Raw genomic sequence first — 57671 nt, 5'->3', positions numbered from 1 at the left:
TCGATTTTTAAACGAGTGACACTAATCTTTCTGAAACAATTCATTTTTATCCTGAAACTTTCTAGCAAGAACACTCCCCAAAAGTATTACCCCTGTAAATGGTAAGACCAATTTGGTTGCTGTTTTAAATTTCATTTGTTAAATCATGGTTAATTCACGCTGTATTCTATGATGCAGGTCAATTTTAGGCTGGACAGTGGCGTTTTAATTATGTTAATTTCTGCCCAACTTAAAATTGGTATTACCAATTGTCAGCGAAGAAAAAGAAGAACAACAAACTATGGCTTATCAAAGGATTCGTCAGCCAAAACTCTCCGATGTTATCGAACAAGAGTTAGAAAGGTTGATAGTGGAAGGAACACTGGCTCCAGGGCAGCAGCTGCCGCCTGAGCGCGAACTGGCGAAACAGTTCGATGTGTCTCGTCCTTCGATCCGAGAAGCGATACAACGTTTAGAAGCAAAACGCTTGCTTACTCGCCGTCAAGGTGGAGGTACGTTTGTTAGCGAAAATATCTGGAAAAGCTTTTCAGATCCTTTGCTTAATTTGTTGTCGTCCCATTCTGAAACCCAACTAGACTTGTTGGAATCGCGTCATGCGATGGAAGGGATTTCGGCTTACTTCGCGGCATTGCGTGGAACCGATGAAGACTTTGCTCGTATTCAAGCCTGCCAAGAAAAAATTCACGGCGCGCAAGAAAAGGGTGATATTGAAGCCGAATCTGCAGCGGTGATGGCTTTTCTTATTGCTTTAACAGAGGCAGCGCACAATGTGGTGTTATTGCACATTGTTCGTAGCTTGGCTCCGTTACTCGAACAAAACGTCTTAGAGAATTTAAAGCTGTTGCATCGTCGTAAAGACGTTGTGGAGAAAGTGAGTATACATCGAGCTAACATTGTAGATGCGATCGTTTCAGGACAGCCAGAACAGGCACGTGAAATGTCACACTCTCATTTAGCTTACATCGAAGAAACATTGATGGATTTGACCAAAGAAGAGTCGCGCCGCGAACGTTCTTTACGTCGAATTCAACAGGGTAAATAGCCGTAATACTTCGGCTATTTACGTGTTTAGTAGAATCCAACTAACAAAAAGGATAGATCGCCATGTCTGACATGAAGCATGACGTTGATGCTCTGGAAACTCAAGATTGGTTAGAAGCTCTTGAGTCAGTAGTACGTGAAGAAGGTGTAGAACGTGCACAGTTTTTACTAGAACAAGTTCTAGATAAAGCGCGTTTAGATGGTGTTGATATGGCTACAGGCATCAACACAAACTACATCAACACAATTCCAGCAGCACAAGAGCCAGCTTACCCTGGTGACGTAACTCTTGAGCGTCGTATTCGTTCGATTATTCGCTGGAACGCAATCATGATCGTATTGCGTGCTTCTAAGAAAGACCTAGACCTTGGTGGTCACATGGCTTCTTACCAGTCAGCAGCAGCGTTCTACGAAGTATGTTTCAACCACTTCTTCCGTGCTCCAAACGAGACAGACGGTGGCGATCTAGTTTACTACCAAGGTCACATCTCTCCAGGTATCTACTCTCGTGCATTCGTTGAAGGTCGTCTAACTGAAGAACAGCTAGATAACTTCCGTCAAGAAGTTGATGGTAAAGGTATCCCTTCTTACCCGCACCCGAAACTGATGCCTGAGTTCTGGCAGTTCCCGACAGTATCTATGGGTCTTGGCCCTATCTCTGCTATCTACCAAGCGCGCTTCCTTAAGTACCTTGACGGCCGTGGCCTGAAAGAAACTTCAGCGCAACGCGTATACGCGTTCCTAGGTGACGGTGAGATGGATGAGCCAGAATCACGTGGTGCTATCTCTTTCGCTGCGCGTGAGAAGCTAGACAACCTATGTTTCCTAATCAACTGTAACCTACAGCGTCTAGACGGCCCTGTAATGGGTAACGGTAGCATCATCCAAGAACTTGAAGGCCTATTCAAAGGTGCAGGTTGGAACGTTGTTAAAGTTATCTGGGGTAGCAACTGGGATTCTCTACTAGCTAAAGACACTACTGGTAAGCTTCTTCAACTAATGAACGAAACTATCGATGGTGACTACCAAACATTCAAATCTAAAGATGGCGCATACGTACGTGAGCACTTCTTTGGTAAGTACCCAGAAACAGCTGCACTAGTTGCAGACATGACTGATGACGAAATTTTCGCTCTTAAGCGTGGTGGTCACGATTCTTCTAAACTGTTTGCTGCATTCAACAATGCTAAAGAGACAAACGGTAAGCCAACTGTAATCCTAGCTAAGACTGTTAAAGGTTACGGCATGGGTGATGCAGCTGAAGGTAAGAACATTGCACACGGTGTTAAGAAAATGGACATGACTCATGTTCAACACCTACGTGATCGCCTAGGCCTAGAAGACATCCTTTCAGATGAGAAGATCGCTGAACTTCCTTACCTGAAATTGGAAGAAGGTACGCCTGAGTACGAATACATGCACGCTCGTCGTAACGCTCTACACGGTTACACACCTGCACGTCTTCCTAAGTTTACTCAAGAGTTCAAGGTTCCTGAGCTAGACGCATTCGCACCTCTACTAGGTGAACAGAAGCGTGATATCTCTACAACTATGGCTTATGTACGTACGCTAAACATCCTTCTTAAAGATAAGAACATTGGTAAGAACATCGTTCCTATCATCTGTGATGAAGCTCGTACATTCGGTATGGAAGGTCTATTCCGTCAGGTTGGTATCTACAACCCACACGGTCAAGAATACACACCTGAAGATAAAGGCATCGTTTCTTACTACAAAGAAGCAACGTCTGGTCAAGTTCTTCAAGAAGGTATCAACGAACTAGGTTCTATGGCTTCATGGGTTGCTGCTGCAACTTCATACAGCACAAACGATCTACCGATGATCCCGTTCTACATCTACTACTCAATGTTCGGTTTCCAACGTATTGGTGACATGGCATGGCTAGCAGGCGACCAACAAGCTCGTGGCTTCCTACTAGGTGCTACTGCAGGTCGTACAACACTGAACGGTGAAGGTCTACAGCACGAAGATGGTCACTCGCACATCCAAGCGAACACTATCCCTAACTGTATCTCTTACGACCCAACGTTCGCTTACGAGCTAGCAGTAATCATGCAAGACGGTATCCGTCGCATGTACGGTCCTGAGCAAGAGAACGTTTACTACTACCTAACAGTAATGAACGAGAACTACGCAATGCCAGCAATGCCAGAAGGCGCTGAAGAAGGCATCCGTAAGGGTATCTACAAGCTTGAATCTCACGCTGGTGCTAAGGGCAAAGTTCAACTAATGAGCTCTGGTACTATCATGAACGAAGCGCGTAAAGCGGCTGAAATTCTAAGCGAAGAGTACGGCGTAGCATCTGACGTATTCTCTGTAACGTCGTTCAACGAACTAACTCGTGACGGCCAAGCGGTAGAGCGTGACAACATGCTTCACCCAGAAGCTGAAGAGAAAGTACCGTACATCACGACTGTTCTTGGTAAAGAACCTGCAATCGCAGTGACTGACTACATGAAGAACTACGCTGAGCAAGTACGTGCGTACATGCCAACTGAGTCTTACAAAGTACTTGGTACAGATGGTTTCGGCCGCTCTGACAGCCGTGCAAACCTACGTCGTCACTTCGAAGTTAACGCTGGCTACATCGTAGTTGCAGCTCTAACTGAACTGGCTAAACGTGGTGACATCGAGAAATCAGTAGTTGTTGAAGCAATTGCTAAGTTCGATATCGACACTGAAAAAACTAACCCGCAATACGCATAAGACTGGCATTAAGGTAGGTAAATACAATGACAATCGAAATTAATGTACCAGACATCGGTGCTGACGAGGTTGAAGTAACTGAGATTCTTGTAAACGTTGGTGACAAGGTTGAAGAAGAGCAGTCACTGATCACTGTTGAAGGCGACAAAGCTTCAATGGAAGTTCCAGCGTCTCAAGCGGGTATCGTTAAAGAAATCAAAGTAGCTGAAGGCGATTCAGTTTCTACTGGTTCTCTTATCATGATCTTTGAAGAGGCAGGCTCTCCTGCGGAAGGTGCTGCTGCAGCACCGGCTGCGCCAGCAGTTGAAGCGGCGGCACCAGTTGCTGCAGCTCCTGCAGCGGCGGCTGAGCTTAAAGAAGTTCACGTACCAGACATCGGCGGTGATGAAGTTGAAGTAACTGAAATCATGGTTGCTATCGGTGACGCAGTAGAAGAAGAGCAATCTCTTCTTACTGTTGAAGGCGATAAGGCTTCTATGGAAGTTCCTGCACCATTCGCTGGTATCGTTAAAGAAATCAAGATCGCTTCTGGTGATTCAGTTTCTACTGGTTCTCTAGTAATGGTATTCGAAGTGGCTGGTTCAGCACCTGCAGCAGCTCCGGCTCCTGCGGCGGCTGCACCAGTTGCAGCGGCTCCAGCAGCATCAGCTGAAAAAGAAGTAAACGTTCCTGATATCGGTGGTGACGAAGTAGAAGTTACTGAAATCATGGTAGCGGTTGGCGATACAGTAGAAGAAGAGCAATCTCTAATTACTGTTGAAGGCGACAAAGCTTCAATGGAAGTTCCTGCACCATTCGCTGGTACAGTAAAAGAGATCAAGATTGCAGCTGGCGACAAAGTGTCAACTGGCTCTCTAATCATGACTTTCGTCGTGGCCGGCACTCCGGTTGAAGGCGCAGCTCCTGCTCCTGTTGCAGCACCAGCACAAGCAGCAGCTCCAGCGGCGGCACCTGCTCCTAAAGCAGAAGCACCTGCAGCAGCAGCTGGCGACTTCCAAGAGAACGGTGACTACGCGCACGCTTCTCCAGTAGTTCGTCGTCTAGCTCGTGAATTTGGCGTTAACCTTTCTAAGGTTAAAGGTACTGGTCGTAAGAGCCGTATCCTTAAAGAAGACGTTCAGTCTTACGTTAAAGATGCACTTAAGCGTCTTGAGTCTGGTGCAGCTGCATCTGGCAAAGGCGGCGACGGTTCTGCTCTTGGTCTACTACCATGGCCAAAAGTTGACTTCAGCAAGTTCGGCGAAACTGAAGTTCAGAAGCTTTCTAAGATTAAGAAGATCTCTGGTGCTAACCTGCACCGTAACTGGGTAATGATCCCTCACGTTACACAATGGGACAACGCAGACATCACTGAGCTAGAAGCATTCCGTAAAGAACAGAACGCAATCGAAGCGAAGAAAGACACTGGCATGAAGATCACTCCACTTGTGTTCATCATGAAAGCTGTTGCTAAAGCGCTAGAAGCATTCCCAGCGTTTAACTCCTCTCTTTCTGAAGATGGCGAAAGCATCATTCTTAAGAAGTACGTAAACGTGGGTATCGCTGTTGATACACCAAACGGTCTAGTTGTTCCTGTCTTCAAAGACGTGAACAAGAAAGGCATTTACGAGCTATCTGAAGAGCTAATGGCTGTTTCTAAGAAAGCACGTTCTGGTAAGCTAACAGCGGCAGACATGCAAGGCGGTTGTTTCACAATCTCTAGCCTTGGTGGCATCGGCGGTACTGCATTTACGCCAATCGTAAATGCTCCAGAAGTAGGTATCCTAGGTGTATCTAAGTCTGAAATTAAGCCAGTTTGGAATGGTAAAGAGTTCCAGCCACGTCTTCAGCTTCCACTATCTCTATCATACGACCACCGTGTGATCGATGGTGCTGAAGGTGCACGCTTCATTACTTTCCTAAACAGCGCACTATCTGACATTCGTCGTCTAGTACTGTAATTGAGAAAGTAATTATTAAGGTGGCTTTCGGGTCACCTTAATTCTTTATATAAAGACTATTTTTAGAGAACAGTTCCCGCTTTTCTCATAAAGCGAAAGGGAAGTGTTGTCTAGCTCACAGGCTAACTTAAAGCTACTTTCACACTGTTAACATCTCTGTAAAATGTTGGCTGTTTGAAAGCCCAATAATTTTAAGAACATCTACTCAGCCTGTTAGGGATAATGACTACAAGAGGTCACAATGAGCAAAGAAATTAAAGCCCAAGTTGTTGTACTTGGTTCAGGTCCTGCTGGTTACTCAGCTGCATTCCGTTGTGCGGATTTAGGTCTAGAAACAGTACTAGTTGAACGTTACAGCACTCTTGGTGGTGTATGTCTAAACGTTGGTTGTATTCCATCAAAAGCACTTCTTCACGTTTCTAAAGTAATCGAAGAAGCTAAAGCGATGGCAGAGCACGGCGTTGTATTCGGCGAGCCACAAACGGACATCAACAAGATCCGTATCTGGAAAGAAAAAGTAGTTGATCAACTAACTGGCGGTCTTGGCGGTATGGCTAAGATGCGTAACGTTACTGTTGTTAACGGTTTCGGTAAGTTCACTGGTCCTAACAGCATTCTTGTTGAAGGCGAAGGCGAAGCAACAACTGTTAACTTCGACAACGCAATCATTGCTGCGGGTTCTCGCCCAATCAAACTTCCTTTCATCCCACATGAAGACCCACGTATTTGGGATTCTACGGATGCACTAGAACTAAACGAAGTACCTGAAAAACTGCTTATCATGGGCGGCGGTATCATCGGTCTTGAGATGGGTACGGTTTACCACTCTCTAGGTTCTAAAGTTGAAGTTGTAGAGATGTTCGATCAAGTTATCCCTGCTGCGGATAAAGACATCGTTAAAGTTTTCACTAAGCGCATTAAGAACAAGTTCAAGCTAATGCTTGAAACTAAAGTGACTGCTGTTGAAGCAAAAGAAGACGGTATCTACGTTTCAATGGAAGGCAAAAAAGCACCAGCTGAAGCTGAACGCTACGATGCTGTTCTTGTTGCTATCGGTCGTGTTCCAAACGGTGCACTTATCGACGCTGAAAAAGCGGGTATCGAAGTTGATGAGCGTGGTTTCATCAATGTTGATAAGCAAATGCGTACTAACGTTCCTCACATCCACGCGATCGGTGATGTTGTTGGTCAACCAATGCTTGCTCACAAAGGTGTGCATGAAGGTCACGTAGCTGCTGAAGTTATCTCTGGTAAGAAGCACTACTTCGACCCTAAAGTAATCCCATCAATTGCGTACACTGAGCCAGAAGTTGCTTGGGTAGGTAAGACTGAGAAAGAAGCGAAAGCTGAAGGCATCAATTACGAAGTTGCTACTTTCCCTTGGGCTGCTTCTGGTCGTGCAATCGCTTCTGACTGTGCAGACGGCGTGACTAAGATGATCTTCGATAAAGATACTCATCGCGTAATCGGTGGTGCTGTTGTTGGTACTAACGGTGGTGAACTTCTTGGCGAAATCGGCCTAGCGATCGAAATGGGTTGTGATGCAGAAGATATCGCACTTACTATCCACGCTCACCCAACTCTACACGAGTCTGTTGGTCTAGCTGCGGAAGTATTCGAAGGTTCAATCACTGACCTTCCAAACAAAAAAGCAGTGAAAAAGAAGAAGTAATTCTTTCTTAGTCACTCGCTAATGTTTTTAAAAGCCGCTGATTTGTCAGCGGCTTTTTTATGTCTGAAGAAAAGAGCAGTAACGTTCCACTCCGAGATGCGAGTGCGCTGCGCTTCGGGATGCGAAGAGACATTCCATTCTATAAAAAAGGGTTGGCCCATTAGGCCAACCCTTAAATTATTTACTCGAATCTCGAATCTCGAATCTATTTATAAATGCACAGCATGTTCAAATAGCTATCCGTTAAGCTTGAAAGCTCTTCTGGCGTTTCTACACGTTTTGCTTGGATGAATAGCGAGTAGCAAATGCCGTGGAATAGATTGGCTAGATGTTTAGGATCGTGATCGTCACAAACTTCGCCACGTTCAATCGCTTTGCTAAACATGTTTTGTACTAACATTTGGTTAGTGCGGTTCGTTGTTACGAATAGCGGCCATACTTCATCACGAGTCGAAGCGCTCCATTCGAACCACACATTTAACCAATGGCTATCTTGAGCCACTAACGTCACCATTTCAGTCGCAATATTATGTAGGTTTTGTTTTGCGTGAATATCCAGATCGATATTGTCTGAAAGGAAGTTAGAGAATTGGCGTACAACGTGATTTAGTACTTCATCAACCAGATCTTCACGGGTAGGGAAGTAGTTAAATACAGTTGCGACAGACACCTGAGCGATGTCTGCAATATCAGCGTGTCCACCACGACCGATACCGCGGCGAGAGAATACCTCAAGAGCGATTTCCATCAATTGAAGTTTTCTTTTTAAAGGTGAAAGCCTAGTTCTAGGTCTCTTAGATATTGAGTCCATTTTATTTTCCTTGCCAACGAAATTTTTATATTAATGATTTTATTATTATTTAAGCCAAGATGAGTGTAATGGTGCATATGCGAATGGTCAATCCTTTCAGCTTGTTTTATAGACAGTTACATCAAACTTGATACATAAAGCGTGATCAGCATTGATGTGAAAGGAGACGAGTATTGGATAAGGCACCAGCGCACATTTCGTTGAGAATCTGACAGTAAATTCGAACCATAAGGTGGTGTGGGTATTTGAGCAGTGCTAGACTTACGCACAAAATTGAGCGACACAACTGACGAAACTGTCAACATTCGTCGCAATCACCAAATAGAATGAGAGCAGTATGAAGCATACAGTTGAAGTCATGATCTCTGAGCAAGAAGTTCAGGATCGAGTGAACGAACTAGGCAAACAGATCACGGAACACTACAACGGTAGTGAAGATCTAGTTTTAGTTGGCTTATTGCGTGGATCTTTTGTCTTTATGGCAGATCTTGCTCGTGCTATCGATTTAACTCACCAAGTTGATTTCATGACCGCGTCTAGCTACGGCAACGGCATGGAAAGCTCACGTGATGTTCGTATTTTGAAAGATCTTGATGATGATATCCAAGGTAAAGACGTTCTACTTGTAGAAGATATTATCGATACAGGTAACACGCTGACTAAAGTAAAAGAGATTCTGAGCCTACGTGGTCCAAAGTCTATCGAAATTTGTACGCTACTAGACAAGCCTTCTCGCCGTGAAGTGACTGTAGATACAAAATGGATTGGTTTTGAAATCCCAGACGAGTTTGTTGTTGGTGTAGGTATCGACTACGCACAAAAATATCGTCACCTACCGTACATCGGTAAGGTAGTACCTCAAGAGTAATCATTACGCTTGTGGTTTAGAAGTCATTAAAAAGCCCGCTTGATGCGGGCTTTTTGTATTTATGACGGAATGGGTTAGCTTTGTTGACTAAGAAGAGGCGTCGTTAAGATCTTGTTTAATGCATCTAAGTGACTGTTCTCTAAAGTATCGTTACTTGAGCAACGTACGCCAAGGTCCTGTAGCTTGCCATCGCCAATACCATAAACCACACCATGGATTTCAACGTCTTGGCCACGCTCCCACGCATTTTGCATAATGGTTGAGTTACCTAGGTTATAAACCTGTTCTGCGACGTTAATTTCGCATAACTTGTCACCCCATTGCTCACGAGGAAGCCCCTCGATTTGCTTGCGGTATTTTAGGTAATTGTCACGGATGTGCAGTAACCAGTTGTTGATAAGACCAAGTTTAGGGTTATCAATCGCCGCGTTAACACCGCCACAACCGTAGTGACCACAGACAATAATGTGTTTCACTTTAAGCACATCTACTGCGTACTGAACAACAGATAGACAGTTTAGGTCTGTATGAACCACTTGGTTGGCCACGTTTCGGTGAACAAACAGTTCTCCAGAATATAAGCCAGTCAGGCGCTCGGCTGGAACTCGGCTATCTGAACAACCTATCCATAGAAAACCAGGGCTTTGACCCTCTTCAAGCGTTGTAAAATACTCAGGTCTTTCAGAGCGAATTTCTTCAGACCATTTGGAATTGTTCTCAAAAAGCTGTTTTATTTCTGGCATCTTGCTTCTTACATCCCTCAATTAAGATGCTTAACTATACACAATGTTACAAATTCAATCTCGTAAAAACTGCGTCAAAATGTACTCATCTGACGTGTTCTAGTACGGAAAATCATAAACTTAGCCCACTATCAATAATCCGGTTATAAGACATGAATAATGTGATTGAATTAACACTTTCTGAACACTTGATACATTTGCTAAAGTGATAAGGTTTGTCATTTCATCATCAGGAAGGTGTGTTTTGTTTGGAAGTCGTTTTACGGATATCAATCTCAAAGGGGATATGTTTGGCGGTGTAACTACAGCCATCATCTCGTTACCTTTAGCATTGGCATTTGGTGTTGCTTCTGGCGCGGGAGCTGAAGCTGGCTTGTGGGGCGCCATTATGGTTGGCCTATTTGCAGCATTGTTTGGCGGTTCGAGTAGTTTGATTTCTGAACCTACCGGCCCGATGACGGTGATCATGACTGCCGTAATGACGAGTATGGTTGCTAAATATCCTGAAACGGGTATGGCAATGACCTTTACTGTCGTGATGATGGCCGGTGCATTCCAGATATTACTTGGTACGTTAAAGCTAGGAAAATACGTCACTTTGATGCCATATAGCGTGATCTCCGGATTCATGTCGGGCATTGGCGTTATTCTGATTATCTTGCAGCTGTCTCCATTGTTAGGGCATGCCGCTCCATCCGGTGGTGTAATGGGCACGCTCTCTGCTTTACCTGATACGCTAGCAAACTTAAAAGTGAGTGAGCTATTTCTAGGTGCTCTGACACTCGGTATTCTTTTTGGCTTCCCCGCTAAGTATCGTAAGTATGTGCCTGCTCAACTGGTCGCGTTAGTGGCTGTAACGCTCTTGTCCGTCATTATTTTTGATACCGACTCTATTCGCCGTATTGGTGAAATCCCAGCTGGTTTCCCTTCCCTCGTTATCCCTACGATCAGCGCTGAACAGTTTACTACTATGGTTATCGATGCCTTGGTGCTTGGTACATTAGGTTGTATTGATACGCTTTTGACCGCGGTTATCGGAGATTCATTGACTCGTAAAGAGCATGACTCAGACAAAGAGCTTCGTGGCCAAGGCATTGCCAATATGATCTCTGGCCTGTTTGGTGCACTACCTGGCGCGGGTGCTACTATGGGGACTGTAACCAATATTCAGGTGGGAGCGCGTTCTCCGCTTTCAGGTGTTATTCGAGCTTTAGTACTTGCGCTCGTGGTATTGGTTGCAGGTGGTTTAACAGAACCGATTCCTATGGCAGTGCTGGCTGGTATCGCGATGTATGTTGGTTTCAATATCCTAGATTGGAGCTTTATCCAGCGCGCGCACAAGGTTAGCTATGCCGGCATGGGCGTGATGTACGGCGTGATGCTATTGACTGTGTTTGTTGACTTGATTATTGCCGTTGGACTGGGTGTGTTTATCTCGAATATTCTGATTATTGAAAGATTAAGCCGAGAGCAAGCCAGACAAGTTAAGGCGATCAGTGATGGTGATGATGAAGACGATATCCCATTGACTGATAGCGAACGTCAGTTACTCGATAGTGCCAATGGTAAGGTGCTATTCTTCTACCTATCAGGGCCGATGATATTCAGCGTTTCAAAGGCGATTTCACGTCAGCACTCAAGTATCTCTGACTATGAAGCGATGATTCTAGACCTGACAGATGTACCTATGATTGATGTCACTGTTGGCCTAGCGCTAGAGAATGCGATTAAAGATGCATTGGATGCGCAGTGTGAGGTGTATCTGCTGTGTCCTAATGAGAATACTCGTCAACAACTAGAGAAGTTCCACGTGATTGACCTAGTACCTGAATCCAACACTTATCGATTCAGATATGAAGCCCTGACGGCAGCAACAAGCTATGTCGACAGAGATGAGCATCAATTTGAGTCAGTTTAATTTTTCAGTAATAAGCTGATATGAATGACCTGATATGAATAAGCCATAGACGCTCACTTCAAGACTGATCATTAATGCCGTTAAGTGAATCACTTAGCGGCATTTTTATATTTATTGAACGTTGATTTAGTCTTCACCTAGCCAAGACGCTTATTTGTTTTCGAAAGAAACTCTCACACGATATTTGTATTAATCGTCAATCAACGATAAACTTGTTTGCAAAATGGCCGAGTTAACAAGTTTGGGTTAGTTTTCTGCTAGCTCGTTTTAAGCATTACTCTCTTCCTCAAGCTCGGTCGTCTACATCTTATCTATAGCAAATGGCAGTCTATCTCTATGTATGCATTAGAAATTGAGCAATTAAGAAAAACTTATGCTGGGGGCTTCGAGGCTCTTAAGGGCGTTAGTTTACAAGTAGAAAAAGGCGACTTTTACGCACTACTTGGTCCCAATGGTGCGGGTAAATCAACCACCATTGGTGTTATCTCTTCACTGGTAAATAAAACGTCAGGCAAGGTTAAAGTGTTCGGCTACGACATTGATACCGATCTGGAATTGGCGAAGCAGAACTTAGGCCTTGTGCCTCAAGAGTTTAACTTTAACCCGTTTGAAACCGTTGAACAGATCGTGCTGCAACAAGCGGGTTATTACGGCGTGCCAAAAGCATTAGCGAAAGAGCGAGCGAAAAAGTACCTATCTCAACTCGATCTGTGGGAAAAGCGTGGCGAACGCGCGCGTAACTTGTCTGGTGGTATGAAGCGTCGTTTGATGATCGCGCGTGCATTGATGCATGAACCTCATTTGTTGATCCTTGATGAACCGACAGCAGGCGTTGATATTGAACTACGTCGTTCAATGTGGGAATTCCTAAAAGAGATCAATGAGAAGCAGGGCATTACCATTATCTTGACCACGCACTACCTAGAAGAAGCAGAAATGCTGTGTCGCAACATTGGTATCATCAATCGCGGTGAGCTGATTGAGAACACAACAATGAAAGCGCTGTTGGGCAAATTGAGTGCTGAGACCTTTATTCTGGATCTGGAAGAGGGCACGACTGAACCTAAGCTTGAAGGCGTGAATAGCCAAGTGATGGTCAATGGCTCGCTAGAAATCGAAATCGACAAGAACCTAGGTTTGAATACCATCTTTGCTCAATTGAGCGAGCAACAGGTTAAAGTCCTCTCTATGCGTAACAAAGCAAACCGTCTAGAAGAGCTATTTGTGAGTATCGTCCGTGAGGGGAGTAAATAATATGTACAGCCTATATTGGACCGCTTTCTGCAGTTTGTTGACCAAAGAGATCAATCGCTTTACTCGTATCTGGGTGCAGACTCTGGTGCCGCCAGCGATTACCATGACGCTTTACTTCATCATCTTCGGTAACCTGATTGGTGCGCGTATTGGTGAAATGAACGGCTTTAGCTACATGGAATACATTGTTCCCGGTCTGATCATGATGTCGGTGATCACCAACTCATATTCCAACGTTGCTTCATCGTTCTTTAGTGCCAAGTTCCAGAAGAACATTGAAGAGCTGCTTGTAGCGCCTGTTCCTAACTACGTGATTATCGCCGGCTTCGTAATGGGTGGTGTGGTTCGTGGATTGTTAGTGGGTACCATAGTAACCTTCGTGTCGTTGTTCTTTGTCGACTTACAAGTTGACCATTGGGGCGTGATCATTGCGACGGTATTTTTAACGTCGGTAGTATTCGCTTTGGGTGGCTTGATTAACGCGGTATTCGCACGCACGTTTGATGATATCTCTATTATCCCAACCTTTATCTTAACGCCGCTGACGTACCTTGGTGGTGTGTTCTACTCGATCAGTCTATTGCCTGAATTCTGGCAAGGTGTATCGAAGTTGAACCCTATCGTGTACATGGTTAACGCGTTCAGATATGGCTTCTTGGGTGTGTCTGATGTGGGGATCGTGACGTCGTTTGGCGTACTAGGTGTGTTTATCGTGCTGTTGTATGGCATTGCACACTACCTAGTGACAAAGGGTATTGGCTTACGTAGCTAACCTTTGGTTCATCTAAGTAACAGGTAAAGAAAAAGGTCGATATAACATCGACCTTTTTTTTGTTTTGCGTTAAGAGCAGAAGCCGACTATTCAGTCGTTTCTTCTTTCACTTCTTCTTTGGTTTCCGTTACCAAATCGAGAACTTGGTTATCGATAAGACGCGTCTTACCTAGGAAAGCCGACATTAGAATCACTGCTTGAGTTGATTCTGAAGTGATCGCTTGCAGAGTTTTAGCATCACAAATGAAGATTTCGTCAGGTTGAAGATCTGCAGCGCGTAGCTGGTCAGTAGCATCTTCAATCACTGATGCGTAATCATCGCGACCACCACGAATAGCGCTGCTGATCCAGCGCATAGTACGCGCTAAAACGGGCGCTCGTTGGCGCTCGTCAATCGTTAGGTTGCTATTGCGAGAGCTCATTGCCAAACCATCCATTTCACGAACGGTCGCAACGCCGACAACTTCAATGTCTAATGCTAAATCAGTGGTCATCTGGCGAATAACAGCAAGTTGCTGAAAGTCTTTCTCGCCGAAGCATGCAAAGTCTGGCTGAACGATATTAAACAGTTTAGTGACAATGGTTGATACACCACGGAAGTGACCTGGACGAGAGGCACCTTCAAGCATGTGAGATATGCCAGGGACCTCAACAAACGTCTGCTTGTCTAATCCATCTGGGTACATCACCTCTGGCGTTGGTGTAAATACTAGCTCAACCCCTTCACCTGTTAGTTTGCTTAAATCTGCTTCTAACGTTCGAGGGTAGTTGTTTAGGTCGTCTGCACGGTCAAACTGCATTGGGTTTACAAAGATGCTTACCACAACGATGTCGGCCAGTTCACGAGCTTTTTTGACCAGAGTCAGGTGGCCTTCATGCAGGTTTCCCATTGTTGGGACAAAAGCAACCGTACGTCCATCACGCTTAAACTGTTTAATCTGCTCACGAAGAGCCGCTATTTCAGCAAAAGTTTGCATACTTACTCCTAAGCGATTGTATGAGCTTCATCAGGGAAGCGCGCGCTCTCTACTTCTTCTTTGTATAGAGCTACTGCCTTACGCATATCACCTGTTTCTGCTAGGAAGTTCTTAGAGAACTTCGGCATGTAGTTCGCAGAAATACCGAACATGTCATGCATAACCAAGATCTGACCATCGGTAACATTACCTGCGCCGATACCGATAACCGGTACGTCACAAGCTTCTGTAATTCGTTTTGCCAATGAAGCTGGCACACATTCAAGTAGAACGATTTGAGCGCCTGCGTTTTGCAGTGCTAACGCGTCAGCAACCATTTTGTCGGCTTGCTCGTCGTCACGACCTTGAATCTTGTAACCACCAAAAATGTTCACAGACTGGGGCGTCAAGCCTAAGTGTGCACATACTGGTACTGCACGTTCTGTTAGCATCTTCACAGTATCAACCAACCAGCTTCCGCCTTCGATTTTTACCATGTTCGCACCAGCACGCATCAAAGTCGCTGCGCTCTCACAAGCTTGTTCTGGCGTCGCGTAGCTCATGAAAGGCATGTCAGCCATAAGAAGACAATTTGGGCTACCAGCACGCACTGAGCGAGTATGGTAAGCAATGTCTTCAACGGTTACTGGTAATGTATCGTTATGGCCTTGTAAAACCATACCCAGTGAATCACCGACAAGCAGAACTGGCATTTCTTGGCTTTCGAATAATTGAGCAAAGCTCGCATCATAAGCTGTCGAAGTCGCAAATTTACGGCCTTCACGTTTGCATTTGATCAGGTCGTTAATGGTTACTTTTTTCATTGGTTTTCCTTAATGCGCTTGGCTATTGTTGCCAAACATTGAGCCCGTTCTTATCTACTATTTTCAGTAGTTCTGTCAGCTCAGTCCCATCAGGGAGTTGTAAACTTGGTGCGATTTCAGCAAGCGGGTAGAGTACAAACTCTCGTTCTTTCATTCCATAATGAGGAACGATTAAGCGCTCTGAATCGATCACCTCATTGCCGTATAGCACAATGTCGAGATCCAAGGTTCTTGGTCCCCAACGTTCGTCTTTACGGACGCGCCCTTGCTCTAGTTCGATCTTTTGAGTGCAATCAAGCAGTTCAATTGGCGTTAATTCGGTTTGGATAGCGACTACCGCGTTGATGTAGTCTGGTTGATTTTGCGGTCCCATTGGAGTGCTACTATATAGCTGAGAGGTCGCAATAAACGTTGATCGCGGTAGGCTTTTTAGCGTTTCGATAGCCAAATTTGCTTGGCTAACTGGGTCGGCAAGGTTGCTGCCGACCGCAATGTAAGCAGTTATCATTCTGATTGCTTACTCTTTTTGTTTCGGTAAGTCTTACGGCGACGATGGCCTGACTTTGATGGTGCTGCAACGTCGTTAGCCATTGCTTGACGCATGTTACGACCTGCAGTCTGATAACGCTCCCACCATTTTGCTAACTCTTTGGTTTCGCCACCTTCAATCTCACCACGCATTTCTAGGAAATCGTAGCCTGCACGGAATTTGTTGAGTTCCATTAGACGAACAGCGCGTTTACCGTTGCGACGAGGCAGTCGAAGTTGCAGTTGCCAAACTTCGCGAATGGTTGCTGTGTGACGACGAGGAATCGCAATAGACTTTACTTGCTGATCTAGAATGATGTTACTCGCTTCCATGATCGCATCGTAGTGTGCCATACCCTGTTCAGCGACAAGTTTGTCTGCCAGCTTGTTCATTGGGTACCAAAGCATCGCTGCGAACATGAATGCTGGGTTTACTCGCTTACCATCTTCGATGCGAAGGTCGGTTGAATCGAGAACCAAATCAAGCATCTGCTCTGTGTGAGAGTCGTAATCTTCGGTGAAGTGCTCAGCTACCGCTGGGAACATCTGTTGGAATAGATTGTACTCGCGCATCAGGTGGTAGGTTTCTAAACCGTGACCTGATTGCAGTAATTTCAGAGACTCTTCGTAAAGGCGCGCTGCTGGGATATCTCTTAGAAGGTGAGCTAACTCTTCAATCGGGTCAGCCGTGTCTTCTTCGATGTCGAAATCCAGTTTAGCGGCGAAGCGCATTGCACGTAGCATACGCACTGGGTCTTCGCGGTAACGCGTTTCTGGATCGCCAATCAGGCGGATCAGTTTATCTTCTAAATCTTCTACACCACCCGCGTAATCGTGGATGCTGTAGTCTGCAATGTTGTAGTACATCGCGTTGATTGTGAAATCACGACGCTCTGCATCTTCATCAACACTGCCGTACACGTTATCGCGAAGTAGCATGCCTTCTTTCGATTGTGCAGAAACGTTCTTCGATGGTTCTTGGTGGTGACCACGGAAAGTTGCCACTTCAATGATGTCGCGACCAAACATGATATGTGCCAAGCGGAAACGGCGACCGATAAGACGACAGTTTCTGAAGAGGTGTTTGATTTGCTCTGGCGTTGCGTTGGTCGCAATATCAAAATCTTTTGGCTGAGAGCCTAATAAGATATCGCGCACACCACCACCGACTAGAAATGCGTCAAAACCCGCACCATTCAGGCGATATAGCACTTTTAGTGCGTTGTCGCTGATCTGCTTGCGTGAAATATTGTGCTCTTGACGAGTATAAATATTCAGAGCTAATTCGTGGAATCCGCGTTGTTCGCTTGGGGTATTGTCGTTTGTATTCATTAGTTTAGAACAAAGTAGGTATCGCCAACTTTGTTTTTCTCTTAGTCCAAAGTGGTAGTGCAGAGTTTAATTGCGGCTAATAATAGCTTAGCGCGAGCCATTTGAGAACATCGTCTGCTTAACCACAGTGGTTGGTTATGGCATTTTTATGTGTCGTTTTTGCTATTTGCCGTGAGTTTCGAGCTAATTACAGTGCTCTTTTTGTAAACTATCAGGTAACTGACTGACGTTCCATTGCTGGCAGCCCCACAATAAAATCTCATCCATTGAAGCCTCACAAAGAGCCGTCGGGATATCAAAACCTAAGAATCGCATCGCGTTGAGTAACGTTGGTTTTGGGTTGTCGAGATCTATCGCGGTGGCATGGTTCTGTTTTGACAGTTTATTCCCCAAGCCATCGGTTGCCAATGGTAAGTGCAAGTAGCTCACTGTTTTTTGCTTGAGCGTCTTATACAAACTGATTTGTCGACCGGTGGGTTCTATCAGATCTGCGCCTCTTACGACTTCTGTTACTCCTTGTTCGATGTCATCAAGGACAACGGCCAAGTTATAGGCAAACAATCCATCTCTGCGTTTAATAATAAAATCTTCTACAGCTAGTGCTTTAGGGATTTGAATGGTGCCGTGGCGAACATCATCAAAGGACTCTACTGGAAAGTCCATGCACAAGCGCACCGCCTGTTCACCTGAATCGATTAGGCCTACATCTCGACAGTGACCATTGTAAAAGCCGCCCAAAGCCTTTATCTGCTTGCGGGTGCATTGGCAGTAGTAGGCTTGATTGTCAGCAACCCATTGATCGATTTGAGCTTGATACAAGTCATGACGTTGGCTTTGATAGACGACTTCACCATCCCAAAATAGATGGTAAGCCTCAAGCGTCTTAAGAATGAGGTCTGCAGCGCCGGCCATTTCTCTTGGTGGGTCGAGGTCTTCCATACGAACTAACCATTTTCCTTGGTTAGATTTCGCTTGAAAGTAGCTACCAAGAGCAGCAACAAGTGAGCCAAAATGAAGAGGACCTGACGGTGATGGTGCAAAGCGCCCGATATAATTCATGAGTGAACAACCTAATCTAAATGGTACCGCAGTAGCCGATTCTTAAGACGTTTGACAAGAGCTTTAATGCCTAGAACTAAGCTTCAATCTATAGAACAAGGTTTGATGTATAGAACTAAGGCTTAAAGCTGCTATTTACTATCAAGCGTGTGAAATACTTCGCTTGGATAACAAACAAAAAAGGGAGCCAAGGCTCCCTTTCTTTACATCTGCAAGAATTAACCTTGCATCTGTTTTTCTTTGATCTCTGCAAGTGTTTTACAGTCAATACAAAGATCAGCAGTTGGACGAGCTTCAAGGCGACGAATGCCAATCTCGATACCGCAAGAATCACAGAAGCCGAAATCGTCTTCTTCGATCTTGTCTAATGTCTTCTCAATTTTTTTGATAAGACGACGCTCACGGTCACGGTTACGTAACTCTAAGCTGAATTCTTCTTCTTGAGAAGCACGGTCAACTGGGTCTGGGAAATTCGCTGCTTCGTCCTGCATGTGGTGCACAGTACGATCAACTTCTTCCCTGAGCTGGTTGCGCCAAGCTGCTAAAATTTTTGTAAAATGTTCCGTTTGCTCAAGTGACATGTACTCTTCACCTGGCTTCTCTTGGTACGGTTCAACACCTGCGATGGCTAGGATGCCTAGCGCTTTTTTCTTAGATTCTGGCATACAGCATCTCCTATTTACACCTAGTCAACTGCAAAGCAGCTAATTTTAAGGCGGGTATCTATAGCAGAAAGAACGAATGGTGGCAAATACTCTTATTCAAACTTGCAATCAATGTGATTAGTTCAGCATCTTTGCTTAGCTATTGATAAATTCAACAGCTTGTTTTAGTTGTATTTGAGTACTGCTGAGCTCTGCTTTATAGCAAAGCACTTCAACTCCAGCGTCTTGTGCTTGTTTTAGTAATAACGAATATTTGGCGTCTATATGGTGTGCCGCAGACACTTTTTCAATACCTGAATGTAAAACAGTGAATAAAAGTACGGCTCTATTTCCAGATTCGACCATTTCTGTGAGTTCACGCAGATGTTTTTGGCCTCTGGTTGTGACCGCATCAGGGAAAAAACCTTGCCCTTTAGTTGACGTTTCTTGCTCGTCGAGCAAAGTGACGCTTTTCACTTCGATATAGCAAGGCGGCTTTTCGTTATCTTCAAGCAGAATATCAATGCGACTATTCTCACTGCCATATTTCACTTCGGTTCGTAACGCGTTATAACCTAAGAGTTCAACCATAGTCCCATTTTCAATTGCTTCCACTGCTAGCTGGTTTGCCCGCGCAGTATTTACACAAATACGATGACCTTTGTCTGTTTCTGAGATCTCCCAGCTGTTTGGGTACTTTCTCTTTGCATTATCGGAGGTTGAGTACCACACCGTATTGCCAGGAGTCGCACATCCTGTCATCGCTCCAGTGTTAGCGCAGTGGATAGTGCGCTCGCTACCGTCTGGAAGTTGGATGTCAGTGAGAAAGCGTTTATAGCGTTTAATAAGAGTCGCTGGCTCTAATGGAGGATTGAAGTGCATATTACTTATTTAGACAGGTAGGTTTTTATGTACAATGTTGCCAACATTACACCACAAGGTTCTCCCATTGCCACAACTGCCCATAGAAGCTGTGATGCCAGATCTGCTCGCTGGCGTAGAAACACACACTCAACTTATTCTAAAGGCCGCTCCCGGTGCGGGTAAGTCAACATTCTTCCCTTTACAGTTAGTTAAGACCAACGCCGTTCAAGGCAAAATCATCATGCTTGAACCGAGGCGTTTGGCTGCAAGGAATATTGCTACTTACTTAGCGAGCCAATTGGGAGAAAAGGTGGGAGAGAGCATTGGCTTTAGAGTTCGTGGTGAATCTAAAAGCAGCAGTGCGACTCGCTTAGAGATTGTTACTGAAGGGATCATGACAAGAATGATCCAAACCGACCCTGAATTAACTGGGGTTGATATGGTGATCTTTGATGAATTTCACGAGCGCAGTATTCACGCCGATACCGCATTGGCGTTTAGCTTAGAGATCCAAGAGGCGTTGCGTGACGATCTGAAAGTGGTAGTGATGTCGGCAACTTTAGATCAACAAGCTCTGCAAACTTTGCTGCCGAATGCCAAATACGTTGAATCACAAGGTCGCACCTTTCCGGTCGATTTCCGTTATCAGCCTCTTAACGCAAATGAATATCTAGCCCCTAAAATGGCTAACGTGATTCGCTCTCTGATGGAGAAAGAGTCAGGCTCACTTCTGGCCTTTTTGCCGGGCGTTTCTGCGATTAAGCAGGTGGAATCTCAACTAGAACAATTCGCCAATGATATCGATGTGTGTCCTCTGTATGGACAACTCAGCTTTTCTCAACAGCAGAAAGCGATCGCGCCATCAGAGAAAGGGCGTCGAAAGGTGGTGTTAGCGACCAATATTGCTGAGACTTCTTTGACGATTGAAGGTATTCGATTGGTGGTTGATTCTGGGCTTGAACGTGTGGCGAAGTTCGATCTGAAAACCGGTATTACTAAGCTTGAGCAAGTGAAAATCTCGCAATCTTCAGCTGAACAACGAGCGGGCCGTGCGGGACGAATTGAAGAGGGCTTGTGCGTTCGTTTGTACAGCGAAACGCAGCTGATGCAGCAACCAGCTATACCAGAACCTGAAATTCTTCATTCTGATTTGTCTTCGCTGGTGTCTGAATTGACGCAATGGGGCGCTGCGAGTGCTGATGAACTGCAATGGTTAGACGTTCCACCCAAAGCTTCTATCGGGCAAGCCAAGCAACTCTTACAGACTCTTGAATTGTTAGACGATAATGGTCAATTTACGGCATTAGGAAAACAGGTCCAACGTTTAGGTCTAGAGCCTCGTATTGCCAGCATGTTGGTTAAAGCGCAGCAAGGTAGTCCTGCTCTGTTGAATGTCGCGATTGTTGCTGCTGCTTTGCTGGAAGAGCCGGAGCGCAATGTGACGGATATTCAACACTCTTTGCATCGACTTAAGCAAAGAAAACATTCCAAAAATAGCGTTGTGATGCAGCGAGCGAAAAGTCTCGCGAGCAAACTCAATCATCACTTAGATTTGTCACAAGCTGACGAATCATTGCTACCATTAGTGCTTTGTTTTGCCTTCCCAGATCGGATTGCACAAGTGAGAAGCGCGACCAGCAGTGCTTTCCTTTTGGCGAATGGCCACGGTGCTGAGGTTCGTGATGATGATCCACTGGCGAACAATAACTATATCGTAGTGATTGATTTGATGCGCAGCACAGGGCGAGCCAGTCAGATTTTCTTAGCCACCGCGGTTGATATCGCACAGTTAGAAGCTGAATTTCCAAAACTGTTTGTGCGTTCCGATTACGCCGATTGGGATGAGAAACGTGGCCGTTTAGTTGCTGAGCAGCGTGTATCTCTGGGCAAGTTGATTATCAGCACCAAAGCTTTACCTGATCCCGATGCGAATCAGGCGAGCCAAGCGCTGCTCAATTATGTCGCTCGATGTGGGTTGGATCGCTTAAATTGGACAGCTTCGGCTAAGCAGTTGGTTGAGCGTGTACGCAGTGCAGAGCTTTGGATGCCTGAGCATGATTGGCCAGCGATGGACGATGCGAGTTTGATTGAACACCTTGATGAGTGGCTATCTCCCTATCTGAATGGCATTAAGTCGGCAAAAGGACTGTCTAGTGTTTCGATTGAGCAAGCATTGTCGGCTTATCTTGGTTGGCCTTTGAATCAAGAAATCGACCAATGGTTGCCAACGCACTATCTGATGCCAACAGGCAGCAAGAAGGCCATTCGTTATCAATATCAATCTGAACCAGTGATCTCAGTGCGAATGCAGGAAGTCTTTGGCGAACAAGACTCGCCATTGATCGCGCAAGGGCGTAAAAAAGTAGTGCTTGAGCTCCTTTCTCCAGCACAGCGACCACTACAAATTACTCAAGATTTAGCTGGCTTTTGGGCTGGCGCGTACAAAGAAGTACAAAAAGAGATGAAGGGCCGTTACCCAAAACATCCTTGGCCGGATGACCCTGCTAACCATGTAGCAACCACTAAAACCAAACGACAGTTGAATCGATGATGACCAAAATGTTAACGCCAAAAAAGGCACCACCTAAAAAAGCGCCAGCAAAGAAGTCACCAGCGACCAAAGCCAAGCCAAGAAAACCAAGAGCGGCTGCGAAAAAGACCAAACCTAAGGCTAAGAAATCTGGCAAAAGAGGTTGGTTGAAGATCCTATGGGGCATTTCTTGGAAAGCGGGCTTAGCGCTTGCGGCATTGCTGTTGTTCGTCGGTATTTATCTTGATTCTGTGGTCAAACAGCGCTTTGAAGGTCAGCTGTTTGATTTGCCAACCGTGGTTTATGCGCGAGTGCTAGACCTGTCTCCGGGAACTCCGGTGAGTTTGGTACAGGTTAAGAATGAGCTCGATGTACTTAATTATCGTAAGGTGAACGCGCCTCGTCACCCAGGCGAATACTCTTCTTCTTCTACCAAGATTGAAATGATTCGTCGTCCGTTCGAGTTTGTTGATGGACCGGAAGCGGATCGTCATGTGATGCTGCACTTCAATGGTAACGAATTAACTCGCATTCAGTCGCTGGAGAAGAAAGGCGACATGGGCTACCTGCGTGTTGAACCGAAAATGCTTGGCATGCTTGAGAAAAGTAACGATGAGCAGCGCCTGTTCTTAAAACGCAATCAGTTCCCAGAAGTGATGGTTGATGCCTTACTGGCAACCGAAGACCGAAACTTCTATCAACACGATGGTGTGTCGCCACTGGCCATCGCTCGTGCAATGGTCGTTAACGTCAAAGCTGGGCGAACGGTACAAGGTGGTAGTACGCTGACACAACAGTTGGCAAAAAACCTGTTCCTGTCCAGTGAACGTACATTGTGGCGTAAGGTTCGTGAAGCCTACATTGCACTTATCTTAGACCATCGTTACAGCAAAGACCGTATCCTAGAGGCTTACTTAAATGAGGTTTATCTTGGACAGAATGGTGGGCAAGCGATTCATGGCTTCGGTTTAGCGTCTCGTTTGTATTTTGGTCAACCTATTCAAGAGCTGCGCATCGATCAGCTAGCACTGCTGGTGGGTATGGTGAAAGGACCGTCGTATTACAATCCGGTTCGCTATCCTGAGCGTGCTAAGACTCGACGCGATCTGGTTCTTCGCTTATTGATGCAACAAGACATCTTAACTCCGCGACAATACGAAGAGGCGGCGAGTCGTGATTTGGATATTCAAGACAACCCACGCATTGCTAGCCGTCAGCCCGCTTATTTCCAACAAGTAAACATTGAGCTTAAGAAGTATGTCGGCGATCGATTTGAGGCGAAAAAAGGGATTCGAGTCTTTACCTCTCTGGATCCGGTATCTCAAGACAAGTTAGAGAAGTCGATTGCTCGTAAGGTGCCTGATTTATCGAAAACCGCAGGTAATAAGCTGGAAGCAGCAGCTATTGCCGTGGATAGAAATACCGGTGAAATCCGGGCGATGGTCGGTGGTAAGCGTACTGGCTACGATGGCTTTAACCGTGCCTTGAACGCGAGTCGCCCAATTGGTTCTTTGGTCAAGCCTGCAATTTACTTAACCGCACTAGAGCAGCCTCAGAAGTACACGTTGGCGACAACATTGAAAGACACGCCACTGAGCTTGAAAGGCAGTAAAGGTAGCGTGTGGAGCCCGAGAAACTTCGATCGTAAGTTCCGTGGCGATGTGCCTTTGTATGTGGCGCTTTCTAAGTCTTACAACGTACCTACTGTTCGTTTAGGCATGCAATTAGGCATTGATAGTGTCTCGGATACGATTGGAAAACTGGGGGTCGATAAAAATGAGATTCGCCCAGTGCCGTCGATGTTTTTGGGTTCGTTCTCACTGACTCCGTTCCAAGTTGCGCAGATGTATCAAACCATTACCAATTCTGGGCGTATAGCACCTTTGTCTGCGCTTCGCTCAGTTGTTGATAACGATGGCGAGGTTCTGTATCAGTCGATCCCTCGTGTATCACAAAGCGTTGACCAGCAAGCCGCTTGGCTTACAACCTATGCAATGAAACGTGGCGTGTCGGAAGGCACGGGCCGTTTCCTACAAGGTCAGTTTGCATGGGCAGGGTTAGCTGGTAAAACTGGCACTAGTAATGACAGCCGAGACAGTTGGTTCGTGGGCGTAGATGGCCGTGAAGTGACGACCATCTGGCTAGGACGTGATGATAATAAGCCGACTAAGCTTACTGGTTCGAGTGGTGCGTTACGTGTTTATGCCGATTATCTCAAACAGAGAACACCCGAGCAGTTATTACTGCCTTGGCCGACAGGAATTGTCACCGCTAACTTTACTCGAACTTCTGAAGGGGCTTTAGAGTTTGATTGTGATGGTGCAGTTAAACTGCCACTTTGGGATGAGGGTGGAAACATTAAAAAGGGCTGTGAAAGTCAACCAAAACAGTGGCTAAAGAAGCTTTTTCAGTGGTAAAGTCGTAACAAGAAAGAATGACAAGGACAGTTAACATAATGATTTCTCGTTGGTTAGTGAGTGGCTTAGGTGTTGTCGGTACTGTGATCAGTTTTCAGCTGTTTGCATCCACCGCGACACAGATTGATCAATCTCAGCAGGCTGAACAAGCTCATAAAAGGCCAACCGTTGCTGTCGTTCTTGCTGGTGGTGGGGCAAAAGGTGCAGCTCACATTGGTGTGCTTAAAGCTCTAGAAGAGATGCAAATCCCGGTTGATTACATTACCGGTACCAGTATGGGCTCATACGTTGGTGGTCTTTATGCGACAGGGATGAGCGCAGACGAGATCGAGAGCTTTATTTATACGGTTGATTGGAATCGCGGTTATCGTGATCGCGTTAACCGTAGTGATCGCCGCGTACGTGACAAAGAATATGAAGACCGCTACCAACTGAACACCGATCTCGGCTTAGGTTGGGGCGAAATCAAAGCAAGGAAAGGGGTGGTGCAAGGCCAGAATATGTTGCGTATTCTGCGTGAGACCACGGGTAATCTATCCTCATTCGATTCTTTCGACCATCTTGCTATCCCATACCGTTCAGTCGCAACTGACATTATCGAACTTGAAGAGGTGGTCATCGATCATGGCCACCTTGTTGATGCCATGATGGCGAGTATGTCAGTTCCCGGCGCGCTTCCCCCTTATGACCTCGATGGTCGAATGCTGGTTGATGGTGGTGTCACCAATAACATGCCCGTCGACGTAGCCAGAGCGATGGGTGCAGACATCGTCATTGCGGTGGATATCAGTACCAACTACAAAGGCAAAGATGATTTCACGAATTTTCTAGCCGCAGCTGACCAACTCTCTAATTATCTTGTTCAACGCAGCACCCAAGAGCAAGCTGAAACTTTAACAGACGATGATGTCTTCCTGCGCCCAGATGTTGGGGAAATGGAGACGACAGAATTTGATAAAATGCCATCGGCTTTCCTCGCGGGCTATGAAGCTGCTAAGCAGCATACTGATGAACTTTCTAAGCTATCGCTCTCAAATGCCGATTATCAGCATTATATCGAGGACAAACAAAAAGCGCGCAGACAGCTAAAACACGGCGATAAGACCGTCGTTGACCGAGTTGTTATCAATAACAATACCCACTATTCCGATAAGCTGATCGAAAACCGTTTAAACCTTGATTCAGGTGAGATTCTGAAGACCAGTGAAATTGAATCTAAAGTACAAGACCTCTATGCGCTAGATAGATTCGAGTTGGTGACTTATGAATTTGACACGGTAGATGGCGAGGAGCAACTGCTGGTCGATGTGAACGAAAAATCTTGGGGGCCAAACTACCTCAACTTTCGATTCTTTCTTGAAGATGATTTCTCTACTACAAGCCAATACTCGCTCGGTGTCTCAGCCAACTTTACTGATATTAATAAGCATGGTGCAGAGCTAAGAACCAATATCGAGATGGGAACGGACAAGCGAATTGAAGCGGAACTTTACTCGCCATTCTTTTCGAGTCAAAAGCTGTTTACTTCGGCATCGGTTGTTTACAGCAAAGAGAACAGAAACCTACCCGCAGATATTGATGATATTGAAGAACCGACACTGGACGTAACGAAAGATTATCTCCCTATGACGTATAGTGAATATGTCGGTGAATTGGCATTAGGCTATCAACCAACCTTGTGGCAGGAGCTGACATTTGGTGTTCGTTATACAGATGGGGATGTTGAGGTTTCTTCGTTACCTTCATTGGGCAGTGGTGGCTACAAGCGTATTGGTGGCTTCATGGGTTACCGACTGGATACTTTGGATAATTTCAGCTTACCGACCAAGGGTTACTTTGTCGATTTAGAGTACCTCGTTTCTCATGATGATTTTGATAATGACAGCTCTCTTGGTGAATCGGATTTAACGTCTGAGAGTGATACGGTTTATGAGTTTTCGGCCAATTTCATGGCAGCAAAGAGTATTGAGAAGCATACTTTAGTCGCAAAGCTGGATTACGGTATTGTAGAGAGCAAAAATTCGATTTTCCCTATTGATCCCAAAGAGCTTGGTGGCTTCTTAAACCTGTCAGGTATTCCAAGGAATAGTATGATTGGTCAGAACTTGGCTTACACCAGCCTTATTTATCGTTATAAGTGGTTTGAAAATGACTTCGGCCTTTTTAAATCACCATTCTACGTGGGCGCATCCATTGAGCATGGTGGTGTTTGGTCGAACAATGATTTGAGTATTGATGAAGCGCCAATGTACACCGCGGGTTCTGTTTTCGCGGGTGTTGATTCTCCAATCGGGCCGATTATTTTAGCTTATGGCCGAACCGAAGATAATTTCGATTCGGTGTATCTGATTGTAGGTACGTCCTACAAATAATCATGCGCAGAGTCGCCATTTAAGTGCGTAATTAGGCAAAAATAGTGGGACTTTCGTCTTAACTTGCTATGTTGGTCAAAATGATAAGATTTTAATTTAACGTTAAATTTGCTATTCTACCGCCCACAGTTTGGCCTCTATGACGCCGCTCATCAATACAAATTGAATGACAAAAATGGCAATGGAGAGCCAAGTTTCCAAGGATGTTCACTTCTTTATTTTACTAACAATTATGAAGGGAAGAAGTGAACCGCAATGAGAGGAAAAAAGTCGTGCTTGAAGCCTACCGTAAACACGTCGAAGAACGTGCTGCCGAAGGAGTTGTTCCAAAACCACTAGATGCTGAGCAGGTAGCTGGCCTAGTTGAACTTCTGAAGAATCCACCTCAAGGTGAAGAAGAAATCATTCTTGACCTACTAGAAAATCGCATTCCACCGGGTGTAGATGAAGCTGCTTACGTAAAAGCTGGCTTCCTTACGGCTATCACTAAAGGTGAAGTAGCTTCGCCACTAGTAAGCAAAGCAAAAGCTGCAGAACTGCTTGGTACCATGCAAGGCGGTTACAACATCGAATCTCTAGTATCTCTACTAGACGATGCTGAGCTTGCTCCAATCGCTGTTAAAGCGCTATCTCATACTCTACTGATGTTCGATGCGTTCTATGACGTAGAAGAGAAAGCGAAAGCTGGCAATGCTGCTGCACAACAAGTACTTCAATCTTGGGCTGATGCTGAATGGTTTACAGCGAAAGATAAAGTAGCAGAAAAAATCACAGTAAAAGTATTTAAAGTCACTGGTGAAACGAACACCGATGACCTATCTCCAGCGCCTGATGCATGGTCACGTCCTGACATCCCAGTACACGCGAAAGCGATGCTGAAGATGGAACGTGATGGCATTACTCCTGATGAACAGGGTAGCGTTGGTCCAATCAAACAAATTGAAGAAATGCAAAAAGATGGCATTCCACTGGCTTACGTTGGTGATGTTGTTGGTACAGGTTCTTCACGTAAATCGGCAACAAACTCAGTACTTTGGTTCATGGGTGAAGATATCCCATTCGTACCAAACAAGCGTACTGGCGGTGTTTGTCTTGGTGGTAAAATTGCACCAATCTTCTACAACACAATGGAAGATTCAGGCGCACTACCCATTGAACTGAACGTACAAGACATGAACATGGGCGATATCATTGATATCTACCCGTACGAAGGTGTTGTTCACAAGAACGGTTCTGTGATCTCAAACTTTGAGCTAAGCAAAGTACTTCTTGATGAAGTGCGTGCTGGTGGCCGTATTCCACTGATCATCGGTCGTGGTCTAACGGGTCGTGCTCGTGACGCTCTAGGTCTAGCTGAAACGGATCTGTTTGCTAAACCAATCGATCCATCTGCATCTGATAAAGGCTACACGCTAGCTCAGAAGATGGTTGGTAAAGCATGTGGCGTTGAAGGTGTGCGTGCTGGTCAGTACTGTGAACCTAAAATGACGACAGTGGGTTCTCAAGATACGACCGGTCCTATGACTCGTGATGAGCTTAAAGATCTGGCGTGTCTTGGTTTCTCTGCAGACCTTGTAATGCAGTCTTTCTGTCACACATCGGCATACCCGAAACCTGTTGATGTAAACACTCACCATACGCTACCTGATTTCATCATGAATCGTGCGGGTGTTTCACTTCGTCCGGGTGATGGCGTTATCCACTCATGGCTAAACCGTATGCTTCTTCCTGATACTGTAGGTACAGGTGGTGACTCGCATACTCGTTTCCCTCTAGGTATTTCATTCCCTGCGGGTTCTGGCTTGGTAGCATTTGCTGCAGCAACAGGCGTTATGCCTCTTGATATGCCTGAATCTATCTTGGTTCGCTTTAAAGGTGAAATGCAACCGGGTATCACGCTACGTGACCTAGTACATGCCATTCCTCTTTACGGCATCAAGCAAGGCCTACTAACGGTAGAGAAAGCCGGTAAGATCAACGAATTCTCTGGTCGTGTACTAGAAATTGAAGGTGTTGAGCACTTATCTGTTGAGCAAGCATTTGAGCTTTCTGATGCATCTGCTGAGCGTTCTGCTGCAGGTTGTACCGTTAAGCTTTCTGAAGAGTCTATCTCTGAGTACTTGAACTCGAACATCGTGATGCTGAAGTGGATGATCGCTGAAGGTTACGGTGATGTTCGTACGATTGAGCGTCGTATTACAGCAATGGAAGAGTGGCTAGAGAACCCTGAGTTGCTATCTGCTGATTCAGATGCGGAATACGCGCACGTTATCGAGATTGACCTTGCTGATATCGATCAACCAATCCTATGTGCACCAAACGATCCAGATGATGCTCGTCTTCTATCTGACGTTCAAGGCACAGAGATTCAAGAAGTGTTCATCGGTTCTTGTATGACCAACATCGGCCACTTCCGTGCCGCTGGTAAGATGCTTGAAGAGTTCAATGGTTCTCTAAACACTCGCCTATGGGTTGCTCCGCCAACGAAGATGGATAAAGACCAACTGACAGAAGAAGGCTACTACGGCATCTTCGGTCGTGCTGGGGTACGTATCGAAACTCCTGGCTGTTCACTATGTATGGGTAACCAAGCTCGTGTTGCTGATGCTTCGACGGTTATGTCGACGTCAACGCGTAACTTCCCGAACCGCTTAGGTAATGGCGCGAACGTTTATCTGGCTTCTGCTGAGCTTTCTGCTGTTGGCGCGATTCTAGGTCGCATCCCAACGAAAGAAGAGTACTTAGAGTACGCTGAGAAGATTAATGCAACGGCTGCTGATACATACCGTTACCTGAACTTCCATAAAATGGGTCAGTACACGGAAAAAGCAGACACGGTTATCTTCCAAGAACCAGCTTAGTTCCTCGTTATATTTGTAGCTGCAGCGTTGTTGACTGCGTACGTTCACCGGAGCGCCGGCCGCCCTAATTACATAGAGCTTCTATGCTCATAGGGATGAACGAACTTGTCGCCTAACTGCAACTCCAACTATTTAGAGGAACCCAAATGATAGAACGTCTACTTCGGTAGGCGTTTTTTTATGTCTGAATACTGGACGACGAGCGACTCGATCTCTTGATGACTTCGCTATATACTCTCGCCTCATTTTTGGCACAACCCTTTTATTGAGTCTCTTTTTATTAGAGCTTTGGAGCCTTATGGAATTCGAATTTACTAGAAACACTCTAATGGGTGAATACTATGTGAAATGCAGCATGGGCCATGAGATTGTTGGCCGTTGGCTTCAAGAAGAGATTGGTAAAGATAAGCAGAAGCTAGATCATGTGATGGCGTTGATTGAGCAATCTCGACAGGACCTGAGCAATGAAGTGACGTTGCTTGGCAAGGAGATTAGCCTTGCGATCAATGAAGATGAAGTTACGATTCAAGAAAACGTGTTAGCGCATGAGCAAGAGATGGAAGAGGGCAGTGAATTCGACTTCTATAACTGTGAAAGCCAAGCAAGCTGCGGAATCGATGATTTCGAACTGCTCATCGAACGCTGGATGGATTTTTTAGGTTACTAGCCCTAACACCTATTTGTTAGTCACTCAGAGCTTTGAAGGCTCCGTTGCCCAAAACTGGAGCAACAATAGTGCAACGCATTAATATAGTGAAAAGGCCGCACCATATTGGTGCGGCCTTTTTCGTTATTACGACCTTATTATCTTTATCTCATTTAAAATCAACTACTTAACTTTTTGGCACGCTACTTGGATTGTAATAAGAGAATTAACGGATTAAGTAAGAATTTAAGGAACGAATATGAAATTAATAAATGCCATTGTTAAGCCATTCAAATTAGACGATGTACGCGAAGCGCTCTCTGATGTGGGTATTGAAGGTATGACTGTTTCTGAAGTGAAAGGCTTTGGTCGTCAGAAGGGACACACTGAATTGTATCGTGGTGCAGAGTACCAAGTGGATTTCCTACCAAAGGTGAAGCTAGAGATTGCTACCCAAGCTGAGAATGTTGACCGAGTTGTTGAAGCGATTAGCCAAGCGGCACACACCGGAAAAATCGGCGACGGCAAAATTTTTGTGTATGACCTAAGCCAAGCCGTACGAATTCGTACTGGTGAAATGGATGCTGAAGCACTTTAAAGAATTACAAGGACTGGAGACTTTAATATGGAACTTACAACAACAGTAACGGAACTACGTTACGCACTAGACACTTTTTTCTTCCTCATTTCAGGTGCGTTGGTAATGTGGATGGCAGCAGGCTTCGCGATGTTAGAAGCTGGCCTAGTTCGTTCAAAGAACACCACAGAAATTTTAACTAAGAACATCTGTTTATACGCAATTGCTTGTACAGCTTTCTTAGTGGTTGGTTACAACATCATGTATGTCGACAACGGTGAAGGCGGTTGGTTGCCATCATTTGGTACTCTAATTGGTACACAAGGTGAAGGCGCAGATCACTCTCTAGAATCAGACTTCTTCTTCCAGGTAGTATTCGTTGCAACAGCAATGTCTGTAGTATCTGGTGCGGTTGCTGAGCGTATGAAGCTTTGGTCATTCCTAATCTTCTCTGTAGTATTAACAGCGTTCATTTACCCTGTTGAAGGTTATTGGACTTGGGGCGGTGGTTTCCTATCAGAAGCGGGTTTCAGTGACTTCGCAGGTTCAGGTATCGTACACATGGCTGGTGCAGCAGCAGCGTTAGCTGGTGTTCTACTACTCGGTGCTCGTAAAGGTAAATACGGTAAGAACGGTGAAATCTACCCGATTCCTGGTTCAAACATGCCACTTGCAACGCTAGGTACATTTATCCTTTGGTTCGGTTGGTTCGGTTTCAACGGCGGTTCTCAACTGATGGTTTCGGATTTTGAGAACGCAACAGCAGTAGGTCAAATCTTCCTTAACACCAACGCAGCAGCAGCAGCAGGCGCAATTGCAGCACTACTAGTATGTAAAACAACTTGGGGTAAAGCAGACCTAACAATGATTCTTAACGGCGCGTTAGCTGGCCTAGTAGCAATCACTGCAGACCCTCTATCACCATCACCTCTATTTGCTGTAGCGATTGGTTCGGTATCTGGTGCATTGGTTGTATTCAGCATCATCGCTCTAGACAAAGCTAAGATTGATGATCCAGTAGGTGCTATCTCTGTACACGGTGTATGTGGTTTCTTCGGTCTAATGGCTGTGCCACTAAGCAACGCTGATGCAACGTTTGGTGCTCAGCTAATGGGTGCAGCAGTCATCTTTGCATGGGTATTCGGTGCTAGCCTAGCAGTATGGGCGGTGCTTAAAGCAACAATCGGTATCCGAGTAACGGAAGATGAAGAACTTGAAGGTATGGACATGCACGATTGTGGTGTCGGCGCTTACCCTGAGTTTGTATCAGTAAAATAATCAACAGTCGTCGCCTAATCTGAATGGGTTAGGTTGGACAAAGAAAGCCCCGCAACTCTTGTTGCGGGGCTTTGTTGTATTTACGGTTGCACAATATATAAACACGAACGTTGAAGTTAGGCTCATTGTTTAAGGGGAACGACAAGACACAAAGTTGAAATGGTTTGTTACAAAAGTGAGAGTTTGAATGGTCTGAGTAGACGGATTTTTTGTTGGTCGTCATTGTAATTATGTTAATGATGAATATAATAACGCAACTGATAGACATTATCATTTCGATATAAAGGATTTTACAATGAAGAAATTGCTAACACTTTCAGCTCTAGCGTGTGGTGTAATTGCCCCGACAGCAATGGCTGCGGAAGAAGTAAACGTATACTCTTACCGTCAACCTTTCCTTGTTGAGCCAATGTTCAAAGAGTTCACAAAAGAGACTGGTATTAAAGTAAACGTTAAGTTTGCTAAAAAAGGTTTAGCAGAGAAGTTAGCTCAAGAGGGTGAATACAGCCCAGCTGACGTTGTCTTAACTGTAGATATCAGCCGTCTATCTGAGCTAACTAAACAAGGTCTGGTTCAATCTGTAGAAAGCGATGTACTTGAAAAGAACATCCCAGCTCAATACCAAGATACAGATAACGAGTGGTTCGCTCTAACAACTCGTACACGTAGCGTTTATTCTTCACGTGACCGTGTTGGTCGTCTAGGTGAAGAGTTCACTTACGAAGATCTAACTAAGCCTGAATTTAAAGGCAAAATCTGTACTCGTAGTGGTAAGCACCCATACAATGTTTCTCTAGTATCTTCGATGATTGCTCACAAAGGTGAAGCTGAAACGAAAGAATGGCTAGAAGGCGTAAAAGCAAACCTAGCACGTAAGCCTCAAGGTAACGACCGCGCGCAAGTTAAAGCGATTAAAGAAGGTCTATGTGATGTTGCTCTTGGTAACAGCTACTACCTAGGTAAGATGGTTAATGATAAAGAGCAAAAAGCTTGGGCTGACTCTGTTTACATTAACTTCCCTAACCAAGAGACTACAGGTACTCACGTAAACATCTCTGGTATGGCAATGGCTAAATACTCTCCAAATGAAGAGAATGCCGTTAAGCTGATGGAATTCCTATCTGGTGACACAGCACAAAGCATGTACGCAGAAGTGAACTACGAATACCCAGTGAAAGCAGACGTTAAACCTTCTGAGCTTGTTGCTTCATGGGGCGAGTTCAAAGCGGATACTATTTCTCTAGACGAAATTGCAAACCACCACGCGGCTGCAATCAAGCTATTAGACGAAGTTAAGTTCGATCTATAATTTATTACGGTAGGCTTCGGCCTAAGTAAAATGACAACCTCAAGTCGCCATTTTGGCTACTTGGGGTTGTTTGTTATTGGAAAATCACTTTTTGATACAAAGCACCCCGTTGATCCCTTGAGTTATTAGCATCTCACCTTGAAGTCATTAGAGTATATGGGTATAAATAACCCCACCATTAAAAGGATATGAGATGTATTTGCAAATGCATTTGTGTTTCATTAAGCCTCGTTGTAGTTAGGCGATGAAAGAAAAGAATTATTTATGGAACACCAGTAGCGGCATTATTGCTGTATTACTGGTCTTACCGATCTTAGCGATTTTTACGACGGCTGTTGGAGAAACAGATGAGCTATTTTCTCATCTGATGTCCACAGTGATGCCTACCTATGCCTACAATACGGTGGTTTTAGTCATAGGAACCATGTTCCTGTCTTTAGTTTTTGGTATTCCGTCGGCTTGGGTTATGGCAATGTGCCGTGTTCCGGGAGAGCGTGTTTTGCAGTGGGCACTCGTCCTGCCATTAGCAATGCCAGGCTATATTGTTGGCTATATCTTTACCGATTGGTTCGACTTTGCCGGCCCTGTTCAGGTTCTACTGCGAGATCTTACTGGGTGGGGACCCGGTGAGTATTGGTTCCCAGATATTAGAACCTTATCCGGCGCTATTATTGTTCTGTCTCTCGTTCTCTATCCTTATGTTTATTTGCTGTGCCGCGCGGCATTTATGGAGCAAAACGTCTCCTTATTACAATCTGCTCGTTTGCTAAAATGCTCGCCTTGGGAAAGCTTCCGTCGTATCTCCTTACCACTTGTTCGTCCATCAATGGCGGTCGGTTTATCGCTTGTTGCTATGGAGACCATCGGTGACTTTGGTACCGTGAGTTACTTTGCGGTAAATACTTTAACGACTGCGGTTTATGATACTTGGCTAGGCTACTCAAGCTTAACGGCAGCTGCGAAAATATCGGCAATCATGCTGGTTATCGTGATCCTACTGTTGAGCTCAGAGCGATACAGTCGCCGTAAGCAGAAGCTATTCCAGAATCAGTTCAGCAGCCGCGAAGATTTTCGTTACGACCTTTCTGGTTGGAAAAAATGGCTGGCACTATTCTGGTGCTGGGGATTAGTTTGCGTTGCGTTCTTATTCCCTCTTGGCCAGCTCATTATTTACGCCTACAAATATTTTGCTCAAAGCTGGACCCCTGAATTCAGAGAATATGCCATCAACAGCCTTTACGTTTCGGTAGCTGCTGCAATTATTGGCGTGATTATCGCGATGATTGTTAACTTTAACCAACGCGTTAGTCCGAGTAAGAAAAATCAGGCTTATATGCGTCTCGCTTCGATGGGCTATGCCGTTCCAGGCACCGTGTTAGCGATTGGGGTGATGGTACCTGTTTTGTTCATGGATCACTTGGTCAATGACATTGCGAAAGTGATGGAGTGGGGGCGACCTGGTTTGATCTTCTCTGGCTCCATGTTCGCGCTAATTTTTGCCATGGTCGTACGTTTCTCTGCAGTGGCAATTGGCAGTATTGAAAGCAGCTTGAGTAAAGTATCCCCTTCATTGGATATGGCCTCAAAAACCATGGGTTGCAATACCAATCAGATGTTACGCCGTGTTCATTTACCTTTGATTAAACGTGGCGCATTGATCGCTGGCTTACTGGTGTTTATCGAATCAATGAAAGAGTTGAATGCGGCCTTGCTGCTGCGTCCTTTCAACTTCGAAACATTGGCGACTTATGTTTATAACTATGCCTCAGATGAGCACCTAGAATTGGCGGCGATGCCTGCTGTATTATTGGTGTTGGTGGGTTTAATTCCTCTAATCATCGTAAACCGTTCCTTGGAGCAGAAAAACTAATGAGTTGTGCATTATCAATTAAAGATCTGACTTGTAAGTATGAGTCGCAAACCATTTTGGAAGCGCTCTCGTTAGAAGTTGAGCATGGTGAAATTGTTTGTCTTCTTGGTGCGAGTGGCTGCGGTAAAACGACCTTACTGAAGGCGATTGCGGGCTTACTTCCATTGAGTAGCGGTGTGATGAGTTTGAACTGTCAAACCATTGATGATGGCGAGAATTGGTTGCCACCAGAGCAGCGTAACATTGGTATGATTTTCCAAGATTACGCCCTGTTTCCGCACCTGACGGTAAACCAGAATGTCGGCTTTGGCTTGAAAGACCTTTCTGATCAGCAAAAGAAAGACAAAGTTCAAGAGATGCTGGAGTTGGTTCACTTAGATGAGTACGGTGACCGCTACCCACACCAACTTTCAGGTGGTCAACAACAGCGTGTCGCTATTGCTCGTTCTTTGGCGTACAAGCCAGACTTGCTACTGTTAGATGAACCATTCTCGAACATTGACACTCAAGTTCGTCATGAGCTGATTTCTCAAATTCGTAAGATCTTTAAGAAGCAGGGTGTGACCGCTATTTTTGTGACTCACAGTCGCGAAGAGGCATTTGCTTTTGCAGATAAGATGGCTGTGATGAACCATGGTGTGATTGAACAGTATGGTTCGGCATCTGAGTTGTATTTCCACCCTTCGAGTAAGTTCGTTGCTGATTTCTTGGGTGGCGGTAGCTACTTAAAGGCACAGCGTATTTCGGAGCATGAATTTGAAACCAGTTTGGGTATGGTTGAAGCCAAACCGCAAACGGAGATTGAGTTCGGCAATACATGTGAGCTTCTGCTAAGGCCCCAGCATATCCAAGCAAGTTACGAGCAAGATAGTGCTATTTCGGTGCTAGAACAGCAATTTATGGGTGATCACTGTCGTTATTTAATCGAAGCGCATGGTCAGAAGTTATTAGCAACCTCGTCAGAAGCACTTGAAGTGGGTATGCCGGTCAACGTAAAAGTCGATACCAAAGGCGTATTGGCTTTTTAAAGAGATATAACGCGATACTAATCGTTACAAGAATCGCGATAAAAAAGCCCAGCACTTTAATCAAAGTACTGGGCAAGAGTTCTTCACTTATAGGCTTTAACAAGGCAGTGATTTGTTAAGTCCCATACAAAACTGCTGCACTCTATAAGCCTATAGAGAGAGGAAGTCTTTCACTTTTTGAAGAACACGTTCTGCAGTGTCTTTATCTTCCATTTCTGCGAAGATTCGTAGTAACGGCTCTGTTCCTGAGAAGCGAGCAATGACCCAGCCGCCATTCTTGAAGTACACCTTGGCACCATCTTCATAGCTGACTCTTTCAATTTCGTATTCAAATTCAGGCAGTTGCTTCTCGACGTAGATCTTAGTGTAGAGCGCTTCTTTCTCTGAAGGTTTAAACTTATAATCGCCTTCTGCGGTGTAGGCATAGCCATATTTAGAGTAAATCTCATCAAGTAATTCAGACAGCTTCTTGCCTGTCACACTGATCATCTCAACCAGTAAGCTTGAAGCAAATACGCCATCCTTACCTTTGATGTGACCACGAATGGTTAAACCACCTGAACTTTCGCCACCAATCAGAGAGTCATCGGCCTCCATTTGTGAGCTGATATGCTTAAAGCCTACAGGAACCTCAAAGCTCTTCTCACCATGATCTGCCGCCACTTTATCCAGTAGGTGTGTGGTTGCGATGTTACGAACGACAGAGCCCTTCCAGCCTTTGTATTCCAGCAAGTAGTAGTAAAGTAGGAGTAGCACTTCGTTAGGGTGAATGAAGTGACCTTTCTCATCGATGATTCCCAAACGGTCAGCATCGCCATCAGTACCAATACCAATGTCATAGCCTTCTGCTGCAACTAAGTGCTTCAAGCGATACAGCGTTGCAGCATTTGGCGACGGCATTAAGCCACCAAAATCTGGGTTTTTGCCATCGTTGATGACGTCGACATCACAGCGACCGTTAATCAGCACGGTTTGCAGAGCATTTTTTGCAACGCCAAACATTGGGTCAATCAGTACACGTAGATTCGCTTTCTTGATCGAATCGATATCGATGAAGTTGATGATTGAATCAACAAAGTCGTTCATCGGGTTGATGATCTCGATTTCTTTGTCGTTTAATGCTTGCTCGAAATCGACACGAATAATATCTTCGTTGGTCAGTGTTGCGATTTGCTGTTCGATCTTCTCTGTGATGATCTCATCAGCATCACGGCCACCTTCAATGAATACCTTGATGCCATTGTAATCGGCTGGGTTGTGAGAGGCGGTAATACACGCCGAGTAGGTGCATCCCATCTCTTTTGCTTGGAACATCACGATAGGTGTTGGAACAAACTTATCGATGAAGCTTACTTTGATGTTGTTCGCCGCAAGTACTTCTGCAAACCAACATGCGGCTTTATCGGAAAGGAAACGACGGTCATAGCCGATCACAAACCCATTCTTGGCTGCATCTTCGTTGTTGATGATGTTGGCGAGTGCTTGCGCTACCAAACGGACGTTTTCTCTAGTGAACTCCTCACCAATGAAAGCGCGCCAGCCACCTGTACCAAATTTAATCATTAGAAAATCCTTTTAGTCTCATTGTCTCAAGCCTGTAAAGACTTGAGACAAGAGCTGTTCGTTAAATTGCGTGACTAGCCTAGAACAACGACAACATCGTTCACGCTGCCTTCTGCTTGTACTGGGATAGCGCCTTCAACTGATTCACCATTGATAGTGATAGAGGCAACGCCTTTGCTTACTGCATTCGGGTTTTGCACTGTGATGTTGTAAGTTGCGCCACGCCATTGACGAGTAACCTCGAATTCTGGCCAATCAGTCGGGATACAAGGATCAACCGTTAAGCCTTCAAAGCCTGTACGAACACCAAGAATGAAGTTGGTTACCGCGAAGTAAGCCCAACCAGAGGTACCGGTTAACCAAGGGTGGTTTGCACGGCCGTGGTCTTGGTGATCTTTACCCATGATGAACTGCACGTACGAGTATGGTTCTGCGTAACGCGTTTCAATCATGTCGTTTTGGTTGTATGGGTTCAGTGCGTCATAGAATTTCATCGCACGGTCACCACGGCCTAGTTTCGCTTCTGCTACCCAGGCCCATGGGTTAGGGTGAGAGAAGATTGCGCCGTTCTCTTTTACGCCTTGGTAAACGCGAGTTACGAAACCGATATCATCGTTTGGTGTTGCAAATGAAGGAGAGTTTAGGTGTAGGCCGTATTCTGAGAAAAGGTTCTCATCAACAGCGTCCATCGCTTTCTCACCGCGTTCTTGAGATACAGCACCAGATAGAACGGCTAGCGTGTTTGACTCAAGGTGTACACGACCTTCAGCTTGTTGAGCGGTACCGATCTTGTCGCCATTTTTAGTTAGACCACGGATGTACCAGCCGCCTTCGTCATCCCAAAGGTGCGTTTCACACGCTTCGCGAACGTTAGCTGCCATTTCAGTGTATTTCGCAACATCAGCATCGTTATTACGGAACTTAGCAAGATCTAGGAATTCTTGTAGCGCCCAGAAGTGTAGGAATGAAACCATTGAAGATTCACCACCACCTAGGTTCAAACAGTCATTCCAGTCAGCTCGAAGACCTTTACAGATACCCGTTTGACCCACGTATTCAGCAGAGAAGTTCAGTGCCGCTTTCATGTGTTCATAAACTGTCGCCTCGCCACCGTCTGCGTATGGAATCACTTCATCGAAGAAGTCGTGCTCACCGGTTTCCATCACGTACTTGATGATGGTTGGAACGATCCATAGGTGATCATCAGAACATGTATCTTCAATGCCGTGGATCTTGTCGTCATCTGACGGTGTTGGAACAACTGTTGGTGATTTTGATGGCTCAACGTCGGCTTTCTCTGGATCGAACCAGTCAGGATCGAACAAGTGTAGACCGTAGCCCGCTTTCACTTGGCCGCGAAGCAGGTCGATAATACGTTTCTTGGTCATTTGTGGGTTGGCATGGGGTACTGAAATAGCATCTTGAGCCGTATCACGGTAACCAAGACCAGTACGACCGCCAACTTCGATGAATGATGCAAAGCGTGACCAAACCACACAGGTTTCCGCTTGGTATAGCGTCCACGTGTTGATCATTGTGTCTAAGCCTTCGTTTGGCGACTTAACTTGGAATTTGTTGCAACGCTCGTCCCAGTGATCTTTGATGCCTTGGAAAGCGGCGTCTACGTTTGCTGTGTCTTGGTACTTCTCACGTAGGCGTTCACCGTTGCCTTTACCGATACCGAGTACATACGCAAAGCGAACTTCTTCACCGGGTTGAATCGTAAATTGCTTGTGCAGAGAACCACAATGGTTGTAACAAGTTTGAGCGCTGTTAGAACACTTACCGTTTTCAACCGCAATTGGATTTGCTTCATCACGGTACATACCAAGGAAGTTGTCACGTTGGCCATCGTAGCTGTCTGGTGAGAAAGTTGAAGCTAGGTAGTAGAAGCCTTCAAAGTCGTTAGTGTTGTAGTACAGGTCGTATTCCAGAACACCTTCTTGGTAAGACGTGCCCGCAGAGTACAAAGACATCTGATGGTTTTGATTGTCTGATTGAATATGGCTGAAAGAGAACTCAACAAACGAGAAAGTGCTGATAGTACGTGGCTTGTCAGTGTTGTTCTTTAATACAACGTCCCAAACTTCTGCATCTTCACCCTTAGGTACGAATAGCGTCTTGGTTGCGGTAATGCCGCTGTATTCACATTTGAACTTTGAGTATGACAGGCCGTGACGAACCTCGTAGTTCGCTTCATCTAGGCTCTTGGCCACTGGTTGCCAAGAGATAGACCAGTAATCACCCGTCTCATCATCACGCAAGTAAACATAGTGTCCAGGACGGTCAAAGGTGCCGTTTGGACGGAACTTAGTAACACGGTTGTATTCCGGAGAGTTGTAGAACGAGTAACCGCCCGCATTGTGCGAAATCACGGTACAAAACTTTTCAGTACCTAGGTAGTTGGTCCAAGGTGCTGGTACATCAGGGCGAGTGATGACGTATTCGCGATTGTCGTTATCGAAATAGCCGTATTTCATTGTCATTTCCTTTTTAACAAACTGCATCTATGCAGCTAATTTTTAAATAGTGATGCTGAGTCTTATCTGACTGAGCACCTTAATTTGAGTTAGCAAGCGCTCGATGTGAGTGTTGCTTTGGTTTTGTTTTATTGAGCTTTCCAAGGGTTGCGATAGTCAACATTGAGTCTGTCGAGTAGCGGCAAGTGACCCTTTAGGCGAGACAGGTAATCTAGCCAGTTTCGGTTGTTTTTATGTGTCCAACATCCTTCAGCTAAAGCGCTAATTCTTGGAAATACCATGTAATCCATACGCTTTTGGTTGGTGACGATCTCACACCATAGAGCACACTGAATTCCGCGGATCCGCTTACGAATTGGGTCGGTGTCGGATATCTCAGCAAGCGCTTCGTAGGTATAAGCTTGTTCTAATGGGATAACGGCAGCCCAATCTACGCCCGGCTCTTCCGGTGCATAATCTTGGGTCATGTCGAGATAGGTAAACTGTGCAGGTTGCAACACCACATCAAAGCCTTGGCGAGCGCAATTGACAGCCGCTTCTTCACTGAGCCATGAGTAGATGATGGTCTCTTTACTCACTTTGTCGCCGTGCTGTGCTTCTTCCCAGCCGACCATGCGTTTGCCGAGTTGCTTAAGCTTGTTTTCGGCATAGCGGAATAGGTGGCCTTGTAGGTCTTTGCTGTCTTGGTACTGGTGTTCTTTCATCAATGCTTGAGCAGCAGGGCTGTTGGTCCACACACCGGGTGGCACTTCGTCTGCACCCATGTGAATCAATTCGCTCGGGAATAGCTCTGCGACTTCTTCAATAACTGCATCTAGAAATTGGTAAGTACCGGGCAAACCTGGGTTTAGTACATTGTCGTTGTAGTGCTGAATGCTCTTGTATTGAGTGGTATCCGCTTGCTCTACCAGCATGTCAGGCAGTGATTTGATTGCGGCACGGCAGTGTCCCGGAATATCGATCTCTGGGATCACCGTGATGCTGCGTTGCTCTGCATATTCAATGACTTCACGAATTTGTTGTTGCGTGTAGAAGCCGCCGTAGTTTTCCGCAATGTGGGTATATTGCGGCTCTAGTGCATGATCAGGGCCACGCCAAGCGCCAATTTCTGTTAGCTGTGGCAGGCTCTTTATCTCAATTCTCCAACCTTCATCGTCAGTTAGGTGCCAATGAAATACGTTGAACTTGTAGTGCGCCAGTTGATTGATTAAACGCTTCACTTGCTCTACTGAGTGGAAGTGACGAGCGCAGTCCAACATCATGCCGCGGTACTTAAAGCGCGGTTGGTCGGCTATCTTGCAACATGGTAGAGAGAAGTTCTCTGCGTCCAGTTGTTGAACTAGTTGAATCAAGCTTGCCACAGCGTGTGTAAAGCCCGACTGGCTGCCTGATTCAGCAATAATCTGTTGTGCAGTGATGGTCAGTTTGTATTCGGCTTCATCTAACGTCGGGTTGCTGCGAAATAGAATGTTGCCGCTTTCGTCTTTTGAAAGTTCAGCTGAAAGCGCGGTCGAAAGAGACAGCTCAAAGGTCGAGAGCAACTCTTGCTGGAACCAAGAGACTGCCTTATCAGCAAGATGAGATTGAACCTCAATTCTGCAGTCGTTATTTAGCGCGAAGTTACTTAGCGCGAAACTACCTTGCTGAAATTCGATCTGATTAGGCTGAGGAATCAATGCAATCTCAGCAGCGTTAACTTCAGGTATTTGATTGCGTTCACGGTATGGTGACGCCAGAACAATAGGTGATATCGCGACTGGCAGCACCGAGGTTTCGCCTTGGTGATGCGTTTGGATAAAGGCATCGTTTAGACCGTCAGAATAAAAACGGAATGGGGCGCTTTGAATGCTGAATTCAAGGTAGTAATGGTTGTTCGCCTTTAACACTGACGAACTTGGTTTGAACGAACAAAAGCTTCCAACTTGAGTCAGTTCACCTTGCGATAAACTTTCTGGAAGGATGAATCGATCAAATGCAAAGTGCAGAGACCAATCTGTTACGTCGAGGTCACTTAAGTTATGTACCGTAAGGCCAAATCGGCAGTTATTTTTTTGTTCAGAAAGAACAGCTAAGTCGATGCGATAATTCATATAACTTCCCTGCTAAGCCTGTTGATACAAGTTGTGTTGTGGTTTCCCGGCAAACATCAATGCGCCTTCTATAGCGTCGAATTGAGGTTTAACGATCCATTGCTGTACTGGTGGTGATAGCCAGTTGAGAATTCGCTCTGCGATACTTCCCATCAGGCATACCTTGTCCGCACCTTTGTGATGCAGTGCTAGTACAAACATTTCGATATTAGCGGCGGTTTGCTTGAGCATCTCGATAGCCAGTTCGTCACCTTCATTAGCGAGTTGAAAAATAACTGGTGAGAATTGACCGTAATCCTTTGGAATAGCACCTTTTGACCATTCGACAATGGCATCCACATCATTATTAAAGTGATTCATCACATGTAGAGTCAGCGGGGTTTTGTTGCGAATACCGTCTTCTGCAAGCAAGACTTGTTGAATCAAACGTAAGCCCATGACTGCGCCGCCGCCTTGATCTGAAATCGGAAATTCACGACCGCCAACCACATATTGCTCACCGTCTTTTAGGAAGATACCGCAAGAACCCGTACCACCGATCATGATTGCGCCGTTTTGGCCATTGTGAGCACCAATGCAAGCGCCATAAGCGTCGGTATTTAGTGTCATGCTTGCGAAAGGGTGTGGTTGAGCCATGAAGTCGAACCATGCTGATTTTTGCTCAGCGCCAGCCAGTGCTAGGCCAACATGCATATTTGAAAAATGGTCTGAGTTGAGTTGCCCTTGTTGTGCTGCTTTTGTAATGGCATCAATAATTGAGCTCATCGCAACATCAACACCCAAAAGGATGTTGGCACTGCCACTTTTCGCTTCACCAATCAATTTGCCTTGGTCGTCACGAATACGAGCACGACAAGAAGTACCACCACCATCAATACCTACGTAGTAAAGAGTCATTATTATTGCTCCTTACGCTGAGCTAAGAAGTTGAACTGTGCAGCGGTTGCTAATAAGAACCACGCACCATGAGGGATCCATTGCTCACCCCAGCGCCAGTTTTGAAGCATGTCATCTTTTTGTGCTGGTGGATTGAACGCAATGTCTTGTTCATCTTCAAAACCAGCTGTGATGCCATTACAGATACCGCCTTTCGCATTGAAGAACCCAAGCTGAGGTAGGTAGTCTGGGTTGTTATGGCCATGACCATCGAGCATGCACATGTGGTATGGGTTGAGGCCCAAGATCCAATCAAGGCTATTTTGTGAAAGCTGGATTAAGCGCTCTTGAAGTTCGCTATCTTTAATGTGCGGTTGAACTAGGTAAGCCATGGTTGCGAGTGAGCCAAGGCGTGCGTTCTCGCCTTGCCACCAGTAACCGGTTTCGTTCTGTTGAGCGACGAAGAAGGCATCACGTTTATCACCATCGACAGATTTAACGTATTGTCTTGGATAGCCAAATGGGTTGGTGACTTTGTCGGTGATCTTGATTTCGAACTGACAAGCTTGTTCAACAACTGTGCGCGCCTGTTCTTTTAATTCAGCATCGGTTTCATTGTCGATGTATTCACATAGTGCAATCACAGGAAGACCGGCTTCAGCTGCGTGAAAGTATGGACGAGAGCCATCAGAGTTTGCCGACCAGAAGTGCTCAAATGAATCATCGGATTGCTGACGAGAGATTAAACGAGTCGCCCAAGTTCTTGCTTCTGATAGGTATTGCAGGTCTTGTGTTACGCGATACAGCTCATTGGCTGCGAGTAGGGCGCAATACTCATCGATGATGTTCTCTTCACCATCGTTTAGATACTGGAGGTTGTACTCTTTTAGATGCCAGTAACCCTTAACCGCCATTTCAAGGTATGTGTGGCTCGAGTAGCTGCCACAGATTTCAAGCTCAGAAGCTGCGGCTAATGCTGCGATAGCAACACCTGCACCTTGTCGGTAGCCCGCTTGTAAGTCCGTTGATTTATGACCTTCTTGAGTCGCATAAGCGCAGATATCGCGTTGGTTGATATCTTTGCTCCATTTGTCGAATACCGTCATATAGAAGTATCCGTCAGCGTCTTGCATACGCACTAAGAAGTCGGCACCGAACAGAGCCTCTTCCGTTAGACGAGTCATGGAGAATTTCGGGAAGTCTGGGTTATGGCCAGTCAAGCGTACGCTTTTTAGCATGTTCCAAACGACCATCGGAATTTGTTGTGGGTTTAGGTAGTTACCATAAGACAGGTGGCTAAAATATTTACTGACATCACCTGATGCGTCGTACCAACCGCCATGGACATCGACGTATCTGTCAGTGCCTAGAATTTGTGCCTGTTGATCTTTTTTGTCGAAAATACCGCCACAGCGTTGTGACTTAAAGTAATGAAGCACATCAGAAAACGTGTGGTTCATTAATAGGTTGCTACCAATCTCAAATACTTCTGAACGCAGGTTGTCAAAACGTAGGTAGTAGCGACCAGATTCAGTGACTGAACTGAAATCAATAGTGAAGAATTGCCCTTGATGCCAATTTGCTACGCGGCCTTGTTTAACCACATCAAAATTTCCGACAGTCATATGGTTGTCAGCACAGACGAGTAGAGCCGTAGTGCTTGATAGGCGAGCTTTCTTAGTTTGTAGGATAGCTTGCTTCGGGCCTGTGGACTCATAGCCAATATGGTTGGTCAATAACAGCATCAATATTCTCCGACAGTCCTAGTTTCTATTGGCTAGGTACTTGAATGTTTTGGATATAAATAGTTAGGGTCCGAAGACCCTAACTTGGGTTTTATTGCTTAGCTTTCGTGTAGGTAACAGCGCACAAAGTGGTTATCAGCGAGCTGCGTAACCCCTGGTAGCTGCTCTTTGCACTTATCCATTGCGTGAGTACATCGGCCTGCAAATGGGCAGCCTGCTGATACTGGTGTCCACAGAGGAATCTCACCTTTGTTGCCTGCAAGTTGCTCGTGGATCGACTTCTTAGGATCTGGAACGGCCGAAACAAGCAATTGGGTGTATGGGTGCTGAGGGTTAGCAATCACGTCATCGGTATCGCCCCATTCCACCATGTGTCCCACGTACATCACCGAAAGGTCTTCAGCGATGTAACGAGCGGTTGCGATATCGTGAGTGATGTAAAGCAGAGACATTTGCTTCTCGAACTTCATCTCTTCCATCAGGTTCAAAACACCGGCACGAATCGATACATCAAGCATTGAAGTTGGCTCATCGGCTAGTACAACTTCGGCACCTACCGCGATGTTGCGGGCTAGGTTGACACGTTGACGCTGACCACCAGACAGTTGGTGAGGGTATTTCTTCGCCGTCTCTTTTGGCGGAATGAGACCTACTTGCTCTAAAAGATCGTAAACGCGTTCTTCTAGCTCTTTCTTGTTGCCCGGAGATACTTTCTTGTGGATCAACAGTGGTCGAGCAATGTGGTGGAAGATATTGTGTGTTGGGTTCAATGAACCAAACGGGTCTTGCCATACCATCTGCACGCCTTCACGGTAGTGCATAAGCTCTTTTCTGCTTGAGATCTCTTGGATATCACGACCTTTGTATTCGATCGTGCCGCCTGAAGGTGCGTACATTTTTGCGATCATTTTTGCGGTTGTTGATTTGCCTGAACCAGACTCACCAACCACTGCTAGGCCACGGCTTTTGTACATCTTGAATGACACGTCGTTAATCGCACGCATCATTGGGGTTTGAATGGTGGTACTGCTTATTGGGAAGTCTTTTACGACATTCTTGCCTTCTACCAATAATTGACCGAAATCTTTGCTCATAATTGTCTCCAGAATCCTTATTCGCTTTGCTTGTTTTTAGGCGGTCGAGCCGCCTTGTTCGTTATTCACGCAAGCTATAGCTTCCTTTGTACTATTGGGTCACCGTACAGGTGGCAGTTAGACAAATGTCCCGGGTCGATAGAACGCAGCTTGGTTGGCACCTTGGTACACTTTTCATGTACACGGTCACAACGAGCTTGGAAACGACACCCTTCAGGGATCTCTAACAGGTTCAGAGGGTTACCCGGAATACCTGCTAACTTTGTCTTTGGCCCTGTCAGTGGAGGGAAAGAACTTCCCAGCCCTTTGGTGTAAGGGTGGTAAGGGTTTTCTAGAATATCTTGAGAGTTAGCCACTTCGATTAGCTCACCTGAGTACATGATGCCGATGCGGTCAGAGAACTCGACCATCAATGACAAGTCATGGGTGATGAACAGAATTGAGAAGCCAAATTCTTCTTTTAGTGCATAGATCTTTTGTAGGATTTCGCGTTGCACAACCACATCAAGTGCGGTTGTCGGCTCATCCATAATGATCAGCTTTGGATTCAGTGCTAACGCGATAGCAATAACCAAGCGCTGACGCATGCCGCCAGAGAATTGGTGAGGATAGTCACTCAATCGGCTCGGGTGAATATCGACGATTTCAAGTAGACCTTCAGCACGCTGCTTAGCTTGCTCGCGAGTCATGTTGGTGTGACGCATGATTACGTCACAGAACTGCTCTTCCATCGGTAGTACTGGGTTGAGTGCGTTCATCGCGCTCTGGAATACCATCGACATCTCACTCCAACGGAACGACTGCATACGGTCATCACTGTATTCAAGGATGTTCTCACCGTTGAAGATAACCTCACCACCACTGATGTAAGCGGGCGGCTTATGAAGACGCATAAGAGAGAAAGCGACCGTTGATTTACCACAGCCAGATTCACCAGCTAGGCCGAAGACTTCACCTGGAGCGATGTCGAAACTTACGTTGTTACACGCACGAACATCGCCAGACTCTGTGATGTAATCCACGCATAAGTTGCGGATAGAAATTAGTGGTTCAGACATGATTATTTATCTCCGCTCCAAAGTGCATTTTGTGGTGGTAGTTCTGGTTCACGTTCTTCTTTGTCTTGAGCTGCTAGTTTCTTCCAACGCTTCATGCCTTTGTGAGAACGCAGTTGCGGGTTAGCAATTTCATCGACCGCGAAGTTAAGTAGAGCAAGGCCAGTTACAAGTAGTGTCAGTGCGATACAAGGAGCCAGCAGTTCCCACCAAGCGCCAATCAGCATTGATGAAGAGGTTTGAACGTTGTAAAGCATGATGCCCCAGCTGATTGTGTTCGGGTCACCAAGACCTAGGAACGAGATGGTTGCTTCCATCATGATTGCGTACATCACCGAACCGATGAAGCTTGCGCCAACGATAGAGATAAGGTTTGGCAGAATCTCTACGAAGATGATGCGGAATGAAGATTCACCCAAAACTTCAGCGGCTTTTACAAACTCTTTTTCACGCAGTGCTAAGGTTTGGGAGCGAACAACACGGGCACCCCAAGCCCAAGACATAAAGCCGATAACCAAGGTTATGGTGAGTGGCCCTGCCTCACCGATAAAGGCTGCTACTACGAACAGTAATGGGTATTGAGGGATTACCAGCATGATGTTCATTGCGGCTGTTAGAACGTCATCGACACGGCCACCGAAGTAACCTGCAGAAACACCAATAACAGTTGCGAGTAAACATACGGTTAGACCCGCACCAAAACCTACAGCAAGAGATACGCGTGCGCCGTATACCACTTGAGACCAAACGTCACGACCCATACGAGTTGTACCTAGTACGTGGTCTGCCTTTTTAGACATGATCAATGTACGACGGTCGTCTGCTAGATTTTGAGCAACCCAGCCATCAGGGTTAGTTTGTGCAGACTTCACCACGAAACCAGGATATTCGTGTGGGTTACCTGTACGCTTGTCTGGTACATGTTTGGTGATTAATGGAGCTGCAATCGCGCCAAGAATAAAAATACTTAGGATGATGACGCCTGTTAGGGCCATCGGGTTACGCCAAATGAGTTTTAAAAAGTCTTTCATGATTATTTACCACCCTTACGAAGACGAGGGTCAAGAACAACGTAAAGCATGTCTGCAACTAGGTTAAAGAACAGCATGAATAGCGTCATGATAAGCAGCTGACCTTGCAGTACTTGGTAGTCACGAGCGTTAATTGCGTTGAAAAGTACGCTGCCAAGACCTGGGTAGTTAAAGATGATTTCGATAATTAACTGACCGCCGATTGCCATACCTAGCGACATTGACAGGGCTGTCACACTAGGTAGCATCGCGTTACGAGCTGCGTAGTTGAATACCACTCGGTTTTCGCTCAGGCCTTTGCCTTTCGCCATGGTGATGTAGTCTTCGGCTAGTAGGTTGATCATGTTGTTACGCATGTTTACTAGGAAGCCACCAATTTGAACAACAGAAGCACAGAACAGTGGTAAGAAGGCGTGGTAAGCGACATCTTTAATGAATGCCCAGCTTGTCCAATCAGGTATAGTACCAGCGGTGTAGGCATACCCTGTTGGGAACCACTTCAAGCCAATTGCAAAGGTAAATAGTGCAATCATCGCGATAACAACTTGAGGAACGGCTTGTAGAATCAGCATCCCTGGCGTTACGAAGGCATCGTACTTACTGCCGCGTTTCCACGCTGCGAAAATACCTAGGATTGAACCAATCGAGAAAGAAAGAATAACTGCGGTGCCGGCTAAGAAAAGCGACCAACCGAATGCTCCACCCAACAGTGTGTTTACAGAAAGTGGGTAGAATTGAATTGATGTACCAAGTTCCCAGCTAAGAATGTTCTTCATGTACGCCACGTATTGAACTAAGTAGCCACCATCAACGAAGCCTAATAGTTCTTTCATTGCAGCAATACGCTCTGGAGTAACTTGTACAGAAGCGTTCGCAAACATCATGGTAACTGGGTCACCAGGCATTGCTCTTGGAATAATAAAGTTTAACGTCGCAGCAACTAATAGCGCGACAAAATAAAATGACAAACGTCTTAAAAAATAACCCATAACTCACACCTTACTCACCCAGATTGTTTCCCTGTTTCTGGATTCAGGTCGCTCCTAGCGAAATTTGGAACGAAAAATCCCCTGACGACTAGCGCCATACTTTCAATTGAGAGTGTGGGGATTTTTATAAGCGGCGTAAGAGGTTACGCCGCAAGGATTGAACGATTACTTATTTAACTGGTTTTAGGTCCAGTACATGAAGTAGACGCTCTGGAATACCAGCCCAAATGTTTGGACGGCCTTTTGGATTTTCTTCGTTCCACCAACCAGTGAAGCGAGTTGTGTTGTATTGGTACATGTAAGCACCAGACATCACAGGGATTGTCACTTGGTCTGCAGCGATGATTTGCTGGATACCGTGTGCAATATCTAGCTGTTCGTTCTTATCAGCTGTTTTGTAGAAGCTGTTTAGAAGACCATCTAGCTTGTCGTTTTTGTAGAAGTGCATTGCGAAACGAGGCATACCATCACCAGATTGTAGTGATGAGTTGTAAGCACTGTTCCAGTACGTGTATGGATCCGCACCGTGGAAGTAGTTTGTGTATGCTACGTCGTATGTACCTTCAAGCATTGCTTGGTTGTAAACAGAGAAATCAGGTGTACGAGCTTTCGCTTTAATACCGATTTCGTTCAGTTGTTCTACCGCTAGTTGAACTGTGTTGTTGAAGTCAGTCCAGCCGTTTGGCGATTGAATCATTAGTTCGAAAGATTTGCCTGATGGAGTGTCAACAAAACCATCTTTGTTCACATCTTTGAAGCCAGCGTCAGCAAGAAGCTTCTTCGCGCCTTCAGCGTTGTAAGTGTTGAAGCCTTTGTACTTGTCGTGAGTTTTTTCATCAGACCAAGCTTCAAACGCGTAGCCAAGACCCGATGCGAAATCGTTCACAGTACCGCCACCGTAGAATGCGATGTCGATGATAGTTTGACGGTCAAGAGCCATAGAGAAAGCACGACGGAAGTCAACGTTGCTCAATGCTTCATGCTTCGCAGCATCAGGGTGCTTGAAGTTAACGATGAATGCCTGTGTACCTGCTGGCGGGTACCAGTAGTGGTGTTTAGGGCTAGCTGCTGCGTATGTACGATCGATATCTGGAACGAAAGAAGACGTCCAGTCCATTTCACTGTTTACAACTTTACCTAGGAATTGGTCGTTGTTCGCAATTTGTGGAACACGTAGACAGTCAACATCTAGGTTGTCTGCATCCCAGTAGTTCGGGTTTGCACACTGGATGTATAGTTGCGCTGTAAACGTATCGATTTCTGTAAATGGACCAGAACCAACTGGGTTTTCATTGGTAAACGTTGATGGATCTTTAACGTCTTTCCAGATGTGCTTAGGTACTACAGGTACTTTGGCAATCTCATAAGGTACGTTCGAGTTTGCTTCTGTTAGGCTGAACTTAACTTGGTTGTCGTTCAGTTTTTCTACAGAAGTTACCCAAGAGTTGATACCAGATTGGTCAAGCTCTGGCTTCTCTTTTACAAGGTTGAAAGAAAAAACAACATCATCAGCAGAGAAAGCTTCTCCGTCAGACCATTTAACACCCTTACGAATGTCGAAAACTACGCTCATCAGATCATCTGACATCTTGAAGTTTTCAGCTAGACGGAACACTGGAGTGTTACCGTGCATTTCGTTAAATACTACTAGCGGCTCGTACATGAAGTCAGTTGTAGTATGTAGGTTAGTAGCACCAAGGTACGGGTTAAAGTTACGTACGAATGTAGTGTACTCTTTCGGGTGAACGGTCAGTTCACTGCGTTCTGCAGCTGTTGCTACTGATGCAAAACCTGTTGTAGCGGTCGCAATAATTGCTGTTGCTATTGCTGTTTTTTTTATATTGGCAAGCATAGCTGTTCCTTACTATTTGCTTTCATTTCACTAATGGATTGAATGCTATCTGTCGCTAAATGGTTTAGTAGATACACACTCTAGTTAAAGGCCTACCTCTTCTTCGTTGCTCCAGATTCATCGTTGATTCCGAGAAGTGGTAAGAGTGGCCTGTAGGCCTTTGGCAGGAGTAAGAAAACACCTTATCGATGAATTAATCAAACTCGTTTCCCGTCAAAAACGTTAAAAACACATAACCACACGTCATTAACGTCAAAATAGGGTGGTTTGATGGTTTTTTGCACGCAATTGTTATGGTGATGTGACTCGCAATTGAATTTGTGTTGGTAATTGAATGTTAGTGTTTACTTACTTTTTGTTCTTTTAATTATATAGCCTTGTGCTGTTTTAATGTAATTGTAGATCTTGGTCACTTGCTCGTTTTACGTTAAATTTCCCTAGAAAATTAAATCTGCCGTTCTGTTGTGACTCGCTTCTCAAACTGCAACAAAGAGTCAGCTAATGGTTAAGAATGGTGAAGAAAAGGGCAAGTAACCGCGGATTTTAACAGTGCTGTTTACGCTCAAGTAACGTGATATTTCGCTTGTTTAATGATGTGAAAAAAGTGGTTTCAAAGAGGCGTTATTGTGCCTTTTACTGGAATGCCATGCACAAAAAAGCCCACACAAGGTGGGCTTCATTATTCGAAGTATCGTGATGTTAGTTCAGGATTAACTGGTCAGTAATTTCTGTAGCTTGTCTCTGAGCATCTCAATGTGTGTTCTTTCTGGTGTTTGCTCTTTGCAGTGTTCGAGTATGAATTCGATAGAGCTCAATACCGTTCGCCAGCGAGGTGTTTTTGGCAGCGTTTCTACGCGTAGGTATTTGTCCAACGTTCGCGTTTGAAGCGTACTGCGGTCTAAGTAGACACGCCACAAGCCACTCTTTTCTGCGAAAGCAAACTTGGTCTCACCAGTCACCGATTCCCAGTAGATGATGGCATTAGTCATCGCATCGACCAGTACCTCACGCATTAACTCTTGCTTGTTTTTACCTTCACCGGTTGCCTTGTCAGCAAGACGAGTAAATTCTCCGCCAAGCTCTTTCAGCTGCTGTAACTTATCTTTGTCGCCTTCAAAGGCATAACTAGAGAGAGCCTCAACCGCCGTTTCAAGGTTATTGATTCGGTTTGAGTTAACACCACCACCTACATTAAAGATATACATGGTGTCGAGCCCTGAGCCTTCAGGCAGCTTAAGGATGTCACTTGGTATGCGCTGACGTGTGTCATCTATATAGATATCAATGTCACCGCAGTAGTGGGCTTGTTCTACCTTAAGGTATTTAGGTGCAATGATCTCGTCAGCCATTGAGCGTTTGAGTTGCTCCTGTCCGCGTCTGAATAGCTTCGCTGCGGCTTCGTTGGCAAAACGAATGCGTTGGTCATCGCGAATACAGATGATGGCTTCAGGTGCCGATTCTAGCTGCTCCAATAAGCGGCCTTGAGTTTCTAGCAAGTTAGCTTCAACCATCGCTCTATGTTTGAGTTCGAGTTGCAGTTGATCGTTTTCAAGGCGTCTCTGTTCGGCTTTGCTTGCTGATAGATGTGCTGTAATTCGAGCCGCCAGTTCTTGTTTGTTGAACGGTTTAGACAAGTAGTCATTGGCACCCGCTTCGAAACCTCGAACACGGTCTTCTGCTTGGTTGAGTGCCGTTAGCATGATGATTGGCAACTGAGCATGGTCATATTGTTTACGCAGTGCTTCACAAACCTGATAGCCGCTCATTCCTGGCATCATTATGTCGAGCAGAAGCAGCTCTGGCTTCTCTTTCTCAATCAGTTCAATGGTTTCAGGGCCATCACATGCAGTACGTACTCGATAACCTTCTAACTTCAAGAAGCTGTCTAATACTCGCAGGTTAACCGGCTCATCATCGGCGATAACCAATAACGGGCCATCTGGGTTTTCACTGATAACACTGTTTTCTTGTTGGCTGTTATCAATTAAATCAGGCGCTTGGAAGTGAGAGTAGTGACCTGATTCGTTGTAACTGTCCAGCTCACCTTGAGTCGCTAGGGGCAGGGTAAAGCTAAACGTAGTGCCAAGCATTGGTTGGCTACTTACGTACAGTGAACCGCCCATTAGCTCGATCAACTGACGGCTGATCGATAGTCCAAGCCCTGCACCTTGGCGGTAGTTACTCGCATCTTGGCCTGCTTGAATCAATGGCTCAAAGATGTGCTCAAGGTACTCGGCCGGTATACCTTGGCCAGTATCGACAACTTGTACACGAATGTTGTCATCGATAACGCTGGCAGAGATAACAATTTTACCTTCTGAGGTGTACTTGATGGCATTGCCGACCAAGTTATACATCACTTGCTCAAGTCGTTGAGGATCCGATGAAACCAGACCTAAATCACTTGGGACTTGGTTAATAATACGGATTGGCTTATTGCCCAATAGGTGATGAGACAACTCTAGGACCAAGCTGGTGGCTGCCGACAAATCAACGGCTGATTTCTTAATATCTAAGCTGCCATAGCGCATCTTGTGATAATCAAGCAGATCATCAACCAAGGTCGCCAATCTCTGACCGCTATTGATGATGATATCCAACTGATATTTCTGATTAGCAGGAATAGGGCCGTTAGCTCCAGATATCAACGCTTCAGCGATACCCACCATGCCATGCAGTGGTGTTCTCAATTCATGTGAAGTAGTCGCTAAGAACTCATCTTTGAGTTTATTTGCCAGTTGTAACTCTTCGTTTTGCTTTTGAATGGTCTTAAGGTTGTCCTCAAGCTCATCGTTTTGGCTTTTGATGAGCTGCATTTTTTCACGAATAGATCGCTGCATTCTTTCGAAGCTCACCGCGAGTCGGCCTATCTCATCTTTGCGCTCGGTATTGATCATGGTTTCATCGAGATCACCCGCCGATACTTTTTCGGCAGCCCACGTCAGTTTAAGCAGTGGGGATGTGATGAAGTTAGACAGATAGTGCGATGCAACGACTACCAGAATGATCGCCGTTAGCATCACGATCACGAAGATCTTTTCTAACTGATGAATACGGGCAAACGCCTCTTTCTCTGGCAGCTCTACGACAAGAGCCCATGTTGCGTATTTCAGCTCAATTGGCGTATATGCCGCGATGATCGCTTGATCTAGGGTGTTGTCGAAGGTGCCAACCGCTGTTTCGCCAGCCAATGCTTTATCGACAACATCTAGGCTCAAGTTGATAGATTCTTGTGAATGAGCAAGGCTACGCGGCAGGTGATCATCACCTACAAGCAGCGTTTGAATATTCGAACTCTTGTTGAGATCCGCAATCAACTTAGTAATGCCGTTGATTGGTAGCCTAAACATCGCGTAACTGTGTAGGTAGCCTTGTTGAACGATAGGTGCGCCTAGCCATGCGGTCTGTTTGCCATTCTCGTCTTTAAAGTCAGAAACGATAACCGGCGTGTAATCTTCGTTAGATTTGCGTCGGTCGGTTACGTCTTTGGCTAGTCGTTGAAAGGTAATACCTAGGTTGGAGTCCTTGTATTTTCCTGTCAGCAGGTTGGTGCCGTAATCGTCATTTTTAAAGACGGAATAAGCGACGTTACCGTTGATATCAACTAAGAGAATATCGTCAAAATCAGAGCGTTTAAGCAGTTCTAGGTAAGCATTATGGTAGCGCTTGTGGAGCAGGCGATAACGCTCGCTGCCAATAAAGCTGCTGGATTCAGGGAGGATCGACGTTTTGATTTGATCGCCAGAGCCTTGAATATAGCGCTGCTGTGCATTACTGCGTGCCTCGTCAATATCTAACCCCAATCGTTGAAATGCATTGATCAAACCATAAAATCGCCCGCCACTGGCATTGGCCAATTCTGAGCGAACAAAGCCCATCACTTGGGATTCTTGAGCTTGTAGGTAATCGACAATTTGCTGCTGCTTAGTATCACGAACCGAAACAAGGTGTGAGGTGCTTTGTTCTTGGAGATCCTGACTGTGCGATTGGAGGAAAAATATCGCGATAAGTGTCACAGGGGTAATACTGAGGACAAGAAATGCCAGCATTAGGGTATTTTGAAGGCGCTTAAACTTCTGCTTACGATAGAATCTAAACATAAATTGGGTACTACTTTCCTTTGATGTACTGCTAAAAGGGGCGAAAACAAGTACAGAGAATAGAATTAACGGGTTCCAATTTAACGAAATTAACGAGTTTTTTTACTTTGACAAGTAAGTGGTATTTAAAGCGTGTGCAAAAGCTCATTTTTATAGAGTTTTGACAAAAATATGAACAGACAGCGCAGATAATGACCCTGCGCTGTGCTAGAGAGGTTATTTGTTTGCGTGATAGATCGCGAATTTAGTGGTCTTATTTAGAGTCGCGCATTTTCCAAACGCTTGTTCAATAATTGGAATGTATTTTAAGAAACTATTCGCAACAATAATCATCTCACCAGAACGCTTCAAATGCTTAGGAGCCTGAGAAAGTAAGGTCTCAGTCGCGCTGTAGCTAGTGTCTAAACCTGAATGGAATGGTGGGTTACTGATGATGAACTGATAGTCTTCTGCAGTATCAGAATAGACATCGGATGCGAAGACTTTACCCGTTAAACCATTCGCTTCTAGCGTTGCTTGGCTTGATGCCACGGCAAATGCACTGATGTCGCACATTTCTAGCTCGATATCTGGGTTACGAGATGCCATCACCGCGCCCAATACGCCTGCACCACAGCCAAAATCCAGTACCTTGCCTTTTAGTTTTGGCAGAGTATCCAACAGAAGTTGGCTACCGACATCGAATTGACCGTGACTGAAGACGCCAGGAAGGCTTTTTACCGTAAGTGATTGCTCACCAATGTTAACCGTGTAGGTCTTAAACCAGTCTTGCAGGTTGAACGCTTGTGGTTGCTCGAAGCATTGACCCCAGTAGAAAGAGCAACGACGCGCTGAATCGTATTTAACAACTTTGCCGTAAGGAGCAAACATCTTCTCGATGCTTTTCACGCCTGAACGGTTTTCACCAACCACGACGATCTCGGTATCTTTGCCTAGCTTGGCAAATAGCATCGCCAACAAAAATTCCGCTTCCGCTTTGGCTTTTGGCCAGTACAACATCACTAAGTCGGCTTTGGTCTCTTCGGTAAACTCCGCACCATAAAAACGTTGGATGGTGTTGTAGCCTTCTAATTGACGGTAGTAGCTGTAATTAGAAGTAAACACAGAGACAGATTCACAATGCTTCGCTAACTCAACAGGGAACAAATCTTCTGCCTCACCGGCAACTAAAACATGTTTGCCTTCAAAGTAGGCGAGTTGGCGTTGAGCAATCTGGCTTGGGGCAATATAAGCTGACATAGGACACTCTGTTGAATCGTTAGCAAAAAATGAGGGCGGATTTTCGCATAATCCGCCCAAAGCTTGAAGTGTTTAATACGGGTTCGCCAATCAAGTTGACGTCAAGTTCGTTAACTCTTGTCTTGCTGGTTTAAAAAGTCCTTAAACTCTTCATCGTAGATGTTGAATAGGACAATGGTAATCGCAAATATCAATGGTCCGTAGATAAGACCAATTAGGCCAAACAGTTGAATACCACCCAATAGTGAGAAGAAGATCATCAGGGTATTCATGCCTGCACTGCCTTGCATTAGCAGCGGACGCAGAAGGTTATCAATTGAACCAACAATCGCTACACAGTAAACCGTTAGGAAAATCGCCCACGTGGTATCACCAGTTAGGAACAAGTAGGTTGCTGCTGGAATCCAGATTAATGCGGTACCCACAACTGGGATGAAAGAGGCAAAGCCCATCATAGTACCCCAGAATAGACCTGGGAAACCGGCAATCCACATACCTAAACCGCCGGCAAAACCTTGCGCGATTGCGGTTAAGAATGAGCCCATTACTGCTGATTTAGATACTTGTTCTATCTCTGTTAGAAGTTTGTCTTCTTGGCTACGAGACAGCGGCAGAATATGACGAACCACACTGATGATTTTGTCATGATCTCTTAATAAGAAGAACAAAACGAACAGCATCAAGAAGAAATCCATCAAGAAATTGGTTGCGTCACC

The 57671-nt window shown here is 45.4% G+C and carries 40 protein-coding genes (1 of these 40 only partly in view); 18 read left to right on the top strand and 22 right to left on the bottom strand.

Annotated elements, in window-relative coordinates:
• The first annotated feature begins 280 nt into the window (after positions 1–280).
• From pdhR to lpdA, 4 genes are all read left to right on the top strand, one after another.
• Entirely contained in the window at positions 281–1042 is a 762-nt protein-coding gene (gene pdhR, locus AB4161_RS10155) for a pyruvate dehydrogenase complex transcriptional repressor PdhR (protein WP_136973772.1), read from the top strand.
• 62 nt (positions 1043–1104) lie between these two features.
• A complete protein-coding gene (gene aceE / locus AB4161_RS10150; RefSeq protein ID WP_017059442.1) occupies positions 1105–3768 on the top strand; it encodes a pyruvate dehydrogenase (acetyl-transferring), homodimeric type in 2664 nt (887 codons plus the stop codon).
• A gap of 26 nt (positions 3769–3794) precedes the next feature.
• Positions 3795–5708, top strand: coding sequence for a pyruvate dehydrogenase complex dihydrolipoyllysine-residue acetyltransferase (gene aceF / locus AB4161_RS10145; RefSeq protein WP_372083291.1), 1914 nt, complete (start codon positions 3795–3797; stop codon positions 5706–5708).
• Between the two features lie 241 nt (positions 5709–5949).
• On the top strand, positions 5950–7380 hold the full coding sequence (gene lpdA, locus AB4161_RS10140; protein ID WP_017059440.1) for a dihydrolipoyl dehydrogenase: 1431 nt from the start codon (positions 5950–5952) through the stop codon (positions 7378–7380).
• Positions 7381–7585: 205 nt separating this feature from the next.
• On the opposite strand, the gene AB4161_RS10135 is transcribed toward lpdA, so the two are convergent.
• Complete coding sequence (locus AB4161_RS10135; protein WP_019824386.1) at positions 7586–8191, bottom strand: LuxR/HapR/OpaR family quorum-sensing transcriptional regulator; 606 nt, start codon at positions 8189–8191, stop codon at positions 7586–7588.
• 337 nt (positions 8192–8528) lie between these two features.
• On the opposite strand from AB4161_RS10135, the gene hpt reads away from it, so the two are divergent.
• A complete protein-coding gene (hpt, locus tag AB4161_RS10130; protein WP_017059438.1) occupies positions 8529–9059 on the top strand; it encodes a hypoxanthine phosphoribosyltransferase in 531 nt (176 codons plus the stop codon).
• 74 nt (positions 9060–9133) lie between these two features.
• Here the strand turns inward: hpt and can are convergent, their stop codons facing one another.
• Positions 9134–9802 (bottom strand): carbonate dehydratase, encoded by a 669-nt coding sequence (gene can / locus AB4161_RS10125; RefSeq protein WP_017063246.1) that lies wholly within the window; start codon positions 9800–9802, stop codon positions 9134–9136.
• 286 nt (positions 9803–10088) lie between these two features.
• Between can and AB4161_RS10120 the strand changes: the two genes are divergently transcribed.
• The 3 genes from AB4161_RS10120 (at position 10089) to AB4161_RS10110 (ending at position 13746) form a co-directional block, all read left to right on the top strand.
• Entirely contained in the window at positions 10089–11720 is a 1632-nt protein-coding gene (locus AB4161_RS10120; protein WP_372083307.1) for a SulP family inorganic anion transporter, read from the top strand.
• A gap of 336 nt (positions 11721–12056) precedes the next feature.
• A complete protein-coding gene (locus tag AB4161_RS10115) occupies positions 12057–12974 on the top strand; it encodes an ABC transporter ATP-binding protein (protein ID WP_017059435.1) in 918 nt (305 codons plus the stop codon).
• Between the two features lies 1 nt (position 12975).
• On the top strand, positions 12976–13746 hold the full coding sequence (locus AB4161_RS10110; RefSeq protein WP_010435987.1) for an ABC transporter permease: 771 nt from the start codon (positions 12976–12978) through the stop codon (positions 13744–13746).
• Positions 13747–13832: 86 nt separating this feature from the next.
• On the opposite strand, the gene panC is transcribed toward AB4161_RS10110, so the two are convergent.
• From panC to sfsA, 7 genes are all read right to left on the bottom strand, one after another.
• On the bottom strand, positions 13833–14723 hold the full coding sequence (panC, locus tag AB4161_RS10105) for a pantoate--beta-alanine ligase (protein WP_017059434.1): 891 nt from the start codon (positions 14721–14723) through the stop codon (positions 13833–13835).
• Between the two features lie 8 nt (positions 14724–14731).
• The gene (panB, locus tag AB4161_RS10100) at positions 14732–15526 is read right to left on the bottom strand and encodes a 3-methyl-2-oxobutanoate hydroxymethyltransferase (protein ID WP_017059433.1); all 795 of its coding nucleotides are present in this window, start codon (positions 15524–15526) and stop codon (positions 14732–14734) included.
• 22 nt (positions 15527–15548) lie between these two features.
• Positions 15549–16034: a 2-amino-4-hydroxy-6-hydroxymethyldihydropteridine diphosphokinase gene (gene folK, locus AB4161_RS10095; protein WP_004735459.1), complete on the bottom strand. Its 486-nt coding sequence runs from the start codon at positions 16032–16034 to the stop codon at positions 15549–15551.
• Positions 16031–17386 (bottom strand): polynucleotide adenylyltransferase PcnB, encoded by a 1356-nt coding sequence (gene pcnB / locus AB4161_RS10090; protein WP_017059432.1) that lies wholly within the window; start codon positions 17384–17386, stop codon positions 16031–16033. The genes folK and pcnB overlap by 4 nt, the downstream gene beginning before the upstream one ends.
• Positions 17387–17569: 183 nt before the next feature.
• Positions 17570–18445 (bottom strand): tRNA glutamyl-Q(34) synthetase GluQRS, encoded by an 876-nt coding sequence (gene gluQRS, locus AB4161_RS10085; protein ID WP_017068882.1) that lies wholly within the window; start codon positions 18443–18445, stop codon positions 17570–17572.
• Positions 18446–18663: 218 nt separating this feature from the next.
• Complete coding sequence (gene dksA, locus AB4161_RS10080; protein ID WP_017059430.1) at positions 18664–19110, bottom strand: RNA polymerase-binding protein DksA; 447 nt, start codon at positions 19108–19110, stop codon at positions 18664–18666.
• 135 nt (positions 19111–19245) lie between these two features.
• Complete coding sequence (gene sfsA / locus AB4161_RS10075) at positions 19246–19971, bottom strand: DNA/RNA nuclease SfsA (protein ID WP_136981626.1); 726 nt, start codon at positions 19969–19971, stop codon at positions 19246–19248.
• A gap of 34 nt (positions 19972–20005) precedes the next feature.
• Here sfsA and hrpB point away from each other — a divergent pair, with 34 nt between their 5' ends.
• The 10 genes from hrpB to AB4161_RS10025 all read left to right on the top strand — a co-directional run bounded on the left by hrpB (position 20006) and on the right by AB4161_RS10025 (position 36841).
• Positions 20006–22504 carry an ATP-dependent helicase HrpB gene (gene hrpB, locus AB4161_RS10070; RefSeq protein ID WP_080582206.1) on the top strand — a complete coding sequence of 833 codons (2499 nt, stop codon included), beginning with the start codon at positions 20006–20008 and terminating at the stop codon, positions 22502–22504.
• Positions 22501–24900 (top strand): penicillin-binding protein 1B, encoded by a 2400-nt coding sequence (gene mrcB, locus AB4161_RS10065; protein WP_017063253.1) that lies wholly within the window; start codon positions 22501–22503, stop codon positions 24898–24900. The genes hrpB and mrcB overlap by 4 nt, the downstream gene beginning before the upstream one ends.
• A 38-nt stretch (positions 24901–24938) precedes the next feature.
• Positions 24939–27272: a patatin-like phospholipase family protein gene (locus AB4161_RS10060; RefSeq protein ID WP_017059426.1), complete on the top strand. Its 2334-nt coding sequence runs from the start codon at positions 24939–24941 to the stop codon at positions 27270–27272.
• Positions 27273–27544: 272 nt separating this feature from the next.
• Positions 27545–30133: a bifunctional aconitate hydratase 2/2-methylisocitrate dehydratase gene (acnB, locus tag AB4161_RS10055; RefSeq protein ID WP_017072021.1), complete on the top strand. Its 2589-nt coding sequence runs from the start codon at positions 27545–27547 to the stop codon at positions 30131–30133.
• 298 nt (positions 30134–30431) lie between these two features.
• Positions 30432–30800 carry a YacL family protein gene (locus tag AB4161_RS10050; RefSeq protein ID WP_019824378.1) on the top strand — a complete coding sequence of 123 codons (369 nt, stop codon included), beginning with the start codon at positions 30432–30434 and terminating at the stop codon, positions 30798–30800.
• A 238-nt stretch (positions 30801–31038) separates the two neighbouring features.
• Entirely contained in the window at positions 31039–31377 is a 339-nt protein-coding gene (glnK, locus tag AB4161_RS10045) for a P-II family nitrogen regulator (protein ID WP_004738200.1), read from the top strand.
• Positions 31378–31404: 27 nt separating this feature from the next.
• Positions 31405–32634: an ammonium transporter gene (locus tag AB4161_RS10040; protein ID WP_017059420.1), complete on the top strand. Its 1230-nt coding sequence runs from the start codon at positions 31405–31407 to the stop codon at positions 32632–32634.
• Positions 32635–32929: 295 nt separating this feature from the next.
• Positions 32930–33943, top strand: coding sequence for a Fe(3+) ABC transporter substrate-binding protein (locus AB4161_RS10035; RefSeq protein ID WP_017059419.1), 1014 nt, complete (start codon positions 32930–32932; stop codon positions 33941–33943).
• A gap of 244 nt (positions 33944–34187) precedes the next feature.
• Positions 34188–35813, top strand: a complete 1626-nt coding sequence (locus tag AB4161_RS10030) for an iron ABC transporter permease (RefSeq protein WP_017059418.1) — start codon at positions 34188–34190, stop codon at positions 35811–35813.
• Positions 35813–36841 (top strand): ABC transporter ATP-binding protein, encoded by a 1029-nt coding sequence (locus tag AB4161_RS10025; RefSeq protein ID WP_372083290.1) that lies wholly within the window; start codon positions 35813–35815, stop codon positions 36839–36841. The genes AB4161_RS10030 and AB4161_RS10025 overlap by 1 nt, the downstream gene beginning before the upstream one ends.
• 150 nt (positions 36842–36991) lie before the next feature.
• Here AB4161_RS10025 and AB4161_RS10020 read toward each other — a convergent pair whose 3' ends face one another.
• The 13 genes from AB4161_RS10020 to AB4161_RS09960 all read right to left on the bottom strand — a co-directional run.
• The gene (locus AB4161_RS10020; RefSeq protein ID WP_372083289.1) at positions 36992–38404 is read right to left on the bottom strand and encodes a phosphoglucomutase/phosphomannomutase family protein; all 1413 of its coding nucleotides are present in this window, start codon (positions 38402–38404) and stop codon (positions 36992–36994) included.
• Between the two features lie 74 nt (positions 38405–38478).
• The gene (locus AB4161_RS10015; protein WP_017066806.1) at positions 38479–40884 is read right to left on the bottom strand and encodes a GH36-type glycosyl hydrolase domain-containing protein; all 2406 of its coding nucleotides are present in this window, start codon (positions 40882–40884) and stop codon (positions 38479–38481) included.
• A gap of 128 nt (positions 40885–41012) precedes the next feature.
• Positions 41013–42974, bottom strand: a complete 1962-nt coding sequence (locus tag AB4161_RS10010) for a beta-N-acetylhexosaminidase (RefSeq protein WP_372083288.1) — start codon at positions 42972–42974, stop codon at positions 41013–41015.
• 12 nt (positions 42975–42986) lie between these two features.
• The gene (locus AB4161_RS10005) at positions 42987–43871 is read right to left on the bottom strand and encodes a BadF/BadG/BcrA/BcrD ATPase family protein (protein WP_372083287.1); all 885 of its coding nucleotides are present in this window, start codon (positions 43869–43871) and stop codon (positions 42987–42989) included.
• Between the two features lie 2 nt (positions 43872–43873).
• Positions 43874–45595, bottom strand: a complete 1722-nt coding sequence (locus AB4161_RS10000; RefSeq protein WP_372083286.1) for a glycoside hydrolase family 9 protein — start codon at positions 45593–45595, stop codon at positions 43874–43876.
• 98 nt (positions 45596–45693) lie between these two features.
• Positions 45694–46689 carry an ABC transporter ATP-binding protein gene (locus tag AB4161_RS09995; protein ID WP_372083285.1) on the bottom strand — a complete coding sequence of 332 codons (996 nt, stop codon included), beginning with the start codon at positions 46687–46689 and terminating at the stop codon, positions 45694–45696.
• Positions 46690–46763: 74 nt separating this feature from the next.
• Entirely contained in the window at positions 46764–47747 is a 984-nt protein-coding gene (locus tag AB4161_RS09990; RefSeq protein ID WP_017063265.1) for an ABC transporter ATP-binding protein, read from the bottom strand.
• Positions 47748–47749: 2 nt separating this feature from the next.
• Positions 47750–48775 carry an ABC transporter permease gene (locus AB4161_RS09985; protein WP_017056648.1) on the bottom strand — a complete coding sequence of 342 codons (1026 nt, stop codon included), beginning with the start codon at positions 48773–48775 and terminating at the stop codon, positions 47750–47752.
• 2 nt (positions 48776–48777) lie between these two features.
• Entirely contained in the window at positions 48778–49764 is a 987-nt protein-coding gene (locus AB4161_RS09980) for an ABC transporter permease (RefSeq protein WP_017059409.1), read from the bottom strand.
• A gap of 169 nt (positions 49765–49933) precedes the next feature.
• On the bottom strand, positions 49934–51616 hold the full coding sequence (locus AB4161_RS09975) for an ABC transporter substrate-binding protein (RefSeq protein WP_372083284.1): 1683 nt from the start codon (positions 51614–51616) through the stop codon (positions 49934–49936).
• 710 nt (positions 51617–52326) lie between these two features.
• Entirely contained in the window at positions 52327–55716 is a 3390-nt protein-coding gene (locus AB4161_RS09970) for a response regulator (protein ID WP_017059408.1), read from the bottom strand.
• Between the two features lie 216 nt (positions 55717–55932).
• Positions 55933–56955 (bottom strand): 16S rRNA (guanine(1207)-N(2))-methyltransferase RsmC, encoded by a 1023-nt coding sequence (rsmC, locus tag AB4161_RS09965; RefSeq protein ID WP_017066801.1) that lies wholly within the window; start codon positions 56953–56955, stop codon positions 55933–55935.
• Positions 56956–57065: 110 nt separating this feature from the next.
• Positions 57066–57671, bottom strand: the 3' portion of a protein-coding gene (locus AB4161_RS09960) for an AI-2E family transporter (RefSeq protein WP_017059406.1). The gene runs 480 nt beyond the window's last position; 606 of the gene's 1086 nt are visible here — the last part of the coding sequence; its start codon lies beyond the right edge, outside the window — the gene reads right to left on this strand; it ends in the stop codon at positions 57066–57068.

Source organism: Vibrio sp. 10N.286.51.E5, assembly GCF_041469125.1.
GTDB classification, from domain to species: Bacteria; Pseudomonadota; Gammaproteobacteria; order Enterobacterales; family Vibrionaceae; genus Vibrio; species Vibrio crassostreae_C.
The sequence above is the reverse complement of the archived record's forward strand: the minus strand, read 5'-3'. Positions and strand labels throughout refer to the sequence as shown.

What these genes read in the sequence shown, in the direction of transcription:
- pdhR (WP_136973772.1), top strand. Translation starts at nt 281, where the DNA reads ATGGCTTATCAAAGGATTCGTCAGCCAAAACTCTCCGATGTTATCGAA.
- aceE (WP_017059442.1), top strand. Translation starts at nt 1,105, where the DNA reads ATGTCTGACATGAAGCATGACGTTGATGCTCTGGAAACTCAAGATTGG.
- aceF (WP_372083291.1), top strand. Translation starts at nt 3,795, where the DNA reads ATGACAATCGAAATTAATGTACCAGACATCGGTGCTGACGAGGTTGAA.
- lpdA (WP_017059440.1), top strand. Translation starts at nt 5,950, where the DNA reads ATGAGCAAAGAAATTAAAGCCCAAGTTGTTGTACTTGGTTCAGGTCCT.
- AB4161_RS10135 (WP_019824386.1), bottom strand. Translation starts at nt 8,191, where the DNA reads ATGGACTCAATATCTAAGAGACCTAGAACTAGGCTTTCACCTTTAAAA.
- hpt (WP_017059438.1), top strand. Translation starts at nt 8,529, where the DNA reads ATGAAGCATACAGTTGAAGTCATGATCTCTGAGCAAGAAGTTCAGGAT.
- can (WP_017063246.1), bottom strand. Translation starts at nt 9,802, where the DNA reads ATGCCAGAAATAAAACAGCTTTTTGAGAACAATTCCAAATGGTCTGAA.
- AB4161_RS10120 (WP_372083307.1), top strand. Translation starts at nt 10,089, where the DNA reads ATGTTTGGCGGTGTAACTACAGCCATCATCTCGTTACCTTTAGCATTG.
- AB4161_RS10115 (WP_017059435.1), top strand. Translation starts at nt 12,057, where the DNA reads ATGTATGCATTAGAAATTGAGCAATTAAGAAAAACTTATGCTGGGGGC.
- AB4161_RS10110 (WP_010435987.1), top strand. Translation starts at nt 12,976, where the DNA reads ATGTACAGCCTATATTGGACCGCTTTCTGCAGTTTGTTGACCAAAGAG.
- panC (WP_017059434.1), bottom strand. Translation starts at nt 14,723, where the DNA reads ATGCAAACTTTTGCTGAAATAGCGGCTCTTCGTGAGCAGATTAAACAG.
- panB (WP_017059433.1), bottom strand. Translation starts at nt 15,526, where the DNA reads ATGAAAAAAGTAACCATTAACGACCTGATCAAATGCAAACGTGAAGGC.
- folK (WP_004735459.1), bottom strand. Translation starts at nt 16,034, where the DNA reads ATGATAACTGCTTACATTGCGGTCGGCAGCAACCTTGCCGACCCAGTT.
- pcnB (WP_017059432.1), bottom strand. Translation starts at nt 17,386, where the DNA reads ATGAATACAAACGACAATACCCCAAGCGAACAACGCGGATTCCACGAA.
- gluQRS (WP_017068882.1), bottom strand. Translation starts at nt 18,445, where the DNA reads ATGAATTATATCGGGCGCTTTGCACCATCACCGTCAGGTCCTCTTCAT.
- dksA (WP_017059430.1), bottom strand. Translation starts at nt 19,110, where the DNA reads ATGCCAGAATCTAAGAAAAAAGCGCTAGGCATCCTAGCCATCGCAGGT.
- sfsA (WP_136981626.1), bottom strand. Translation starts at nt 19,971, where the DNA reads ATGCACTTCAATCCTCCATTAGAGCCAGCGACTCTTATTAAACGCTAT.
- hrpB (WP_080582206.1), top strand. Translation starts at nt 20,006, where the DNA reads ATGTTGCCAACATTACACCACAAGGTTCTCCCATTGCCACAACTGCCC.
- mrcB (WP_017063253.1), top strand. Translation starts at nt 22,501, where the DNA reads ATGATGACCAAAATGTTAACGCCAAAAAAGGCACCACCTAAAAAAGCG.
- AB4161_RS10060 (WP_017059426.1), top strand. Translation starts at nt 24,939, where the DNA reads ATGATTTCTCGTTGGTTAGTGAGTGGCTTAGGTGTTGTCGGTACTGTG.
- AB4161_RS10050 (WP_019824378.1), top strand. Translation starts at nt 30,432, where the DNA reads ATGGAATTCGAATTTACTAGAAACACTCTAATGGGTGAATACTATGTG.
- glnK (WP_004738200.1), top strand. Translation starts at nt 31,039, where the DNA reads ATGAAATTAATAAATGCCATTGTTAAGCCATTCAAATTAGACGATGTA.
- AB4161_RS10040 (WP_017059420.1), top strand. Translation starts at nt 31,405, where the DNA reads ATGGAACTTACAACAACAGTAACGGAACTACGTTACGCACTAGACACT.
- AB4161_RS10035 (WP_017059419.1), top strand. Translation starts at nt 32,930, where the DNA reads ATGAAGAAATTGCTAACACTTTCAGCTCTAGCGTGTGGTGTAATTGCC.
- AB4161_RS10030 (WP_017059418.1), top strand. Translation starts at nt 34,188, where the DNA reads ATGAAAGAAAAGAATTATTTATGGAACACCAGTAGCGGCATTATTGCT.
- AB4161_RS10025 (WP_372083290.1), top strand. Translation starts at nt 35,813, where the DNA reads ATGAGTTGTGCATTATCAATTAAAGATCTGACTTGTAAGTATGAGTCG.
- AB4161_RS10020 (WP_372083289.1), bottom strand. Translation starts at nt 38,404, where the DNA reads ATGATTAAATTTGGTACAGGTGGCTGGCGCGCTTTCATTGGTGAGGAG.
- AB4161_RS10015 (WP_017066806.1), bottom strand. Translation starts at nt 40,884, where the DNA reads ATGAAATACGGCTATTTCGATAACGACAATCGCGAATACGTCATCACT.
- AB4161_RS10010 (WP_372083288.1), bottom strand. Translation starts at nt 42,974, where the DNA reads ATGAATTATCGCATCGACTTAGCTGTTCTTTCTGAACAAAAAAATAAC.
- AB4161_RS10005 (WP_372083287.1), bottom strand. Translation starts at nt 43,871, where the DNA reads ATGACTCTTTACTACGTAGGTATTGATGGTGGTGGTACTTCTTGTCGT.
- AB4161_RS10000 (WP_372083286.1), bottom strand. Translation starts at nt 45,595, where the DNA reads ATGCTGTTATTGACCAACCATATTGGCTATGAGTCCACAGGCCCGAAG.
- AB4161_RS09995 (WP_372083285.1), bottom strand. Translation starts at nt 46,689, where the DNA reads ATGAGCAAAGATTTCGGTCAATTATTGGTAGAAGGCAAGAATGTCGTA.
- AB4161_RS09990 (WP_017063265.1), bottom strand. Translation starts at nt 47,747, where the DNA reads ATGTCTGAACCACTAATTTCTATCCGCAACTTATGCGTGGATTACATC.
- AB4161_RS09985 (WP_017056648.1), bottom strand. Translation starts at nt 48,775, where the DNA reads ATGAAAGACTTTTTAAAACTCATTTGGCGTAACCCGATGGCCCTAACA.
- AB4161_RS09980 (WP_017059409.1), bottom strand. Translation starts at nt 49,764, where the DNA reads ATGGGTTATTTTTTAAGACGTTTGTCATTTTATTTTGTCGCGCTATTA.
- AB4161_RS09975 (WP_372083284.1), bottom strand. Translation starts at nt 51,616, where the DNA reads ATGCTTGCCAATATAAAAAAAACAGCAATAGCAACAGCAATTATTGCG.
- AB4161_RS09970 (WP_017059408.1), bottom strand. Translation starts at nt 55,716, where the DNA reads ATGTTTAGATTCTATCGTAAGCAGAAGTTTAAGCGCCTTCAAAATACC.
- rsmC (WP_017066801.1), bottom strand. Translation starts at nt 56,955, where the DNA reads ATGTCAGCTTATATTGCCCCAAGCCAGATTGCTCAACGCCAACTCGCC.